This window comes from Rhodococcus sp. HNM0569 (assembly GCF_012726205.1).
Lineage (GTDB): Bacteria > Actinomycetota > Actinomycetes > Mycobacteriales > Mycobacteriaceae > Rhodococcus_F.
The window spans coordinates 113182-167101 of sequence record NZ_JAASAE010000009.1; the positions used below are offsets into that span (position 1 = coordinate 113182).

At 70.0% G+C, this 53920-nt stretch carries 44 protein-coding genes (1 of these 44 cut by a window edge); 22 read left to right on the forward strand and 22 right to left on the reverse strand.

Features of this window, described 5'->3' with window-relative positions; all coding sequences use genetic code 11:
* From HCA44_RS14070 to HCA44_RS14090, 5 genes are all read right to left on the reverse strand, one after another.
* Nucleotides 1–894 carry the beginning of a multifunctional oxoglutarate decarboxylase/oxoglutarate dehydrogenase thiamine pyrophosphate-binding subunit/dihydrolipoyllysine-residue succinyltransferase subunit gene (locus HCA44_RS14070; RefSeq protein ID WP_346764719.1) on the reverse strand. 2892 nt of this gene lie to the left of the window's left edge, so the window shows 894 of its 3786 coding nt (coding positions 1–894); the start codon lies at nucleotides 892–894; its stop codon lies beyond the left edge, outside the window.
* A gap of 117 nt (nucleotides 895–1011) precedes the next feature.
* Nucleotides 1012–4905: an ABC transporter ATP-binding protein gene (locus HCA44_RS14075; RefSeq protein WP_169649391.1), complete on the reverse strand. Its 3894-nt coding sequence runs from the start codon at nucleotides 4903–4905 to the stop codon at nucleotides 1012–1014.
* Nucleotides 4906–4952: 47 nt separating this feature from the next.
* Nucleotides 4953–5729, reverse strand: coding sequence for a hypothetical protein (locus HCA44_RS14080; protein ID WP_169649393.1), 777 nt, complete (start codon nucleotides 5727–5729; stop codon nucleotides 4953–4955).
* Nucleotides 5726–6808 (reverse strand): ATP-binding cassette domain-containing protein, encoded by a 1083-nt coding sequence (locus tag HCA44_RS14085; RefSeq protein ID WP_346764720.1) that lies wholly within the window; start codon nucleotides 6806–6808, stop codon nucleotides 5726–5728. The genes HCA44_RS14080 and HCA44_RS14085 overlap by 4 nt, the downstream gene beginning before the upstream one ends.
* Nucleotides 6805–7497: a hypothetical protein gene (locus tag HCA44_RS14090; protein ID WP_169649394.1), complete on the reverse strand. Its 693-nt coding sequence runs from the start codon at nucleotides 7495–7497 to the stop codon at nucleotides 6805–6807. Before HCA44_RS14090 ends, HCA44_RS14085 begins: the two co-directional genes overlap by 4 nt.
* Nucleotides 7498–7637: 140 nt before the next feature.
* On the opposite strand from HCA44_RS14090, the gene HCA44_RS14095 reads away from it, so the two are divergent.
* A complete protein-coding gene (locus HCA44_RS14095; RefSeq protein ID WP_346764721.1) occupies nucleotides 7638–8504 on the forward strand; it encodes a helix-turn-helix domain-containing protein in 867 nt (288 codons plus the stop codon).
* A gap of 43 nt (nucleotides 8505–8547) precedes the next feature.
* Nucleotides 8548–8973, forward strand: coding sequence for a VOC family protein (locus HCA44_RS14100; RefSeq protein ID WP_169649483.1), 426 nt, complete (start codon nucleotides 8548–8550; stop codon nucleotides 8971–8973).
* 4 nt (nucleotides 8974–8977) lie between these two features.
* Here the strand turns inward: HCA44_RS14100 and HCA44_RS14105 are convergent, their stop codons facing one another.
* Both HCA44_RS14105 and HCA44_RS14110 read right to left on the reverse strand, forming a co-directional pair.
* Nucleotides 8978–9943 (reverse strand): glutathione S-transferase C-terminal domain-containing protein, encoded by a 966-nt coding sequence (locus tag HCA44_RS14105; protein WP_169649484.1) that lies wholly within the window; start codon nucleotides 9941–9943, stop codon nucleotides 8978–8980.
* A 64-nt stretch (nucleotides 9944–10007) separates the two neighbouring features.
* On the reverse strand, nucleotides 10008–10763 hold the full coding sequence (locus tag HCA44_RS14110) for a GNAT family N-acetyltransferase (RefSeq protein WP_169649396.1): 756 nt from the start codon (nucleotides 10761–10763) through the stop codon (nucleotides 10008–10010).
* Between the two features lie 181 nt (nucleotides 10764–10944).
* Here HCA44_RS14110 and HCA44_RS14115 point away from each other — a divergent pair, with 181 nt between their 5' ends.
* The 5 genes from HCA44_RS14115 to HCA44_RS14135 all read left to right on the forward strand — a co-directional run bounded on the left by HCA44_RS14115 (nucleotide 10945) and on the right by HCA44_RS14135 (nucleotide 15982).
* Nucleotides 10945–11634, forward strand: coding sequence for a PadR family transcriptional regulator (locus tag HCA44_RS14115; protein WP_346764722.1), 690 nt, complete (start codon nucleotides 10945–10947; stop codon nucleotides 11632–11634).
* Entirely contained in the window at nucleotides 11631–13109 is a 1479-nt protein-coding gene (locus HCA44_RS14120) for a DHA2 family efflux MFS transporter permease subunit (protein WP_169649398.1), read from the forward strand. The genes HCA44_RS14115 and HCA44_RS14120 overlap by 4 nt, the downstream gene beginning before the upstream one ends.
* Nucleotides 13110–13139: 30 nt before the next feature.
* Nucleotides 13140–13946 (forward strand): enoyl-CoA hydratase/isomerase family protein, encoded by an 807-nt coding sequence (locus HCA44_RS14125; RefSeq protein WP_169649400.1) that lies wholly within the window; start codon nucleotides 13140–13142, stop codon nucleotides 13944–13946.
* A 47-nt stretch (nucleotides 13947–13993) separates the two neighbouring features.
* The gene (locus HCA44_RS14130) at nucleotides 13994–14935 is read left to right on the forward strand and encodes an AMP-binding protein (protein ID WP_169649402.1); all 942 of its coding nucleotides are present in this window, start codon (nucleotides 13994–13996) and stop codon (nucleotides 14933–14935) included.
* Between the two features lie 105 nt (nucleotides 14936–15040).
* Complete coding sequence (locus tag HCA44_RS14135; RefSeq protein ID WP_206038139.1) at nucleotides 15041–15982, forward strand: adenosine deaminase; 942 nt, start codon at nucleotides 15041–15043, stop codon at nucleotides 15980–15982.
* Between the two features lie 66 nt (nucleotides 15983–16048).
* On the opposite strand, the gene HCA44_RS14140 is transcribed toward HCA44_RS14135, so the two are convergent.
* Nucleotides 16049–17359 (reverse strand): D-arabinono-1,4-lactone oxidase, encoded by a 1311-nt coding sequence (locus tag HCA44_RS14140; RefSeq protein WP_169649406.1) that lies wholly within the window; start codon nucleotides 17357–17359, stop codon nucleotides 16049–16051.
* A gap of 76 nt (nucleotides 17360–17435) precedes the next feature.
* On the opposite strand from HCA44_RS14140, the gene HCA44_RS14145 reads away from it, so the two are divergent.
* Both HCA44_RS14145 and HCA44_RS14150 read left to right on the forward strand, forming a co-directional pair.
* Complete coding sequence (locus HCA44_RS14145; protein ID WP_169649408.1) at nucleotides 17436–18077, forward strand: TetR/AcrR family transcriptional regulator; 642 nt, start codon at nucleotides 17436–17438, stop codon at nucleotides 18075–18077.
* Between the two features lie 128 nt (nucleotides 18078–18205).
* A complete protein-coding gene (locus HCA44_RS14150; protein WP_169649410.1) occupies nucleotides 18206–19393 on the forward strand; it encodes an amino acid deaminase/aldolase in 1188 nt (395 codons plus the stop codon).
* On the opposite strand, the gene helR is transcribed toward HCA44_RS14150, so the two are convergent.
* The 7 genes from helR to HCA44_RS14185 form a co-directional block, all read right to left on the reverse strand.
* Nucleotides 19363–21591, reverse strand: coding sequence for an RNA polymerase recycling motor ATPase HelR (helR, locus tag HCA44_RS14155; protein WP_169649412.1), 2229 nt, complete (start codon nucleotides 21589–21591; stop codon nucleotides 19363–19365). The two genes, HCA44_RS14150 and helR, sit on opposite strands and share 31 nt — an antisense overlap.
* A 164-nt stretch (nucleotides 21592–21755) precedes the next feature.
* Entirely contained in the window at nucleotides 21756–22268 is a 513-nt protein-coding gene (locus HCA44_RS14160) for an N-acetyltransferase (protein WP_169649414.1), read from the reverse strand.
* Between the two features lie 67 nt (nucleotides 22269–22335).
* The gene (locus tag HCA44_RS14165; RefSeq protein WP_346764723.1) at nucleotides 22336–25842 is read right to left on the reverse strand and encodes a TM0106 family RecB-like putative nuclease; all 3507 of its coding nucleotides are present in this window, start codon (nucleotides 25840–25842) and stop codon (nucleotides 22336–22338) included.
* 140 nt (nucleotides 25843–25982) lie between these two features.
* Nucleotides 25983–27770: a long-chain fatty acid--CoA ligase gene (locus HCA44_RS14170; RefSeq protein ID WP_169649416.1), complete on the reverse strand. Its 1788-nt coding sequence runs from the start codon at nucleotides 27768–27770 to the stop codon at nucleotides 25983–25985.
* Nucleotides 27771–27934: 164 nt separating this feature from the next.
* Nucleotides 27935–28564 carry a phosphoribosyltransferase family protein gene (locus HCA44_RS14175; protein WP_169649418.1) on the reverse strand — a complete coding sequence of 210 codons (630 nt, stop codon included), beginning with the start codon at nucleotides 28562–28564 and terminating at the stop codon, nucleotides 27935–27937.
* 57 nt (nucleotides 28565–28621) lie between these two features.
* Complete coding sequence (locus tag HCA44_RS14180) at nucleotides 28622–29425, reverse strand: carbon-nitrogen hydrolase family protein (protein WP_169649419.1); 804 nt, start codon at nucleotides 29423–29425, stop codon at nucleotides 28622–28624.
* A gap of 39 nt (nucleotides 29426–29464) precedes the next feature.
* Complete coding sequence (locus HCA44_RS14185; RefSeq protein ID WP_169649421.1) at nucleotides 29465–30034, reverse strand: HdeD family acid-resistance protein; 570 nt, start codon at nucleotides 30032–30034, stop codon at nucleotides 29465–29467.
* Between the two features lie 215 nt (nucleotides 30035–30249).
* On the opposite strand from HCA44_RS14185, the gene HCA44_RS14190 reads away from it, so the two are divergent.
* Complete coding sequence (locus HCA44_RS14190) at nucleotides 30250–32001, forward strand: DEAD/DEAH box helicase (protein WP_169649422.1); 1752 nt, start codon at nucleotides 30250–30252, stop codon at nucleotides 31999–32001.
* A gap of 4 nt (nucleotides 32002–32005) precedes the next feature.
* Here the strand turns inward: HCA44_RS14190 and HCA44_RS14195 are convergent, their stop codons facing one another.
* From HCA44_RS14195 to HCA44_RS14210, 4 genes are all read right to left on the reverse strand, one after another.
* Nucleotides 32006–32701, reverse strand: a complete 696-nt coding sequence (locus tag HCA44_RS14195) for a hypothetical protein (RefSeq protein ID WP_346764724.1) — start codon at nucleotides 32699–32701, stop codon at nucleotides 32006–32008.
* Nucleotides 32702–32811: 110 nt separating this feature from the next.
* The gene (locus tag HCA44_RS14200; protein WP_169649424.1) at nucleotides 32812–34692 is read right to left on the reverse strand and encodes an ABC transporter ATP-binding protein; all 1881 of its coding nucleotides are present in this window, start codon (nucleotides 34690–34692) and stop codon (nucleotides 32812–32814) included.
* A 96-nt stretch (nucleotides 34693–34788) separates the two neighbouring features.
* Nucleotides 34789–35379: a hypothetical protein gene (locus tag HCA44_RS14205; protein ID WP_169649426.1), complete on the reverse strand. Its 591-nt coding sequence runs from the start codon at nucleotides 35377–35379 to the stop codon at nucleotides 34789–34791.
* A gap of 63 nt (nucleotides 35380–35442) precedes the next feature.
* Nucleotides 35443–35859 (reverse strand): YchJ family metal-binding protein, encoded by a 417-nt coding sequence (locus HCA44_RS14210; protein WP_346764725.1) that lies wholly within the window; start codon nucleotides 35857–35859, stop codon nucleotides 35443–35445.
* Between the two features lie 102 nt (nucleotides 35860–35961).
* Here HCA44_RS14210 and HCA44_RS14215 point away from each other — a divergent pair, with 102 nt between their 5' ends.
* From HCA44_RS14215 to HCA44_RS14245, 7 genes are all read left to right on the forward strand, one after another.
* A complete protein-coding gene (locus HCA44_RS14215) occupies nucleotides 35962–36717 on the forward strand; it encodes an ABC transporter ATP-binding protein (protein WP_169649428.1) in 756 nt (251 codons plus the stop codon).
* 56 nt (nucleotides 36718–36773) lie between these two features.
* The gene (locus HCA44_RS14220; RefSeq protein ID WP_169649492.1) at nucleotides 36774–39281 is read left to right on the forward strand and encodes an FtsX-like permease family protein; all 2508 of its coding nucleotides are present in this window, start codon (nucleotides 36774–36776) and stop codon (nucleotides 39279–39281) included.
* Between the two features lie 182 nt (nucleotides 39282–39463).
* Nucleotides 39464–40639, forward strand: a complete 1176-nt coding sequence (locus HCA44_RS14225; protein ID WP_169649430.1) for an acyl-CoA dehydrogenase family protein — start codon at nucleotides 39464–39466, stop codon at nucleotides 40637–40639.
* 7 nt (nucleotides 40640–40646) lie between these two features.
* Complete coding sequence (locus HCA44_RS14230; RefSeq protein WP_169649432.1) at nucleotides 40647–41816, forward strand: acyl-CoA dehydrogenase family protein; 1170 nt, start codon at nucleotides 40647–40649, stop codon at nucleotides 41814–41816.
* Between the two features lie 182 nt (nucleotides 41817–41998).
* Nucleotides 41999–42199 (forward strand): hypothetical protein, encoded by a 201-nt coding sequence (locus tag HCA44_RS14235; protein ID WP_169649434.1) that lies wholly within the window; start codon nucleotides 41999–42001, stop codon nucleotides 42197–42199.
* 8 nt (nucleotides 42200–42207) lie between these two features.
* A complete protein-coding gene (locus tag HCA44_RS14240; protein WP_169649494.1) occupies nucleotides 42208–43998 on the forward strand; it encodes a long-chain fatty acid--CoA ligase in 1791 nt (596 codons plus the stop codon).
* 93 nt (nucleotides 43999–44091) lie between these two features.
* Nucleotides 44092–44637 (forward strand): GNAT family N-acetyltransferase, encoded by a 546-nt coding sequence (locus HCA44_RS14245; RefSeq protein WP_169649436.1) that lies wholly within the window; start codon nucleotides 44092–44094, stop codon nucleotides 44635–44637.
* Here the strand turns inward: HCA44_RS14245 and HCA44_RS14250 are convergent.
* Entirely contained in the window at nucleotides 44610–45377 is a 768-nt protein-coding gene (locus tag HCA44_RS14250) for a deoxyribonuclease IV (RefSeq protein ID WP_169649437.1), read from the reverse strand. The genes HCA44_RS14245 and HCA44_RS14250 overlap by 28 nt on opposite strands.
* 179 nt (nucleotides 45378–45556) lie before the next feature.
* Here HCA44_RS14250 and HCA44_RS14255 point away from each other — a divergent pair, with 179 nt between their 5' ends.
* Nucleotides 45557–46711, forward strand: a complete 1155-nt coding sequence (locus HCA44_RS14255; protein WP_169649439.1) for a hypothetical protein — start codon at nucleotides 45557–45559, stop codon at nucleotides 46709–46711.
* A 17-nt stretch (nucleotides 46712–46728) separates the two neighbouring features.
* On the opposite strand, the gene HCA44_RS14260 is transcribed toward HCA44_RS14255, so the two are convergent.
* Nucleotides 46729–47676: an aldo/keto reductase gene (locus tag HCA44_RS14260; protein WP_169649440.1), complete on the reverse strand. Its 948-nt coding sequence runs from the start codon at nucleotides 47674–47676 to the stop codon at nucleotides 46729–46731.
* A 178-nt stretch (nucleotides 47677–47854) separates the two neighbouring features.
* On the opposite strand from HCA44_RS14260, the gene HCA44_RS14265 reads away from it, so the two are divergent.
* The 4 genes from HCA44_RS14265 to HCA44_RS14280 all read left to right on the forward strand — a co-directional run bounded on the left by HCA44_RS14265 (nucleotide 47855) and on the right by HCA44_RS14280 (nucleotide 53443).
* The gene (locus HCA44_RS14265) at nucleotides 47855–48781 is read left to right on the forward strand and encodes a LysR substrate-binding domain-containing protein (RefSeq protein ID WP_169649442.1); all 927 of its coding nucleotides are present in this window, start codon (nucleotides 47855–47857) and stop codon (nucleotides 48779–48781) included.
* Nucleotides 48782–48946: 165 nt separating this feature from the next.
* Nucleotides 48947–50281, forward strand: a complete 1335-nt coding sequence (locus HCA44_RS14270; RefSeq protein ID WP_169649444.1) for an MFS transporter — start codon at nucleotides 48947–48949, stop codon at nucleotides 50279–50281.
* A gap of 6 nt (nucleotides 50282–50287) precedes the next feature.
* Complete coding sequence (locus HCA44_RS14275; protein WP_169649446.1) at nucleotides 50288–52219, forward strand: FAD-dependent monooxygenase; 1932 nt, start codon at nucleotides 50288–50290, stop codon at nucleotides 52217–52219.
* Nucleotides 52220–52357: 138 nt separating this feature from the next.
* Nucleotides 52358–53443, forward strand: a complete 1086-nt coding sequence (locus HCA44_RS14280) for a GIY-YIG nuclease family protein (protein WP_169649448.1) — start codon at nucleotides 52358–52360, stop codon at nucleotides 53441–53443.
* A gap of 32 nt (nucleotides 53444–53475) precedes the next feature.
* Here HCA44_RS14280 and HCA44_RS14285 read toward each other — a convergent pair.
* Nucleotides 53476–53920, reverse strand: a 445-nt coding sequence (locus HCA44_RS14285; protein WP_169649450.1) for an HNH endonuclease signature motif containing protein, incomplete at its 5' end; no start/stop codon positions are given.

A 53920-nucleotide genomic window follows, 5' to 3' on the forward strand; every position in this document is an offset into this window, starting at 1 on the left:
CGAGATCGTGACGCCGGAGAAGTCGTCGGCCGTGAGCTTGCCGTCGCGTGCGCGCCGGACGATGTCCTCGTACGCCGAGACGAACTGGGTGAAGCTCATGGTCTCGGTGTTCTTGATGGCGGCGACGACGAGGGAGCGGCTGCCGTCCTTGCCCGCGAGATCGATCGCGAGGCCGAGGTTGGTGTGTGCCGGGGTGACGGCGTTGGGCTTGCCGTCGATCTCCTCGTAGTGGCGGTTCATGTTCGGGAACGCCTTGACCGCCTGCACGATCGCGTAACCGAGGATGTGCGTGAACGACACCTTGCCGCCGCGCGTGCGCGCGAGGTGGTTGTTGACGACCACGCGGTTGTCGAACATCAGCTTCGCGGGAATCGCACGCACGCTGGTCGCGGTGGGCAGTTCGAGCGAGATGTTCATGTTCTTCGCGATGGCAGCAGCAGCACCGCGGAGAACCTTCTTCTCGTCCTGTGCCGGAGCTGCGGATTCCTTCGCGGCCGGCTTCGCCTTCTCGGCGGTAGCCGATCCGGTGGACTTGTCGGCGGTCGCAGGCTTGGCGGGTGCGGGAGCGCTCTTCGGCGAGGCGGGCCGGGGAGCGGGGGCCTCCGTCTTCCGGGTCGGTGCCGGGCCGGCGGCGGGAGCCGTGCTCGCGGCGGGCGCAGGGGTGGCGGTGCCGTTGCTGGTGGCGGCGCCGTTGGTCTTGGTCGCGGCGGCACCTGCAGCGGCGCCGTTGGTCGAGTGCCCGCCATTGCCCGCGGTGGCGGACTCGGGCTTGTAGTCGGTCAGGAATTCGTGCCAACTCGGATCGACGGAGGACGGGTCATCCTTGAAGCGCTGGTACATTTCGTCGACCAGCCACTGATTTTGTCCGAACTGGGATGTAGAGCTGCTGCTCACGGCAGGTGTTCGCCTCATTTCTTTTCTGGTACCCGATCAGAGCGCCTGGTTCGTGAGCCTAGTCCCGCGTGTGTGACGACCCGTTTCGCCGTCCGCGAAATGTGAGCTGGCTCACTGTCATGCGATGGGATCTCCATTTTCGATGCTCTCCGACCACAGATTATTCCGCTGTTGCTCGCGCGCCGCATCCCACAAGCGCGCATACGGACCTCCAGCGTGTCGGAGCTCGGCATGCTGTCCGTACTCCACGATACGACCTTCGTCGACCACGGCGATCGCATCGGCTCGCGCGGCCGTCGCGAGCCGATGCGCCACCACCACGGACGTACGTGATCGGGTGAGCCGCCCGCTCGCGTCGAGTACCGCGCGTTCGGTCGCAGGATCGAGCGTCGCGGTCGCCTCGTCGAGCAACAGCAGGTCGGGTTCCACCAGTTCGGCGCGCGCGAGCGCGATCAACTGACGCTGGCCCGCGGACAGGCCCTGCCCGCGTTCGCCGACCGGGTGGTTCATGCCGCCGCGCAGTGCCGCGATCGTGCCGAGCGCGCCGACCGATCGGGCCGCGGCCTCGATCTCGGCGCGCGTCGCGTCGGGCCTGCCGAACGCGATGTTCGACGCGACGGTGCCGGTGAACAGGTGCGCTTCCTGCGGCACGACGCCGAGCCGGTGCCGGTAGTCCGCGAGGCGGAACGCGCGCACGTCGACGTCGTCGAGGCGTACCGAGCCCGAGGTGGGGTCGTAGAAGCGTGCGAGGAGTTTCACGACGGTCGACTTGCCCGCGCCGGTCCGGCCGACGAGCGCGACGGTCGTGCCCGGCCTGATGTGCAGGTCGACATCGGAGAGCGCGTCGCGCTCGGCTCCCTGATACCGGAATCCGACGTCGTCGAGCCGGACGTCGCCCCGCAGACGGCCGCGGACGGGCGTCGCGTCGGTGCGGGTCGCGGTCTCGATCGAGCTGGGGGTGCGCAGCAGGTCGCCGATGCGGGTGAGGCCGACTCTGGCCTGCTGGTAGCCGTCGAACACCTGCGACAGCTGCTGGATGGGCACGAACAGCAGCCCGAGATACAGCACGAAGGCGACCAGGACGCCCGGCGACGTCGCGCCCGACGCGACCGCGCGGGCGCCGACGAACACGACGGCCGCGAGCGCGAGGTCCGACAGGAATGCGACGAACGGGAAGTACACGGAGATCGCCTGCTGCGAGCGCATGCGCGCCCGCCGGTAGCTGTCGGCGCGCTCGGCGAACCGCGCCGCGGCGTACCCCTCCCGCAGGTAGGCCTGCGCCGCGCGGAGGCCGGTGACGTTCTCCTGGAAGTCGGCGTTGACGAGCGAGATGCGCTCGCGCGAGGTCGCGTAGGCCTCCGACGACACCCGGCGGAACACGATCGTGGCGACGACGAGCGGCACGAGCGAGGACAGTGCGACGAGCGCGAGGGACATGTCGGTGACGAGCAGCGCGACCGAGATCCCCGCCAGGGTCAGCACCGACACGACGGCCGTCGACAGACCGGTCTGCAGGAACGACGACAATGCGTCGACGTCGGTGGTCATGCGGGTCATGATCCGGCCGGACAGCTCGCGTTCGTAGTAGTCGAGGCCGAGCCGTTGCAGGTGCGCGAAGCTGCGCACCCGCAGTCCGTACAGCACGCGTTCGCCCGCGCGTGCCGTGATCACCGTCATGACCGCGGCGACGATCCATCCGGCAGCGACGAGCGCCGCGCCGACACCTGCCGTCGTCCACAGCGCGGCCGGGTCGCCCGCGTCCACACCGTGGTCGACCGCGAACCGCACGATCGACGGGAACGCGATGTTCGCGAGCGAGTCGAACGCGAGGCATGCGACGACGGCGAGCAGCAGCCACCGCACCGGCCGCAGGATCGACAGCAGCCGGAAGTGCGGATCGGGCGTGCGCAGCGCCGCGGAATCCAGGTGCGGTTGTTCGGTCGCCGGTGGCAGTGCCGCCACGGCCGCGGTGAGCTCCGGGGTGGGCGCGAGACCGAGCGCCCCGCCCGGCCCGCCTGCCCGGCCACCCGTGTGACCGCCGCCCGCGGTGGGTGTCCGTGGACTCCTGCCCGTAGTCGGTCCCGGGGCGTGCTCGGTGGCAGGCCACAGCCGGGCAGCGGTGGGCTCGGCTTCGGTGAGCGCGGCATCGGGCGCGTCCGCGCCGTCGAGTGCGCCGGCATTCTCGGGGGCGGGCGCGTCGGTCGGCTCGGTGTCGGAGGACTCGTCGGCGAACAACTCGCGGAAGCGCGCAGACCGTTGCTCGAGTTCGTGGACCGTGCCGATGTCGGTGACGCGTCCGCCGTCGAGCACCGCGACCCGGTCGGCGAGCGTGAGCGTCGAGCGGCGGTGCGCGAGGATCAGCGCGGTGTTGTCGCGGTGTGCCCGTAGCGATGCGTAGATCGTGGCTTCCGTGGCCGCGTCGACGGCGCTCGTCGCGTCGTCGAGCACCAGGATGCGGGGATGCATCAGGAGCGCGCGGGCGAGCGCGATGCGTTGCCGCTGGCCACCCGAGAGCGTCAGGCCGCGTTCGCCGACCTCGGTGTCGTAGCCGTCGGGCAGAGCCGACACGAACTCGTCGGCAGCGGCCCGCCGGGCGGCCGAGCGGATCTCGTCGATCGACGCGTCGGGCCTGCCGAGGGCGATGTTGGCCGCGATCGTGTCGGAGAACAGGAACGGTTCGTCGAACACCAGCGACACCGCGCCGCGCAATTGTTCGGCGCGCACGTCGGCGATGTCGACGTCGCCGCGGCTCGACGTGAGGCACACGCGTCCACCGGACGGCGAGTAGAAGCGAGGAAGCAGCAGCGACAGCGCGGTCTTGCCGGAGCCTGCCGCGCCGACGACGGCGACACTCTCGCCCGGTTCGACCCGTAGGTCGAGGCCGCGCAGTGTGGTGCGGTCGGGCTCGAACCCGAAGGTGACGTCCTCGAATGCGAACCCGAGGGGGCCGTCCGGCACGTCGCAGGGGGCCGGCGGATCGGTGACCTCGGGTTCGGTGTCGATGACGTCGTACACCCGCTCGACCGCGGCGCGCGAGAGCTGCGCCATGACGACGACCTGGGACAGCGTGCGTGTCACCGACGTCATCGTGGTGACGTAGGTGGCGAACGCGAGGAAGGTGCCGATCGTGATGTGCCCGTGCAGCGCGAGATAGCCGCCGAGCGCGATCACCCCGACGAGACCGATCTGCGGCAGCGCCGACATGGTGGGGGTGAACCGCGCATTGAGTCGCGCGGCGCGCAGGCGTTCGCCGTACAGCGTGCGGCTGCGGTCGTCGAGCAGGTCGACCGCGCGGCGTTCCTGCCCGAAGCCCTTCACGACGCGTACACCGGTGACCGATTCCTCGACGTGCTCGGCGAGTTCGGCGGCCCGCTGCTGCGCCGACCACGTTGCGGCGAACAGCTTGGGCCGCACCGTGCGCACGACGAGCGCCGCGGCGGGCACGGTGACCAGCGCGACGAGCGTGAGCAGCGGCGAGAGCCACGCCATGATCACGAGGGCGAGCACGAACTGCAGCAGCGCGCCCGCCGACATCGGCACCATCGCGAGCAGACCCTGCACGAGCTGCAGATCGGTGATCGAGCGGGACACCACCTGACCGGTGCTGATGCGGTCCTGACCGCGGCCGTCGAGCCGCTGCAGCGACACCAGCAGGTCCAGCCGGAGATCGTGCTGTACGTCGAGCGAGAGTCGTCCCGCGAGCATGCGCCTGCCGTACTGGCAGGCGAATCGCACGCACGCGAGGAGCGCGATCGCGACGGCCGCGACAGTGATCACGCGGGCGGGCCGCACGTCCTGCGCCGCGTCGAGAGCGTACTTGGTGAGCAGGGGAAAGGAGATGTCGATGGCCGCGGCCACCGTGGTGACCGCGAGTGCGCCGATCGTGAGCGTGCGATGACGCATGCATTCGGCGAACAACCGGCGGATCCAGCCGGTGTGCGGCGAACGCGGACCCCCGCGATCGTCGTGCGTTCGCCGCACGCCGGTGCCGGAGTGTGCCTCGACCGCCATTGCATCCACGCTAGACCGCGCGGGCGACAGCGCGGTCGGCGAGTGGGTCAGGTGATGTCGCGGGTGCGCAGGCGCAGCCAGCCGGCCGCGACCGCGACCGCCGTCCAGAAGAGCACGACCAGGGGAGCGAACGGCCACCCGGGCAGCCAGTCGACGCCGTCGGTGACGGCGCCGACCACGGTGCCGAGAGTCGCGGAGACGGGCAGGACGTCGGCGACGCCGCCGATCCCGAGCCCGGCGAGGATCGCCCGCACGATCAGCTCGCCGAATGCATACCAGACGACGAGCCCGACGACCGTGCCGACGGACGCCCCGGTGACCAGCACGACGCCCGTCCCGATCCACGCCCACGCGATCGCGAGGACGACGCCGAGGCCGAGCACGGTGAACAGGTCGCCGCCGAAGGCGACGTCGCCACCGCCGAAGGCGACGAGGGCGCCGACACACACGACGTCGACGACGATCGCGTAGGCCGCTGCGACGGCCGCGGTGACGGCGAGCTTCGCCGCGACGACGCGGTCGCGATTGCCGGATGTGGCGAATGTCGTGGTGAGCGTGCCGTATCGCGCTTCGCTGCCGCCGTTGACGGCGCCGAAGACTGCTGCGAACAGCACGACGACGAACAGTGCCGTGCCGACCCCGAACAGCGTCGCGGCCAGATCGGCGGCCGAGCGTTCGCCTTCGAGGTTGTCTGCCACCAGGCTCGTGGTGGGGACGGTGAGTGCGCTCGAGAACAGGCCGACCGTGAGCGGGGCGAGCCCGAGAACCCACCAGAACCGCAGCGACAGCACCTTGCGCGCCTCGGCGACGAGCAGACCGGTCATCGGGGTCCTCCCGGAACGTGCGGCGGTGGGTAGCCGGGTGGCGGCCCGTACCCAGACCCCGGAGGTGGCCCGTATCCGGGCGGGGGTGGACCGTGCGGGTGTGGCGGAGGGCCCGGCGGAACGTACCCGGCCGGTGGCAGCGGCGCGCCGTAGCCGCCGGGTGCCGCGGCCGTCGCACCCGCGACGTAGTCGGGCGCGGTCATCGCGAGGAACAGTTGTTCGAGGTCGACCTGTTCGTCGACGACACCGAAGATCGTCACGTGCGCGTCGTGCGCGGCCGCGGCAAGGGCGCGTTCGTCGGCGCCGAGTACCGCGAGCCTGCCGTCGCGCAGCGAACGTGCGTCGGGGAATCCGTGTCCCGAGAGGGCGAGGGCGAGCGCCGCAGGGTCCGAGCACGCGACGAGCAGCCTGCTGTGTTGTGCGCGACGCAGGGCCTCGAGCGTGCCCTGGTACACGAGCGATCCGCGGCTCACGACGAGCACACGGTCGATGATCTGCTGCACCTGCGGCAGCACGTGCGACGACAGCAGCACCGTGCCGCCCCGTGCGGCGAACTCGGTGAGCTGTGCCCGCAGCCATGCGATGCCCTGCGGATCCAGGCCGTTGGCTGGTTCGTCGAGCACGAGCACGCTCGGGTCGCCCAGCAGCGCCGTCGCGAGCGCGAGTCGCCCGCGCATGCCGAGCGAGAACTCGCCGACGCGTCTGCGCGCGACAGCGAGGAGCCCGACCTGATCGAGGACGTCGTCGGCGCGCCGGTCCGGGACGCCCATCGCGGCGGTGTAGATGCGCAGGTGCTCGCGTGCCGTGCGTTTGGGATGCATCGTCTGCGCATCGAGCACGGCACCGACGACGCGGCCGGGAGCGCGCATCGACCGCACCGGTTCGCCGTGTACGAGCGCGAAACCCGCGGTGGGCGTCACGAGCCCGAGGGCCATCCGCAGTGTGGTCGTCTTGCCCGAGCCGTTCGGGCCGAGGAAACCGGTGATCGAACCTCGCGGCACGGCGAACGACATGTCGTGCACCGCGTCCACGTCGCCGAAGCTCTTCGCGAGCCCGACCGCCTCGATCGCGGCGCTCACGCAAGACCCTCCGGCTCGATCGCGCCGCGCTCCCAGCGCGCGGGCGCCGGCCCGAATGCATCACGAGAGTTGCGCACGATCGACTTGCCGATCGCCCGGTTGCCCGCACCGCCGATCGCGGCGCCGATGCCCGCGGGCACGAGCTTGCCGAGCACCAGGGCGCTGCGCCGCGCGGCGTACTTGGTCGCGAACTTGCGCACGAGAGAGTTGTTCATCGTCCGCAGTACCGGCGCGGGAACCTTGCCGTCGAGAGCGCGGGCCCAGTGCGCGGTGCGCTTGCCCGTCGCGTGCTGCACGATCTCCATCCCCGCCTCGCCGAGCACGACCGACAGCACGAGCGCGCGGCGTTGCTGGTGATCATCCACGGGCACCCCGTGCACGGCCGCGACACCGAGCGTGAACAAGGCCGCCGCCTCCAGGAAGAATGCGGACTCGGCGCCGATCGCCGCGAACGACGCGACGGTGCCGACGCCCGGCACGGCGGCCGTCGCACCGACCGCACCGCCGCTGCCGGTGACGGCCGCGAGGAATCGGGACTCGAGACGAGCGACGATCTGCTCGGGAGTGTCGTCGGGATGTGCTGCGCGCAACCGGGCGACGTACTTCTCGACCGCGGGGCCCTGGAGACGACCCGCGTTGTCGAGCAGCGACGCGAGTGACTTCTCGATCCGTCCGGGCTTGTCGGCCACGCCCACCCCTTCCGATTCGTTCCCTGCCTGCCGTGCCGACCCTATGCGAGATCGTCCGCGCTCGGCGATCGCCCGCAGTCGCCTGCTCGTCGGCGCTCGTCGTCTTCCCCACGTGTCGTGTTCGTGCCTACGCTGGAGACGTGAGTGTCACGACCGCACACACCGAGAAGGTGGACGGCGCCGGGCACGTACCGCCCGCGGAGCTTCGACCCTACGTCGGCGACTACGTCGGGTACGAGCTCGTCGGCTTCGCCGCGGGTACGCACCTGGGCCTGCCTGCGCCCACGCTGACGGTCATCGTCACCTTCGAACCGGACGTGGTGATCTCGCGGGCGGTGCTGCCTGCACAGTCGGGCACCGCCTACGAAACGCTCGCGAGCGGCATCACCACCGGATCGGTCACGATCGCGCACGACGGCACGCAGCGTGGCGTCCAACTCGAGTTCACGCCGCTCGGCGCGCGGGCGCTGTTCGGACTGCCGCCGGCCGAGCTCGGATCGTGGCTCGTCGATCTGGGCGACGTGCTCGGCCGCGACGCGGTCGAATTGCGCGAGCGTGCCGCCGAGCGCGCCACGTGGCCGGAGCGGTTCGCCGTGGTCGACGACATCCTGCTGCGGCGGCTGCGTGCGCTGGGCGAGCACACGGCGCCGGACCGGTCGCTGCGGCACGCGTGGCACCGGCTCGTGTCGGACGGGAATGCGCGGGTGGGTGCCGTCGCAGCCGAGATCGGGTGGAGCCGTCGGCGTCTCGCGGCCGCATTCGGTGCGGAATTCGGGGTGACGCCGAAGGATGCGGGCCGGTTGGGGCGGTTCGCGCGATCGCACCGCATGCTGAAGGCGACGGGAGTGCCCGATCTCGCCGACGTCGCGGTGCAGTGCGGTTTCTACGACCAGGCGCACATGACGCGCGAGTGGAACGCGTTCGCCGGTACGACTCCGGCGCGGTGGCGCCGCGACGAGGTGTTCCCAATCGTCCAATACGACGAGACCGACGGCGACGCACAGTGACGGTATGACCACTACAGCGAACACCGACAGGACGAACGAGACCATGACCGACCACGACGACACGCGTGCGGGCGATGCCGTGCGGCCCGCCTTCCGCTACCGCGACGCGAAGGCGGCGATCGCCTTTCTCGAAACCGCCTTCGGATTCGAACCCGTTGCGGTGTACGAGAACCCGGACACCGGATCGATCGACCACGCCGAACTGGCCTGGCCGCTCGGCGGCGGAGTCATGCTCGGCTCGGTGCGCGAGGACAGCGCGATCGCGGGGCTGCTCCCGGGCACCGGGTCCGTGTACGTCGTCACCGACGCGCCGGACGAGCTGTACGCGCGGGCACGGGCAGCCGGGGCCGAGATCGTGCAGGGTCTGCGCGACGAGGACTACGGCTCACGAGGATTCACGTGCCGCGATCCAGAAGGGGTGTACTGGAGCTTCGGCACCTACCGCGGCGCAGGCCCGTCCGGCGACTGAGTCGCTAGTGCGCACCGTGCCCGGCGGGCACCACCTCGGCGGCGACGGGCGGCGGGGGGGGTGTGCCGTCGCCGAACGGCCGACCACCCAGCTCTTCGCGGTGGTGCGCGGTGAGCCAGTTCGCCAGCGCCGGGCCCTTCGGCACGATCCGCGTCGGATTGATGTCCGCGTGCACGATGTAGTAGTGCTGCTTGATCTGCACGAAGTCGATCGTGTCGCCGAAGCCCGGCGTCTGGAAGAGGTCGCGCGCGTACGCCCACAGCACGGGCATCTCGCTGAGCTTGGTGCGATTGCATTTGAAATGCCCGTGGTAGACGGGATCGAACCGGGCGAGCGTCGTGAACAGTCGCACGTCGGCCTCGGTGATCGTGTCGCCCACGAGATAGCGCTGCCGGCTCAGGCGGTCCGCGAGCCAGTCGAGGGCGGTGAACAGCCGGTCGTACGCGGCGTCGTAGGCATCCTGTGATCCCGCGAAGCCGGCCCGGTAGACGCCGTTGTTGACCTCCGTGAACACGCGGTGGGCGACGTCGTCGATCTCGTCGCGCGCTCGCTCGGGATACAGCTCGGGCGCTCCCTCGCGGTGGTGAGCAGTCCACTCGGTCGAGAAGTCGAGCGTGATCTGGTTGAAGTCGTTCGTGACCACCCCGCCGCTCGGAACGTCCACGATCGCGGGGACGGTGATGCCCCGCGGATAGTCGGGATACCGCGCGAAATACGCATCCTGCAGACGCGGGATCTTCAGTACGGGATCGACGCCGCCGGGGTCGAGATCGAACGTCCAGCTGCGCTCGTCGTGCGTCGGGCCGCACAGGCCGAGAGAGAGCGCGTCCTCGAGGCCGAGGAGCCTGCGCACGATGAGCGTGCGGTTCGCCCACGGGCACGCGCGGGCGGCCACCAGCCGGTAACGGCCTGCCTCGACCGGCCATCCGTCGCGGCCGTCGATCGTGATCCGGTCGGCGATGTAGCGCATGTCGCGCGAGTACTCTTTCCCGGGCTCGACGTACTGGCCTTGCGCGGCTTCGGATCTCGAGTGCTCAGTCGTCACTGCCGGTTCCTTCCGAGGGTTGGGTGCCCGGTCGATCTGGTGGTGGGTTGTCGGGGCGGCCGAGGGCGACCTCGACGTAACTGCCCACGTCGTCGAAACCGGTGCGCTCCGCGAGGGCGCGGGCCGCGCGGTTGTCGCGGTGCCATTGCAGTTGCGGGATCAACCCTTGATCGAGTGCGTCGTCCGCGGTCAGGCTCAGCGCGGTCGCGCCGAGGCCGAGTCGGCGCTGCGCGGGCGCGGTGAGCACACCCGTGTCGGCGAGGAAGCCTTCGAATTCGTCGTAGCCAGCACCGGCGAGCGGGTCGTGCTCGTCGCTGAGCACGACGAACCTCCGGTCGCGCGTGGACACGTGTGCATCGGCGATGTCGTCCGGTGGGCACAGTGTTTCGAGTGCACTCGCGTCGGCGGGGTCGTGTGACACGAGCGGCGGCGGTTCGGGCGCGAGAGTCGTGTAGTCGATCGCGAAGCCGAGCGTGATCGGCCCTGCGCAGCGGCCCGAATGGTCGTGGGTCAAACCGAGAAGGGTCGCGGGCTCGAGCAATTCGGCGAGCGTGCGTTCGGCCGCGCGTTCGACCATCCACGACGGCCCGACGAGTGCGGCCGCGTCGCCGATGCGGACGAAGCGGACCACGGCGGACGAGTCGTCGACGGCGGCGGCGTACCCGCCCGCGGCGAGGGCGTCGTCGGTGAGACCGAGTCGGCGGGCCCACGCGAGACGCACGATGTCGAGATGGTGCTGATCCACGCCTCCACGTTAGTGGGCGGGGCCCCGTCGGCCGGTCACCTTCGGGCGCGGGCCGTCCGCCGTTGCCGCGCCCGCCGACGCCCGCGTAGAGTCCATCCCGAATATTCCGTCTGGAGTATTCGGGATGGAACATCCGTAGTGCGAGCCGGGAATCGGCAGCGCACCATCGACGGGAGGCGACGTGGCGGAACTGACGCCGCTCGGGGTCACCGTGCTCGGCCTGCTGGTCGAGCGTCCGATGCACCCCTACGAGATGGTGCAACTCGCGACGGCGCGGCGCGATCACCTGGTCAAGGTTCGCCCCGGCTCGCTGTACCACACCGTCACTCGTCTGCAGGGCGGCGGATTCGTGCGCGAGTGCGGCACCGACCGCGCAGGCAACCGACCCGAACGCACCGTGTACGAGATCACCGAGGCCGGCCGCACCGCTTTCCATGAGAGGGTGGCCGACATTCTCGCCGCGCCCGCCCGCGAATACCTCCAATTCCCCCTCGCGCTGGCCGAAGCCCACAACCTCGACGTGGACACCGTCGCCGGGCTGCTCGGGGAGCGCATCGCAGCGCGCGAACACGAACTCGGCGCGCTCGACGACCGGCTGCGCGCCGCTCGCGACGGCGGTGTGCCCGACCTGTTCACGCTCGGCGCGCGCTACCAGCAGACGCTCGCGAGAGCCGAGGTCGAGTGGTTGCGCACGCTCGTCGTCGACATCCGGGCGGGGGCGATCCCGTGGCTCGACTCGGACGAGGTGATCGCGCAATTGCGGCGCCCGGGCGGCCGGGAACCCTCCGAGGGCCGGGCACAGCGGAACGACACCGCAACCCCCATGACAGACACAGCGAGCACGAGCCATACCGAGGCAGGCGGACGATGACCGAGACAGAACGCAATCCGTGGCCCGCACTGTGGGCACTCGTCGTGGGGTTCTTCATGATCCTCGTCGACTCGACGATCGTCGCGGTCGCCAACCCCGCGATCATGACGGCTCTCGGGTCGGACGTGAATCAGGTCGTGTGGGTCACCAGCGCGTACCTGCTCACCTACGCGGTCCCGCTGCTCGTCACGGGTAGGCTCGGCGACCGTTTCGGCCCGAAGAATGTCTACCTCCTCGGGCTCGTGATCTTCACGCTCGCGTCGCTGTGGTGCGGTCTGTCGGGGTCGATCGCGATGCTGATCGCCGCGCGTGCCGTGCAGGGGCTCGGTGCCGCGCTCATGACGCCACAGACGATGGCCGTCATCACGCGCACGTTCGCTCCCGACCGCCGCGGCGCCGCGATGGGCTTGTGGGGTGCGGTCGCGGGTGTCGCGACGCTCGTCGGCCCGCTCGCGGGTGGTGTGCTGGTCGACGGTCTCGGCTGGGAGTGGATCTTCTTCGTCAACGTGCCCGTCGGGGTCGTCGCGTTCGCGCTCGCGTGGCGGCTCGTGCCGTCGCTCGACACGCACACCCATTCGTTCGACATCCCGGGGGTCGTGCTCAGCGCTGTCGGCATGTTCCTGCTGGTGTTCGGCATCCAGGAGGGGAGCTCGCAAGACTGGAATCTCGTGGTGTGGCTGTGCATCGCCGCGGGCGTCGTGGTGCTCGGAATCTTCCTCTACTCGCAATCGCGCGACGTCGCGGAGCCGCTGCTGCCGCTGCGGCTGTTCCGTGACCGCAACTTCAGCCTGGCGAATGTCGCGATCACGTCGATGGGTTTCGCGGTGACGTCGATGGTGTTGCCGCTCATGTTCTACGCGCAGGCCGTGCGCGGGCTGAGCCCCACGGGTGCGGCGCTGCTCATGGTGCCGATGGCCGTCATCACCGGCATCTGCGCGCCGTTCGTCGGCCGTCTCGTGGACCGCACGCACCCGCGGTACATCGCGGGCAGCGGCTTCCTGATGTTCGCGATCGCCCTCGGGTGGCTCGCACTCGTCATGACGCCCGACTCGCCGACCTGGCAGCTCCTGATCCCGATCGGACTGATCGGTCTCGGCAACGCCTGCATCTGGTCGCCGCTCGCGGCGACCGCGACGCACGACCTGCCGCCACACCAGGCGGGTGCGGGCGCGGGCGTGTACAACACGACGCGTCAGGTGGGCGCGGTGCTCGGCAGTGCCGCGATGGCCGCCCTCATCACCGCGCGGCTGTCCGCACAGGGGCTCGGTGGGGGCGGCGGCTCCACCGAGGCGGGCGTGCAGCACCTCCCGGAAGCGATCCACGAGCCGTTCGCGACGGCGATGTCGCAGTCGGTGATGCTGCCCGCCGCCGTGCTGCTGGTCGGATTCGTCGCCTCGGTGCTGTTCGCGCGACCGATCCGGGCGGCCCGCCCGGCCGCCGGCGACCGCGCGGCAGAGGCCGGAGTGCAGGGCTGACCCACACGCAGCGTGTGGCAGGGTGACGCCATGCACACGAGCGCGACTGCCGAAGGTCCTACCCGTCTCGACCATTCCGTCACCGACAACGGTGCGAGCGTCGCCACGCTCACGTTCGCGGACGGCGAGCTGAACCTGTTCGACCAGACGATGTTCGACTCGCTCGCGGCCCACGTCGCCGAGCTGTCCGCGGACCCGCCGCGCGCGGTGCTGCTGCGGTCCGAAGGACGTGTCGTGTCCGGTGGCGTCGACGTGTCGCTGTTCGCCGGACTCACTTCAGCACAGGGCGAGGCGCTGTGGCGTCGGTTGTTCGACGACATCGTGCACCCGATCGAGGCGTTGCCGTGCCCCGTCGTGTACTCGGCGCACGCGCTCACCCTCACCGCGTCGTTCGAGATCGCGCTCGCGTGCGACATCATCCTCGCCGCGCCGCGCGCGAAGTTCGGCCTCGTCGAGACGGTCGTCGGGCTCACGCCGTCGATGGGCGGGCCGCAGCGCCTCGCCGAGCGGGCGGGTTCGGGTCGTGCCCGCGAGTTCGTGATGACCGGGGACCTGTACGACGCGCAGACGATGCTCGAGTGGGGCGTGGTCAACGGTATCCACGACGACGTCGACGCTGCGGCGAGCGCACTCGCCGTACGTCTCGCCGACGGCCCCACCCGCGCACACGCCGCGACCAAACAGATCGTCGAGGCGTGGCGCTCGGGTGGCGTCGCGCACGCCGACTCGGTCACGCCGTCGGTATCCGGCGCCCTGTTCGCCACGGACGATCTGCAGGGCGCGGTCCGCAGCTTCCTCGACGTCGGGCCGGGAAAGGCGACGTACACGGGGCGTTGACGCCCGGATCCCGGGTCGACCTGTGATCTGGGTCATACACTGTCGCCATGGCGACCCGTGAGTGCTCGCGTCCGGACATCGTGTTGCGTCGCGCGAACGACGGCATGCTGAGGTTCTCGGGCCTCGAGCCGTCGCTGAGCGAGGTGCTCGACGTCGCCGCCTCCGCGCACCGCGGCGACGTCGCGATCGACCTCGACGGCGACGGCGTCGACTACCGCGCACTGTGGCATTCCGCCACCCGCATCGCGGGTGGGCTCGTCGAATGGGGCGTACACGTCGGCGATCGCCTCCTGCTCGGGCCGGCGTTCTCGGTCGAGTGGGCGCACAGTCTGCTCGGCACGATCCTGGCGGGTGGTGTCCCGGTCGTGGTCGCGCCGGACGGCGCGGCGGACCCGGCAGAGGTGGTGCGCGACTGCGGCGCGCTGCGCGTGTTCGACGGCGAACGGCCACACGGGCCCGCCTATGTCGACGACGGCGCGGCACCCGACGAACTCGCACTCCTGTGGTACTCGCACACCCACGACGGGCTCGTAGGCGTCGAACTGACCAACGAGAACGTGTTGTCGGCGGTCGAGGCGTGCCGACGCGGCGGCGACGGCGCGGCGATCGACGCGGCCCCGTCGCTCGCGTCCGTCGGATCGCTCGTGCGCATCCTCGCGGCTTTCGCGTCGGGCGGCCGCGTCGTGCGCGACACGGGTCGACCGGTCGGGCCTGCCGGGCCCGCGGAGACCACCGGGATACCGTTGGACGGACGCAGTGAAACCGAAGGTGGCGCAGGGCTTTCCGCCGGAATCGAGTATGTGGTCGCGGGCCCGGGTGGCGGCGAGTTGCTGTGCCGCGGGCCGTCGGTCGCGCGTGGTTACTGGAATCGGCCCGCGCTCACCGGCGCGCGCTTTCGGCGTGGCTGGTTTCACACCGGGACCACCGCGGCGGTCGGCACCGACGGGCAGGTCCGTATCGTCGATCCCGCAATCCGCCGGACACCGTGAGCCGCGAGCGTCCTCCCGTACGACACCGCTGTGCCCGCGTGTGCCGATTCCGGCCCCGAAGGAAGGACCCGAGTGCCCGCGAAGACCCCCGTCGCCGAGTTGCACATGCATCTCGAGGGCTCGCTCGAACCGGAGCTGATCTTCGAACTCGCCGAACGCAACGACGTCGCGCTGCCGCACGAGACCATCGAAGACCTGCGTGCGCGGTACGAGTTCACCGATCTGCAGTCGTTCCTCGACCTGTACTTCGAGAACATGTCGGTGCTGCGCACCGCACAGGATTTCGCCGACCTCACGCGTGCGTACTTCGCGCGCGCCGCCGCTGCGGGGGTCGCGCATGCCGAACTGTTCTTCAACCCGCAAGCGCACACGTCTCGCGGTGTCCCGCTCGAGGCCGTGCTCGACGGCATCATGGACGCCGTCCAGGCGAGCGAACACGAGTACGGCATCAGCAGTGCTGCGATCGCGGCCGTCCTGCGTGATCGGCCCGCGTCCGAAGCTCACGACATGCTCGCCGGCATCCTGAAGCACGGCGCACCGATCATCGGGCTCGGGCTCGATTCCGCCGAGGTGGGCAACCCGCCGTCGCTGTTCGCCGACGTGTTCGCGCAGGCGCGCGCCGAGGGGCTGCACGTCGTGGCGCACGCGGGGGAGGAGGGGCCGCCCGAGTACGTGTGGCAGGCGCTCGACGTGCTGGGCGCCGAGCGCATCGACCACGGCGTGCGGTCGCTCGAGGATCCGGCGCTCGTGCGGCGGCTCGTCGAAGAGGAGATCCCGCTCACCGTGTGCCCGCTGTCGAATGTGCGCCTGTGCGTGTTCGATTCGCTCGCGGAGCATCCGCTGCGCACGATGCTCGACGCGGGTCTGCTGGTCACCGTCAACTCCGACGACCCGGCGTACTTCGGTGGTTACGTCGACGAGAACTTCGACCAGTTGCGCCACCACATCGGACTCACGGACGCCGAGCGGGAGACGCTCGCGCGCAACTCCATCAGAGCATCCTTCCTCAGCGATGCCGCGAAGGCGGAACTGCTGCGCGTCCCGTGAAGACTCCCTCGTGCCGCGCCGCTGTGGGGGCGGCGGGGCACGAGGGTTCCCGCTCGGCCGGACAGCTCATCCGAGGACGGTGCGCAGGTACGGATTGTCGAACGTCCGGGTGGGATCGAACTTGTCGCGCGCCGAGACGAATTCGTCGAACCGGGGGTAGGCCGGGCGCAGGTCCGCGGCCGTGCGGTAGTGCATCTTTCCCCAGTGCGGACGTCCGTCGGCGGCGCGGGAGATGCTTTCGACCGCACGGAAATACGTGTCGTGCTGTCGACGGTGGTACTGGTGCACCGCGACGTACGCGCTCGCGCGGTCGTGTGCCGTCGACAGCCATACGTCGTCGGCGCACGCGAAGCGCACCTCGACAGGGAATGCGACATGGAAACCGGTGCGGGTGATCCAGCGGTCGATCTCACCGAGCACCGTCTCGAGCGCGTCCACGGGGATCGCGTACTCCATCTCGCGGAAGCGCACGCGCCGCGGCGACGCGTAGACACGGTAGCTGCGGTCGATGTACTCGCGGGTGCCGAGCAGTCTCGAACTGAGTGCGTTGATCCGCGGGATCGCCGCGGGGAATGCCGTGCCGAACCGATTGACACCCTCGAACAGCGTGTTGGACAGCAGTTCGTCGTCGAGATAACCGGACACACGCGGGACCGGCTCGAGCGGGGTGTCGGCGGGCATGCGGGTGTTGTGTTTTGTGAGCACACGCCGCGTGTGCGGGAACCAGTAGAACTCGAAATGGTCGGTGTGTGCGCGGTCGTCGGCCAGCCGTTCGAGAGTTGCGTCGAGAGTGCCCGTCGACTCGCGTGCGTGCAGCGCGAACGCGGGTACGCACGCGAGGGTGAGCGCCGTGACGATCCCGAGCGCGCCGAGGCCGAGCCGCGCGGCCTCGAACAGAGTCGGATTCTCGGTGGGCGAACAGTGCGCGACGGTGCCGTCCGCGAGGACGACGTCGAGCGCGCGGATCTGGGTGGCGAGACCACCGAATGCGGCGCCCGTGCCGTGGGTCCCGGTCGAGACGGCGCCCGCGACGGTCTGTACGTCGATGTCGCCGAGGTTCGCGAGGGCCAGTCCGCGCGCCCACAGTGCGACGTTGAGATCGCGGAGCCGGGTACCGGCGAGCACGGTGACGAGCGCGCCGTCGACGGCCGGTTCGACGGCGACGATTCCGGCCAGATGGTCGAGCCGGATCAGGATGCCGTCGGTGACCGCGGCGCCGGTGAACGAATGGCCCGCGCCGACCGCCTTGACGTGGGTGCCGCGTTCGGTCGCCGCGCCGACGAGTGCCGCGAGTTCGCCGACGGAATGCGGAGTCACGATCTGCTGCGGGCGCGCCGTTTCGGTCGCCGACCAGTTGCTCCACCGGTGAGTGCTCATGCGCTCATCATGGACTTGGACGAGCGTCCAGGCAATAGGTCTGAAGAAACCGGGCCCGTGCCTCTACGATCGAGAGATGCTCACCAGGCTTCCTGCCGACGAACGTCGTAGACAGTTGGTCGAATCGGCATTGTCGATCGCCGAGCGCACCGGGGTCGCGTCGGTCACCGTGCGTGCCGTCGCGGAGGAAGCGGGGGTGTCGCTGGGTGTCGTCCACTACTGCTTCGAGAGCAAGGACGAACTCCTCGCGGCGATGGGTGAGGCGCTCATCCTGCAACTGTCGGAGTCGATGCACGAGGCGTTCGGCAGGGTGCGGCACGCGCCCGAACTCAAGGGCGTCAGCGGGCTGCGCGAGCTCCTGCACATCGGGCTCAGCGGTATCTGGCCGGTCATCGAGCAGACCCCGGACCGGCAGTTGCTCACGTACGAGATCACCGCGCAGTCGTTGCGCAGCCGTGGCACGGAGGGCGACCGCGCGGCCCGGGTGTCGCACGAGCAGTACCGGCTGATGGACGCCGAGGCGATCGAATTCCTCGACACGTGTGCGGAGATGGCCGAGGTCACGTGGACCGTCCCGGTCGTCGAACTCGCGCGCACGGCCCTCGCGTTCATCGACGGTGTCGTGCTGCGCTGGCTCGTCGACCGCAACTCGGAAGCCGTCGTGGTCATGTTCGACGATCTGGCGCAGGCCATCGCCGACAAGGCCGTGACGGTCTGAGAATTGTCCTGTGCGCGATTTCGGCGTGCCGGGACTCGTCATGTGCTCACGAGGACGGGGGATCTGGACGACCGTCCAATCTGATGGTTGACTGACGCGGCACGCGCCCTGCGAGATTGGACCGCCCCGTGACTCGAACGCTCGACCGGCTCTCGGCCGCCACCGCCGACCTCGACCCGCCGTTCGCCGCGCTCGACGCGGGCACCCTCCGCCGCAACGCGGGCGACCTCGTGCGTCGCGCGGGCGGCACCCCGATCCGGGTCGCGAGCAAGTCGGTGCGATCACGGGCAGTGCTCGAAGCTGTTCTCGGATCCGACCTCACCGGCGGTGCGGGCGAGCACACGGGCTTCCGCGGCATCATGGCGTACTCACTGCGTGAGGCGATCTGGCTCGCCGGCCACGGCGCGCGCGACGTGCTCGTCGGCTACCCGACCGCCGATCGGGGGGCGCTCGCACAGCTGGCCGAGGATGCGACGCTGCGGGAATCGATCACCCTCATGATCGACTCGACCGAGCACCTGGACGCCATCGACGCGGCGAGTACCCGTCGCGCCGGTCTCCGCGTCTGCATCGACGTCGACGCGTCACTGCGGATCGGGCCGGTGCACGTGGGGGTACGACGGTCCCCGATCCGGACGCCCGACGACGCGGCGGCCCTCGCACGCGCCGCCCTCGCGCACGGCTTCGCGGTCGTCGGGGTCATGTTCTACGAGGCGCAGATCGCCGGGCTACCGGACTCGTCCGCGCCCGTCACGTGGATGAAGAAGCTGTCGGCCGCCGAGCTGAGGTCACGCCGGCGCGCCGGCGTCGCGGCGGTGGAGAGCCACACCGGTCCGCTCGAGATCGTCAACGGCGGCGGTAGCGGATCGCTGGAGGTCACATCGGCCGATCCCACGATCACCGAGGTCACCGCCGGGTCCGGCCTGTACGTGCCGACGCTGTTCGACCGCTACCGCGCGTTCCGGCCGGATCCCGCGTTGTTCTTCGCGCTCGCCGCGGTGCGGCGGCCCGCACCGACGATCGCGACATTGTTCGGCGGCGGATACATCGCGTCGGGTCCGGCAGGCGCGAGCCGCGTCCCGACGCCCGTGTGGCCCTCCGGCCTTCGGCTGCTCCGCAACGAGGGTGCGGGCGAAGTGCAGACGCCCGTCACCGGCGCGGCGGCCCGCTCGATGCGGATCGGCGACCGGGTGTGGTTCCGGCACGCGAAGGCGGGCGAACTCCTCGAACGGTTCGATGCCGTCCACGTCGTCGACGCCGACGGTGCGGTCACCGCAGTGGCCACCTACCGGGGCGAAGGGCAGTGCTTCGGCTGACCGTGCTCGAGGCCGGTGCGCAGTGTGCCGGGCAGCGGTCCGACGTGCAGCACACCGAGTCGTTGCGTCGCGCGGGTGAGTGCGACGTACAGCTCGGCCGCGCCGCGCGGTCCGTCCGCGAGGATCCGTTCCGGTTCCACGACCAGTACCGCATCGAATTCGAGGCCCTTCGTCTGCGCCGGCGACACGGCGCCCGGCAGCTCGGGCGGCCCGATCACGGCGCATGTGCCGTCACGTTCTGCCTCTCGACGAAGGAAATCGTGTACCGCAGGAGCGATCTCGTCCGGTGTCACCTTCCGGGACCACGGCCGGACGCCACTCGCACGTACCGACTCCGGCGCCACGACCTCGGGGGCGAACTCGGCGAGCACCGCGGCCGCGACTTCCATGATCTCGGCGGGGGTGCGGTAGTTCACCGACAGCGCGCGGTACGCCCACCGGCCCGGTACGTACGGCTCGAGCATCGAGTCCCACGACATCGCCCCTGCGGACGACCGGCGCTGCGCGAGGTCGCCGACGATCGTGAACGACCGGCTCGGGCACCGGCGCATCAGCACCCGCCAGTCCATCGCGGACAACTCCTGTGCCTCGTCGACCACGACGTGTCGGTACGTCCAGTCCCGATCGGCGGCGGCACGTTCGGCGAGTTCGCGAGTGTCGTGTTCGACGAACCTCTCGGCGAGATCCGACGCGTCGAGCAGATCCTGTGCGAACAGGTGGTCCTCGTCGTCCATGTGGTCGGCACGGTCGACCAGGAGATCGAGGACCCCCTTCGCGTACGCGACGTCCGCGCCGCGTTCCCGGTCCGCACCACCCGTGCCGTCGCCTCGTGACGGGGCTGTGCCCAGCAGGTCGATCAGTTCGTCGAGCAACGGGACGTCCGACACCGTCCACGCGGCGCCGTCGGCCCGCCACAGCACGCCGTCGCCGCCCGCCGCTGCGAGCCGGTCGTGCGACGAGTACAGCTGGGCGAGCAGCTCCTCCGGTTGCAGAATCGGCCAGAGTGCTTCGAGCGCAGCGGCATACACGTCGTCCTCCGCGAGTTCGACAGCCAGGTCCCGCTTCAGTTGCTCCCATGCCGCATGCTCCGACGGGGACAGCCAGCCGCGGCCGATCCTCCCTGCCGCCCGCTCGGTCAGCACGTACGACACGATCTCCGCGAACACCGCCCGCGCCTCGTTGTGCGGAAGACCGCTCTCGCGTGCCTCTTCCCGGGCCCACTGCGCGACGTCCGCGCTGATCTGCAGAGACACGCCCGACAATTCGATCGGTATCGGTTCGGCGGGCAGGCGCTGCCGATCCGCGATCGCGGCCGCGAGCACGTCGAGCATCGTGAGCGACCCCTTCACCCGCGCCGCGGCGGGATCGTCGTCGGCGGTGACCTGCAGTGCAGGAAGGAGACCACCCGTGGTGGTGAAGACCACGTCCGACTCACCGAGCGACGGCAGCACCCGCGCGATGTGATCGAGGAACCCCGGATTGGGCCCCACGACGAGGACGCCGTGGCGTTCCATCTGTTGCCGCTGCGTGTACAGCAGGTAGGCGACGCGGTGCAATGCGACGACGGTCTTCCCGGTGCCCGGACCGCCCTCGATCACCAGCACGCCGGGATGGTCGAGCCGGATGATCTCGTCCTGCTCCGCCTGGATCGTCGCGACGATGTCGCGCATGCCGTCGCCGCGGGGCGCGTCGACCGCGGCCAGCAGGGCGGCGTCGCCCGTACCGCCGCGTTCGATCTCGCCCGGACGTCCGAGCACCTCGTCGGAGAAGCCGACGAGGTCACGGCCCCGGCTGTGGAACTGCCTGCGCCGTCGCATGTTCTCCGGGTGCGCCGCCGTGGCGACGTAGAACGGCCGGGCGGCGGGCGCACGCCAGTCGAGCAGCAGGGGCTCGAACTCGCGGGTTTCGTCGAACAACCCGATCCGGCCGACGTACGTGCGTTCGCCCGAGACCGAGTCGAGGCGGCCGAAACACAGGCCGCTGTCGGCTACCGCGAGCCGCGCACGTTCCTTCGCCAGCATCCGCACCTCGGCCTCGCGGTCGACGAGCGTCCCGCCGTGCTCGCGCAGCGCCGCCGCATGTCGTTCGTCGACGCGTGCGCGCTCGGCGCGCAGTCGCGTGTACAACTCCGCCACGTAGCGCTGCTCGGCATGCAGTTCCCGGTCGTACCACGAGTGCGCGGCCGCCTCCCCGGTCATGTGCCCTCACTTTCGCGCGACGGTGCAGTCGCGATCGCTCTCGTTCCGTCCCCGCAGGTCGCGGCGGCGAACAGCGATTGTGCGGCACTACCGGGGCCTTGCCGCAAGCCCCGGGGTCGGCTATAAGTTGAAGGTGGAAGGAAGCGCTTCCGGTATCGCGCTTCTCAGATGTCGCCGAACGGCGCCGCGTAGCGAATGGTTCCGCCCGGGATCGGCGTCCCGTCCAGCGCGAGCACCATCAGCGCCTCGTCGGGCACCTCGGCCTTCATCCGTACGCCATGTCGGCTCGCCCGCGTGAATCCGAACTGCGGGTAGTACTCGGGGTGGCCCAGCACGGTCACGGCATGCTCGCCTCGTGCGCGGGCCGCGTCGAGGACGGCTGTGGTGGCGGCGGTTCCGGCGCCCGTCCGCTGATGCTCGGGCAACACCGAGCACGGCGCCAGGCACAGAGCAGGCGTGTCGTCGATGTGACAGCGCGTGAGCAGCGCGTGCCCCACCGGATCGCCTGCCGCGTCCACGGCGACCATCGACAGCCCGTCGATCCACGCACCGCTGCGGCGCAGTTCGTCGACGAGGTCGGCTTCCTCGGGGGTGTCGAACGCGGCGAGCAGGATGCCCCGGATTGCCTCGACATCCGTGGGCTCTTCAGGTCGGGTGGTCCAGTGCGGGCTGCTCATCCGGCCACGATGCCACCGGCACTGCGCCGCCCGCAACGGCATTTCCCGTGTGCCGACCGCGCCCGGGCTACGCGGGACGAGCGTGACCGGTGAGCCGCAGGAAGGCGCCGAGCTCGCCCAGCGCCTCGGGAGTGCCGGGCAGGTACCGGGTGAGCGCGGGGGAGTGCACGACGATCGCGGCCCACTGTCCGCGTGACACCGCGACGTTGAGCCGGTTGCGCGACAACAGGAAAGACAATCCCCGAGGCACGTCCTCGGGAGCGGATGCCGCCATCGACACGATCACGACTGGCGATTCACGGCCCTGGAAGCGGTCCACCGTGCCGACCTCGACGTCGCCGAGCCCCGCGGCGCGCAGGTCCCGCTCGATCTGGAGTACCTGCGCGTTGTACGGCGCGACGACGAGGAGGTCGGAGGGTGCGATCGGGCGTGACGGTGCGTCGCCCGCATCCGTCCACGCGCGCCCGAGGAGTCCTCTCACCTGTCGCACCACCTCGCGCGACTCCTCCGCCGAGCGCGTCGCATTGCCGCGGTGCGCGACGGGCACGGCATGCACACCCGGCGCGAGCCCGTTGAGATGCCGCGCACCCGTCACGTCGACCTGCGCGTGCAGGCGGCCGTCGTAGGACAGCTCCGAGACCGCCGCACACAGCGCGGGGTGCATTCGCCAGCTGCGGTCGAGGAAATAGCCGAGGCGTGGCGGCAGCGCACCGTGTCCGTCGGTGAGCCATCCGAGTGCGGAGCCGTCGACCGGTTCGGGGTGCGTGCCCTGACTGACCTGTGGCAACTGCTGTGGGTCGCCGAGCAGCAACAGGTTGCGGGCCGACTGTGCGACGGCGATCGTACCGGCGAGCGAGAACTGACCGGCCTCGTCGATCACGAGCAGATCGAGCGAACCGGGCGGTACCCGCGCGGAGTTCGCGAAATCCCATGCGGTGCCGCCGAGTACGCACCCCGTCGCGTGGTGCCGTTCGAGAAATCCCGCGTAGTCGTTCGACGCGACATCCATCCAGCGCGCGGATCGGCTGCGCCCGTCCTTCTTGCCCACCGCGTCCGCCGACACACCCGCGCGGACGACGGCGTCGAGCATGTTCTCGACCACCGAGTGCGACTGCGCGACCACACCGACCCGCCAGCCGTATTCGTCGACGAGACGGTGCACGACACGGCTTCCGGTGTAAGTCTTACCGGTGCCGGGCGGGCCCTGCACCGCGACGTAGGAGTCGTCGAGCGCGTGCAGTGCCGTCGTGATCGCGGACACCGGCTCACCGGCGGGTAGCGCGCCCGACGCGCGCAGCCGCGGAGCGCGGCGCGCGAGCACGTCGAATGCGGCGCGACGCGGTACGACGGGCAGCGCCGCCGCGAACTCGTGTGCCGCGCACGCGATCGCCTCCTCGATGCGCTCGGTGGCGATCGGCGGGCCGGGTGTGAGCGCGATCGGGACGTCGTCGTACTCGGCCCCCGACAGCAGCTCCTCGACGGTCACGACCTCGCCGCGCCCGGGCTCTTTGTCCACCGACACGACCGTGCAGGTGCTCGTCGCGCGCAGCGCCGGATCGTCCTGCGCGAGCGCCGCGGGAGCCGGCGGGTCGTACAGCGCGTACATCGTGGCGCCCGGCCCGACAGTGCTGCCGGTACCGAACCGGCCGGTGAGCCGGACGAGCCGACGCAACTTGCGTTGCCGTGGCGTGTTCTTGTGCCACGGGGTCTCCACCCGGGCATCCTGGACGCAGAACACGTCGCGCGTGTCGGCCCATTCGTCGAGCGGTGCGCGCAGCCGGTCGAAGTGCGCCCACCAGAACGGTTTCCGTTCGCGGCGGTGGTAGTCCACCGCTGCGGCCGACAGCGCCGCCGCCTCCTGCTCCGCGGTGCGCGGCGGGGCGCCCGCGAACGCGCGTAGCGCGGCGACGTCCGCAGACTCGGGCTCCCCTCCGCCGGTATCGGACTCCGCGCCGGTGTCGACGGGAGAATCCGGTTCGGCGGGATGCGGCGTCACCCCGCGCTCGGCCGCGAGTGCCAGCAGCCAGTCCCGCAGCCGTCGTGTCGACACGCAGTCGTACTCGTTGTAGGCGGCGATCGAGGCGAGCAGGGCGTCCGCATCGTCGGTGCGCCCGGCGTCGCGCAGTGCGCAGTAGTCGGCGTACGCGACGACCGAGGCCGCGGCGTCGACGACGTCGCCTTCGCGTGGGTGCTCGGGCATGTAGAGGGGCTCGAGTTTCTTGATGCTGTACGAGCGTGCACCGACCCGGATCGCCGCCCGCACCACTGGATAGAGGTCGACGAGTACGTGTGCGCGGAGCAGCGTGTCGACCTCGTCCTCGCCGACTCCGTGCCGACCGGCCAGGCGCAGCAGCGCCGACCGTTCGTACGCCGCGTAATGGTGGATGTGCATGCGCGGGTGCCGACGGCGCCGGTCGGCCACGTAGTCGAGGAAGGCGACGAGCGCAGCGCGCTCGCCCTGCCGGTCGTGCGCCCAGAACGGCACGAACGCACCCGTGTCGGCCTCGACGACACCGAACAGGTACTCGAGGCCCGAAGGGTGCTCGGAAACTCGGGACGGGTCGCCGGGCGGCGTCCACAGTGGATCGCCCTCGAAATCGAAGAACAGGTCGCCGGCATCGGGAGCAGGGATCGCCGCGAGGGCGGCAGGCGTGTGGACGTCGAACTCGGGTACACCCGAATGGTCCTGGCGCAGTTGAAGGTCGGCCTGTGCACGTAAACCCGTGAGGGTCCGGTCGGCCAGGCCGGGCACCTCGCCGCGGCGCGTCGCGAGGGCGTCCAGGGTGCGTACGCCGGCGCGGAGCAGCGCGTCGCGCTGTGTCGCGCGGATACCCGCCACGAGTGCCACGTCGCGGTGTCGCTCGACCTCGGGAACGCAGCGCTCGCACACGCCGCACGCCGAGAACCGGGGGTCGTTCCACTCGACCGGGCCGCCCTCGGCGCGGACGACGCCGACGAGCCGCTCGAGATGCTCGCGCGCCGTGCGATACACCGGGACGATGCCGCGCATGTCGTGCATCGACACCGCGCCGTCGCCCAGCACCAAGCCCGCGTGCGGCGAGACGGGCAGGTCCGCCTGGCCCAGGGCGTCCACGTACGCCGCGAGTTGCAGGAGCGCCGGAACTCGGACATGGCGCGAGAGTTTCGCGTCGTACACCGTCCACGCCTCGCCCTCACGGACGAGGAAGTCGCAGAATCCTACGAGTCGTCCGTCGTAGAACGCTCCCTGGTAGACGACGGCGGGTCGCTTCGTCGTGAGTGCCGCCCGGGTGGCGTCGGCCGCGTCGTCCAGACCCGCGGCCGTGAACTCCGGGCGCGCGATCGTCGTGACCTCGTTGCCGAATTGCGCGCGGAACCTCGCGAGTACGCGCCGCTCGTGTTCGGCGCCGAGTTCGGTGGTGCGCCGCAGCATCGGATCCGCCGCGGGCGTGACGAGGGGGTCGGCAGAGCCCCACAGCGCGTCCCCGAGTCGTCGTGCGACGCCGAACTCGCACGACGCGGCCGCCGCGAGGTCGGTCGCGCTGTAGACGATCCGTGTGCCGGTCGCGGCGGCGGGCGAGTCGAGCACGAACACGGCGGCTCACTTTCCGGTGGCGGACACGTGCGGCTCAGTCTGACATCGCCCGCCGACGCGTTCGACGGATCGACACGAAGGGCCCCACCGGTCGGCAACCGGTGGGGCCCTTCGCGTCGAGACCGCGCTGACGCGGCAACTCAGGAGTAGATCGCCGCGATCTCCGTGGCGCGTTCCTGGTGGATGATGTTGCGCTTGAGCTTGAGCGTGGGCGTGAGTTCGCCGGTCTCCATCGTGAAGTCCGCCTCGAGCACGCGGTACTTCTTGATCGCCTCGGCATTCGACACCTTCGTGTTGGCCTCGGCGATCGCAGCGTCGATCTCGGCAACGAGGTCCGCGTGCTTGACCAGCTCGGTGAACGCGACGTCGGCAGCGAGGCCGTTGCGCTCCTTCCAGCCGGGCAGCGTCTCTTCGTCGAGCGTGACGAGGGCGCCGATGAACGGCTTGCCGTCGCCCACGACGAGGCACTGGCTGATGAGCGGGTGTGCACGCAGCGCGTCCTCGAGCACGGCGGGCGCGACGTTCTTGCCGCCCGCGGTGACGATGATCTCTTTCTTGCGGCCCGTGATGGACACGAAGCCGTCCTCGTCGATCGACCCGAGGTCGCCCGTGTGGAACCAGCCGTCGCGGATCGCGTCCGCCGTGGCGTCCGGGTTGTGCCAGTAGCCGCCGAAGACGACCGGTCCCTTGACGAGGAGCTCGCCGTCCTCGGCGATCTTCGCGGCGTGGCCTTCGAGCGGCCGGCCGACGGTGCCGATGCGACGCGCCCCGCTGGTGTTGACGGTGACCGCCGCGCTCGTCTCGGTGAGCCCGTAGCCCTCGTACACCGGCACGCCGATGCCGCTGAAGAAGTGGCCGAGCCGCGAACCGAGCGCCGCGCCGCCGGACACCGCCCGGTCGCATTCGCCGCCGAGCGCGTCGCGCAGCTTGCCGTACACGAGCTTGTCGAACAGTGCGTGCTTGAGCTTGAGACCGAGCGGAACGCTGCCCTTCTCCGACGCCTTGCTGAACTCGATCGCCGTGTCGGTGGCCTTGGCGAAGATCTTGCCCTTGCCGCCGTCCTCGGCCTTCTGCTTCGCCGAGTTGTAGACCTTCTCGAACACGCGCGGCACCGACAGGACGAAGTTGGGCTTGAACACGGCGAACTGCTCGACGAGCGTCGTCGTGTCGGACGTGTGGCCCACCGTGACCTTGGAGTCGAACGCGCCGAAGGAGATGGCCCGCGCGAAGACGTGCGCGAGCGGCAGGAACATGAGCGTGCGCCTGCCCTTGTACATCGAGTCGGAGAACGCGATCGCGCACGCCGCGGATTCGGCGTAGAAGTTCGCGTGCGTGAGTTGCACACCCTTGGGCTTGCCGGTGGTACCCGACGTGTAGATCAGGGTGGCGGCGGAGTCGGCGCGCACCTGGTGCCTGCGCTCGTCGAGCTGGCTGTCGGTGACGGCCTCGCCGCGGCGGGTCAGCTCTGCGAGGGCGCCGTCCTCGATCACGAGCACCTCACGCAAGGCCTCGGCGGCGTCGGTGACGGCGGTCAGATTCTGGGCGTGCTTCCCCGTCTCGGTGGCGAGTAGCACGGTGGCCGAATCCTCCAGGATCCACTGCGCCTGGTCGGGCGACGACGTCTCGTAGATCGCGACCGTGCAGCCGCCTGCGGTCCAGATCGCGTAGTCGAGGACGACCCACTCGTAGCGCGTGCCGCTGAGGATCGCGACTCGATCGCCCATCTCGATGCCCGACGCGATCAGGCCCTTCGCGACCGCGGTGACCTCGGCTGCGAACTGCGCGGCGGTGACGTCCTCCCAGCCGCCGCGTGCGGGGCGCTGGAAAGCGACGAAGTCCGGGTCGTCCTTGGCATGCCGGAAGACGGTGTCGGCCATCGACGCGTCCTCCGGAATGGTGAACGACTGTGGCACCGAGTATTCACGCACTGTGACCCCTTCGAAGAAAAACTGACTCGATGGTTGTGCATTCGATCACACGCAGCCGCTTTCCGCATCATCGCCACTGTCTGATTTGTCCAGCTCCAGGTGCGACCTGCGGTTTTAGTGTTACTTCGAGTACGAAACGAACGATCTCGTGTGTCACCGCGGCCTCACCGCGGCGCCAGCAGCCTGCGCACTTCGTCGTCCGAGAGTTGATGGAAGTCGTCGTAGGCCGCGCCGACGCCGCCGATGTCGTCCGGTGTGTGCGGGCACACCACCTCGTCGGCATGGGCCGCGACCCAGCGCAGTGCGCTGGGGATCGCGACGGGTGCGGCGACGACGATGCGGCGTGCGCGGGCTTCGGCGACGTCACGGCACGCGGCGAGGGCCGTCGCGCCGGTGGCGATGCCGTCGTCGACCACGATCACCGTGCGGCCGGCCGGGTCGGCGGCAGGCGCGTCGCCGCGTAGCACGCGTGCACGGCGCTCGAGTTCCGCGCGCTCGGCGCGTTCGACCGCCGCGAGATCGCGTTCGCTCACCCTGACCGACGCGAGGACGTCGTCGTTGAATACCCGCGACCCGTGTTCGCCGATCGCCCCCATCGCGAGTTCGCTGTGCCACGGGACACCGAGCTTGCGCACCAGTGCGACGTCGAGCGTGGCGTCCAATGCGTCGGCGACTTCACGCGCCACCGGGACGCCGCCGCGGGGGAGTGCGAGCACGAGCGGGTCGGTGCCGCGCAGGTGTTCCAGTGCTGCCGCGAGTTCACGCCCCGCGGCCGAGCGGTCCGCGTAACGCATCGTGTCCGACGCTACCCGCGTGCGGAGCCGGCCGGAACCGGAATCGGGCCCCGGCTGTCAGCTGCGCGGCGTCACCGCGTAGCGCCGCAGGGTGAGTGCCGGGTTGCGGCTGCGAACGTCCTCGATACGGTCGGTCGTGACCGTTGCGACCGCGGTGCCGATCTGCTCGCCCAGCGACGTGATGACCACGCCCATCGGGTCGACCAGCATGCTGTGGCCCGCGCCTGCGCGTCCGCACTGGTCGGCCGCCGCGATGTACACGGTGTTCTCGATCGCCCGTGCGCGCACGAGCGTCGTCCAGTGATCCTCCTTGAGCGGGCCCGGCACCCACTGTGCGGGCAGGCACACGACATCGGCGCCCGCGTCGACGATGCGGCGGGTGACCTCGGGGAAGCGGAGGTCGTAGCAGGTCTGCAGGCCGAATCTCACGTCGTCGCACGCGAATGTCTCGGGGGTCTCGGCGGGATCGCCCGCGCGGATGACGTCCGACTCGGTGTAACCGAACGCGTCGTAGAGGTGCACCTTGCGGTACACCGCGAGCAACTCGCCCCCAGGGGCGATCGCCACGAGCGTGTTGTACACGTGGTCGTCACCCGGAATGGCTTCGGCGACACCCGCAACCAGAACGACGTCCAGGTCGGCCGCGATCGCGACGAGGCCGGTGACGAAGTCGCCGTCGAGCGGCTCGGCCGCGGCGACGACGCGCTCGTCGGTGCGCGGCGCCGTGAACATCGAGTACTCGGGAGCGACGACCACCCGTGCACCGCGCGCTGCCGCCACCGAGGTGAGTGCGCGGACCGAGCGGAGGTTCTCCTGCTTGTCGGTTCCTGGTGCGAACTGGGCTACCGCGATCTCCACCATTCCCTCACGCTAGTGCAGCGGTGCCCGCGGGCACGCGCGTCAGCCTCGCGCGTTGCGGAGTCGTTCGCGGTACGAGAACGCGCCGATGATCAGCAGCACACCGAAAACGATGGCGTACCAGCCGACCAGCCACACGATGCCGAGGATGCCGCTACCCGGCGAGAGCAGCAGGAGGATGCCGAACAGGATCGCGAGCAGCGCGGCGACGAGGAACCAGCCCCACCCGGAGCCGGGTAGATGCCGGAGCCGGAAAGCGCCTACCGCACCGAGGATTCCGAACACGATCGCGTAGAAGGCGATGATGTACAGCAGCACGAGGGCCGTGATCGTGGGCCACACGAGCGCGAGGATGCCGGCGAGGATCGACACGACGCCGAGCGCGGCCCACCAGCCCCAACCGGGATCGGTGCGCCTCATCTCGTACGCGCGCACCACCGCGATCACGCCGTCGACCACCGAGTAGACGCCGAACACCACGACGAGCGCCCATGTCGTGATGCCGGGCCACGCGAGCGCGACGATGCCGAACAGGATTGCCAGGACGCCGCGGACGGCGCCTGCCCACCATGCGGCACCGGCCAATTCGGAGAAGCGCGTTTCACCGACCACGACGCGTCCTTTCGGTACGTGCGGCGCCCCGAGCCGACCGGCTGGCCCGCCGGCGGCGACGGCGGCTGCTGTGAGCCGAGAATAGAACCGGCGCCCGGTTTTGGTGGGTGTTCCGATCAACTGTCTCGTGTGTCACACCGTTCAGTGCGTCTACGTGGGACGATGCGGTCGGAGGCGGCGAGGCGCTCGTTCCGATGAGATAAAATCGACTTATAATGAGTGATACCGAGCGCGACTCCGCACCCCCCACATTTGCCGACCTCGACATCGACGATCGGGTGCTTCAGGCTCTGTCCGACGTGGGGTACGAGTCGCCCTCACCGATTCAGGCAGCCACCATCCCCCTTCTCCTGCAGGGCACCGACGTCGTCGGCCTCGCGCAGACCGGCACGGGCAAGACCGCGGCGTTCGCGGTACCCATCCTGTCGCAGATCGACCTGACCCAGAAGGAACCCCAGGCCCTCGTGCTCGCGCCGACGCGCGAGCTCGCATTGCAGGTCGCCGAGGCATTCGGCAAGTACTCCACGCACATCAAGGGCCTCAACGTGCTGCCCATCTACGGTGGCCAGAGCTACGGCGTTCAGCTGTCCGGCCTGCGCCGCGGGGCGCACGTCGTCGTGGGCACCCCCGGCCGCGTCATCGACCACCTCGCGAAGGGCACGCTCGACCTGTCGAAGCTGCGCTTCCTCGTGCTCGACGAAGCCGACGAGATGCTCAAGATGGGCTTCCAGGAGGACGTCGAACGCATCCTCGAGGAGACGCCCGAGCACAAGCAGGTCGCGCTGTTCTCGGCCACCATGCCTGCCGCGATCCGCAAGATCTCCAAGCACTACCTGCACGACCCACAGGAAGTGACGGTCAAGGCGAAGACGTCGACCGCGTCGAACATCACGCAGCGCTACGTGCAGGTCGCGCACCAGCGCAAGCTGGACGCCCTCACGCGTGTCCTCGAGGTCGAGCCGTTCGAGGCCATGATCATCTTCGTCCGCACGAAGCAGGCCACGGAGGACCTCGCGGAGCGCCTGCGCGCGCGCGGATTCTCGGCTGCCGCGATCAACGGCGACATCGTGCAGGCGCAGCGCGAGCGCACGATCGGTCAGCTCAAGAGTGGCGCGGTCGACATCCTCGTCGCCACCGACGTCGCGGCGCGCGGACTCGACGTCGACCGCATCTCGCATGTCGTCAACTACGACATCCCGCACGACACCGAGTCGTACGTGCACCGCATCGGCCGCACCGGCCGCGCGGGCCGCACCGGCGAGGCGCTGCTGTTCGTCGCTCCGCGCGAGCGGCACCTGCTCAAGGCCATCGAGCGCGCCACGCGGTCGCCGCTCGCGGAGATGACCCTCCCGACCGTCGAGGACGTCAACGCGCAGCGCGTCGCGAAGTTCGGCGACTCGATCACTGCGAACCTCGAATCCGAGCATCTGGCGCTGTTCCGCAAGATGATCGAGGACTACGAGCGCGAACACGACGTCCCGCTCGTCGACATCGCGGCGGCGCTCGCATTGCAGTCGCGCGACGGCGAGTCGTTCCTCATGGCGCCCGAGCCGCCACCGCCGCCGCGCCGCGAATACGAGAAGCGGGAACGGCCGCCCCGTAAGTTCGACGAGGGCCCCAAGTTCTCGCGCGACGGCCAGGAGATGGCCACCTACCGCATCGCGGTCGGCAAACGCCACCGCGTGCTGCCGGGCGCCATCGTCGGTGCCATCGCGAACGAAGGCGGGCTGCGGCGCAGCGACTTCGGGCACATCAGCATCCGCCCCGATCACAGTCTCGTCGAGCTGCCCGCGCAGCTGCCGAAGGAGACTCTCGAGGCACTGCGGCGCACGCGCATCTCGGGTGTGCTGATCCAGTTGCAGCCCGACCAGGGCCCGCCCAACCAGCGCCCCGGCGGTCGTCAGCGGGGCCGGGACGAACGAGGCCGGAACGACCGGAAGTTCCGCCAGGACCGCGGCCCGCGCTGACCCGTCAGGCCGGCGGCGCGACCGCGTCGTCGGCAGGCGGTGCGGTGTCGGCAGGCGGTGCGGCGTCGGCAGGCGGGGGAGTCGGCGCCGTCTCGGACGGCAGTGGGCCTTCGTCGGGTACGAGGAATGCGCCGACGGTGGGCAGCACGTGGCACGTCGCGTTGGTGTAGTCGACCGAACCGAAGATCGACGCGACGACCGTGCCCGCGCCGGTCTCGACGACCTTCGACAGCGACGGGTATCCGCCGACCGTGGTGCCGTCGAGTGGTGCGATGCCGGAGGCACCGGTGGCGGTGTTGAGCCATGCGACGTTGAGACCCGACCGCGAGACCACACCCGGATACGCCGACAGCGCCTGGAAGTTGATCTCGCGTGCCCGCACCTCGGCGGACGGGCCCGTGGTGGCCGACGCCATCGTCATCGTGACGGGCGCGAACGTGCCACACCCGACCGTGGGTGCGGTGTAGAGGAACGGCGTGAACTCGCCCGCGACGTCCGCGAGCACCGGTGACGTGGCGAGTGCCTCGATCGCGTCCCGCTGCTGCGGTTCGTGCGCCTGCGCCCACAGGTCGGTGACCGCGGTGGACTCGCCGGGGTTCTCGGCCGGTGCCGCGGTCGCGGTAGCCGCGGTCGACGCCGCCGCGGCGATTCCGATCGCCAGCGTCGCGGCAGTACGCCGCGCGGCAATTCTCTGGTTCACTACGCGCTCCTTCGCCCCTTCGGGTACGGTCCCGACGCCGTGCCCGGGTCGAGAACTTACCGCAGGGTCGGCACATCGGCGCGTCCGACGTCGCGCGGGCAGGGAACGATTCACGACGACACCGCGGCTGCCGCGCCGCCGAACTGCGTGCCGTACAGATCGGCGTACCGGCCGCCCAGTGCGAGCAGTTCGTCGTGCGTGCCGCGCTCGACGACTCGCCCGGACTCGAGCACGAGCACCAGATCGGCGTCGCGCACCGTCGAGAGTCGGTGTGCGATCACGAGTGACGTGCGCCCGGACAGTGCGTCACGCAGCGCCTCCTGCACCGCCGCTTCGGACGTCGAATCCAGGTGTGCGGTGGCCTCGTCGAGCACCACGACGCGCTGACGCGCGAGGAGCACCCGTGCGATCGTCAGCCGCTGGCGCTCGCCGCCCGACAGTCGGTACCCGCGTTCGCCGACGACGGTGTCGAGCCCGTGCGGCAGTGCCGCGAGCACGTCGGTCAGCCGCGCCCGCCGGATCACCTCCGCGAGTTCGCCCTCGGTCGCGTCCGGACGCGCGTACAGCAGGTTCGCGCGCACGGTGTCGTGGAACAGGTGCCCGTCCTGGGTCACCATGCCGACCGTTTCGCGGATCGACTCGGCCGACAGATCACGGACGTCGACACCCGCGAGCCGCACCGCTCCCGCGTCGGCGTCGTAGAGGCGCGCGAGCAGCGACGCGACGGTCGACTTGCCCGCACCCGACGAGCCGACGAGTGCCACGGTCGCACCGGGTTCGGCCTGGAACGAGACCCCGTGCAGCACTTGTCCACCCACACGGTCGTCGAGAACCGCGACCTCTTCGAGCGAGGCGAGCGAGACCCGGTCGGCCCCCGGGTAGGTGAAGTCGACGGCGTCGAACTCGATCGACACGGCCCCGTCGGGCACCGTTCTCGGGCGATCCGGCTGGGGCACGAGCGGGCGCAGATCGAGCACCTCGAAGACCCGCTCGAAGCTCACGACAGCGCTCATGACATCGACCCGCGCGCTCGCGAGCGCGGTCAGCGGCGCGTACAGGCGGGTCAGCAGCATGCCCATCGTCACCACGGCACCCGCCTCGAGGTGACCGTGCAGCGCCGAGACGCCGCCGAGGCCGTACACGAGCGCGAGGGCCAGTGCCGACACGAGGGTGAGCGCGGCGACGAAGGCGGACTGCAACATTGCGGTGCGGACACCGATGTCGCGCACCCTCTTCGCGCGCAGCGCGAACTCCGCCGACTCGGTCTGCGGTCGTCCGAACAGCTTCACGAGCGTCGCGCCCGGCGCGGAGAAGCGTTCGGTCATCTGCGTGCTCATCGACGAGTTGTGCTCGGCGGCTTCGCGGTTCATGTCCGCCAGTCGACCGCCCATCATGCGGGCCGGCAGCACGAACAGCGGCACGAGCACCAGCGCGAGCAACGTGATCTGCCACGACGTCGCGATCATGACGCCGACGGTGATCAGGAGCGTCACGATGTTGCCGACGACACCCGACAGCGTGTCGCTGAAGGCGCGTTGTGCGCCGATCACGTCGTTGCCGAGGCGGCTGACCAGCGCCCCCGTGCGGGTGCGCGTGAAGAATGCCACCGACATCCGCTGCACGTGATCGAACACGGCCGTACGCAAGTCCAGGATGAGGTCTTCGCCGATGCTCGCCGACAGCCAGCGAGTGACGAGCGTGAGTGCGGCCTCCGACAGCGCGATCAGCGCGATCACCGCGGCGAGGCCCGCGACCGTCGCGGTGGACCCGCCGCCGACGATTGCGTCGACGACCCGGCCCGCCAGTACGGGAGTGGCGACCGCGAGTACCGCCGTCACGACGCTCACGAGCATGAACGCCGCGAGACGCCTGCCGTGCGGGCGTGCGAACGTCGCGATACGGCGCAGTGTCGCGCGCGACAGCGCCCGCCTTTCGCGGGTGTTGTGCATGGCGCCGTACATGGCGTGCCACGCGGTCGTCTCCATACTCATGAGCGCTCCCGTCGGCGAAGTGGGTTCGACGACGACGCTAGAACCTCGAGTGAACTCGAGGTCAAGAGCGCGCGCCGGAGTCGGGGCGCGGAGTGGTCAGTGCGCCACGTCGACGACGACACGCGGCGGGTCCGCCAGGGTCGTCACGCTGAACGGCAGATCCGCAGCGTTCACCCCGACGAAGGACTGCGTGACACCCTCGAACACGAGCGCGCCGTTGACGGACGCGACACTGCCACCGTCGGTTCCGGGCACGGGGTCGGGTCCCGTGTAGCCCTCCACGCCGGTGTCGAACGGATACGCCGAGCCGTCGATCTGCACCTGCAGGATCGCGGCGCCGTCCACCGGAATCGTGCGTCCGCTGCCGTCCTGCACGGCTTCGGGCACGTACTGCGCGCGGAAGCCCGGCGTGCCGGTGCCCGCCATCTCGTACACGACGCGGTCGAAGCCGCCGTGCGAGCCGACCCGCACGTCGGTGACCGTGAGCTTCGCACCCGCGCTCGGCGCGGCGCTCTTCGGCGACGCGTCGGTAGGTGCGCTGTCCGAGGGCTCGGTCGACGCCGCGGCCTCGGTCGTCGACATCGGTGCCGCCGTGGTGTCCGGGGTCGGATCCGACGAGCACGAAGTGAGGGCGACGAGAGCGGCGGCGGTGACGGCGATCGGGAGGGCACGGCGCGTGGTGATCATCGCCCGATCGTATGTCCGGATTCCGTCGTCGCAGGGAAGGGCGAATGCTGCGCGTGCCGCGCGTCAGAGGTCCCCGTCGACGTACGACCAGCGCCCGTCCTCGCGGACGAAGCGGCTGACCTCGCGCTGCACGCCGTCGACGCCGCCTTGACGGAAATGCGCGGCGAACGTGACGGTGCCGTCGCTGTCGAACGGGCCGCCCCGAGAGGTGCCCACGATGTCGAGCCCCGTCCATTCGACGCCGTCGGGAAGGTCGAGTCGTGCGGGCCTCGTCGACGCATGCCATGTTGCGGTGAGGTACTGGGCGGCGCCACCGGGATCGCGGTGCGCTCGGGCGAACGCGGTGTACCGCGAGCGCATGAGGGCTTCGGCGGTGGGTGCGGTGCGGTCACCGCGGTGCAGCGGCGCGCAGCAGTTCTCGTACGGCTCGCCGCGCCCGCACGGGCACAGGTCGGCGAGCGGCGGGTATCTCCTGGACACGCTGTCGAGTATGCCCGCCGAACGTTGGGGGATTTCCCTGATGGCGCCCGACCCGTCGACCGGCAACACTGGTACGCGTACCCGTCCGGACGAAAGGCTGTCATGACCGCGCACACCACGGCTGCCGCGCGAGCGGTCGATCTCACGAAGACGTACGGCACGGGCGACACGCGCGTCGTGGCACTCGACTCGGTGACGGTCGAATTCGCCGAGGGCGAGTTCACCGCGATCATGGGCCCGTCGGGCAGCGGGAAGTCGACGCTGATGCACTGCCTTGCGGGCCTCGATTCGGCATCGTCGGGTTCGGTCCACGTCGCGGGCACCGACCTCACGGGCCTGTCCGACAAGGAGATGACGCGTCTGCGCCGCGACCGCATCGGGTTCGTGTTCCAGTCGTTCAACCTCGTGCCCACCCTCACCGCGCTCGAGAACATCACGCTGCCGCTCGACATCGCGGGCAGGCGACCGGACCGGGAATGGCTCGACTCGGTGCTCACGCGCCTCGGCCTGCTCGACCGGCTCGGCCACCGGCCGGGCGAGATGTCGGGGGGCCAGCAGCAGCGAGTGGCGTGCGCGCGTGCACTTGCCGGCAGGCCCGCGGTCGTCTTCGCCGACGAGCCCACCGGCAACCTCGATTCGCGTTCGGGCAGCGAAGTGCTGTCGATCCTGCGTGCCGCCGTCGACGAGTTCGGGCAGACCGTCGTGATCGTCACGCACGACCCGCGTGCCGCCGCGTACGCCGACCGTGTCGTGTTTCTCGCCGACGGCCGCACGGTCGACGAGATGCGCGATCCCACGGCCGATTCGGTCCTCGACCGCATGAAGGCACTCGACGCCCCCGCGGGTGAGACCGCATGAGTGCCACCACGTCGGCCGCCGCACCGTCGTCGGCGCGGCGACGCGGTTCGGCGCCCATGCGCAAGGTCTCGCTGCGCAATCTCGCGGCCCACAAGGTGCGGCTCGCCCTCACGGTCCTGTCGGTCGTCCTCGGCACGGCATTCGTGTCCGGGTCGTTCGTGTTCACCGACACCCTGCAGAAGACCTTCGACTCGATCTTCGCGACGGCCGCGCAAGGGGTCGACGTGCGCGTCTCACCTGCCGACGACTCGTCGCGCGGCGTTCCGGTCGCCGACATCGACACCGTCTCGGCGATTTCCGGTGTGCGTGCGGTGGCGCCGTCGGTGTCGGGTCAGATCGTGCTGCTCGACGAAGGGGGATCGGCGGTGCAGACGGGCGGCGCGCCCAGCATGGGCGAGAGCTATCTCCCGCCCGGGCAGGCCGTCGATCCGCCCGACCCGTACACGCAGGGCAGCCCGCCCGCCGAGCCCGGGCAGGTCGGGATCAACACCGGTGCGGCCGAGCGTGCAGGCCTCGGGGTGGGCGATCGCACGCGTGTGCTCGTGCCGTCGCACGGGATCGTCGACGTCACGGTCACGGGCGTCTACGACCCGGGAACCGAGACGGGTGGCTACATCGGTGTCACCTTCACCGACGCGCAGGCGCGCGAGCTGTTCACCGACGGCGCCCACGTCGCGTACCTCGATGTCGCGGGCGACGGAGTCGCGGCGCAGGAGCTGCGCGACCGCATCGCGAGCGCGCTGCCCGACACCAAGGTGCAGACCGGAGACGAGGTGCGCGAAGAGACGAAGCAGGAAGTCTCGCAGGCTCTCGAGTTCGTCAACTACTTCCTGCTCGCGTTCGGCGCGATAGCCCTGCTCGTCGGCACGTTCATCATCTACAACACGTTCGCGATGATCGTGGCGCAACGGCTGCGCGAGCTGGCGTTGCTGCGCGCGGTCGGAGCGAGTCGAGGTCAGGTCGGGCGCTCGGTGGTCCTCGAGGCGCTCGTGGTGGGCGTGCTCGGCAGCATCGTCGGCATCGCCGCCGGTATCGGTCTCGCGTACGGGCTACGGTCGCTGCTCAACTCGTTCGACGTCGGGCTGCCGAGCGGCCCGTTGCAGATCACCCCGCGCACCTTCGTCGTCGCGCTGCTCGTCGGCGTACTCGTCACGGTCGTGAGCGCCTACGCCCCGGCTCGCCGCGCGTCGCGCGTGCCGCCCGTCGCGGCGATGCGCGCAGAGTTCTCGTCGTCCGGCGAGTCGTTGCGCGGGCGCACGGTGGTCGGTTCGGTTCTCGGTGTCGCGGGCATCGTGGCGCTCGTCGTCGGCGCGCAGGGCACCGGCAAGCCCGCCGCCGCCCCCGTCGGTGCGGGTGCGTTCGCGCTGGTCGTCGCGGTACTGCTGGTCGCACCGGCGTTGTCGCGCCCGGTCGTCGGCGCGCTGGGCGCGGTCGCGACGCGGCCCTTCGGTGCGGTGGGGAAGATGGCGCGCACCAACGCAGTCCGCAACCCCCGTCGCACGGCAGCCACCGCGTTCGCCCTCACGCTGGGGCTGATGCTGGTGTCCGTCATCGGGGTCTTCGGGTCGTCCGCGAAGGCGAGTGTGGACTCGCTCGTCGACGTGGGCCTGCGCGCCGACTACGTGCTCACCGGCCCGAATGCGATCGGTGTGCCGCGCGGGGCCGCCGACGCCGCACGGGGTGTCGCGGGCGTCGACCAGGCCGTCGCGATGCATCCGGTGTCGGTCGACGTCGAGGGCGAGAGCCAGAACGGGATCTCGCTCGACGGGCCGGTGTCCGGAGTGCTCGACCCGAAGCTCGTGAGCGGCTCCGATCAACTGCCCGACGACGGCGTGCTCGTATCGCAGACCCTCGCGGGCGAACACTCGTGGCAGGTCGGCAGTCCCGTCCCGATGACCGGGGCCGACGGGACCCAGGCGCAGGGCACGGTGACGGGTGTCTTCGAGGACTCGCAGCTGCTCGGTGGTCTCATCACGTCGGATGCTCTGTACCGCACGCTCATGCCCGCCGCGACGATCCCGGACATCGCGGTGCTCGTGCAGGCACAGCCAGGCGCCGATCTCGACACGATGCGCGGCGACCTCGAACGTGCGACCGAACGGTTCGTCGTGGTCCAGGTGCAGGACCGCGAGCAGTTCAAGGGCACCCAGGCGCAGCAGATCGACACCCTGCTCGCAATCCTCTACGGCCTGCTGGCGCTCGCGGTCGTCATCGCGATCCTGGGCATCGTCAATACGCTGGCGCTGTCCGTCGTCGAGAGGCGCCGCGAGATCGGCATGCTGCGCGCGGTCGGTATGCAGCGCGCCCAGGTACGGCGCGCGATCTATCTCGAATCGATGCTGATCGCGGTGTTCGGTGCGGTCGTGGGTGTCGTGCTCGGTGTCGCATTCGGGTGGGCGTTCGTCAGTGCGCTCCGCGACGAGGGACTCGAGTCCTTCGTCGTGCCGTGGGGCCAGGTAATCGGCATGCTGATCGGCTCGGCCGTGGTGGGCGTGCTCGCGGCGCTGTGGCCCGCGGTCCGCGCCGCGCGTACGAAGCCGCTCGAGGCCGTCGTGGACTTGTGAGTGCCCGGAGGGGGCGACGCCGCCGTCCGGTGAACGTCGCCGAAAGCCGGTTACCGCCGGGTCCGAAACGGTAGCGTTCGAGCCGACAGGGTTTTCGGACGGCCGTCGCGTGTCCGTGCATGCGCGGCGGCCGCTCACCGAGCACCGTGAGATCGTCGAGCCCTCGTGCGAAGGATCGTGTGATGGAACTGGCACCCAGCGACAGTGAGCGCGCTTTCCGCGACGAGATGCGCGCATTCTTCACCACCGAGATTCCTGCGGACATCCGTGAACGCAACGCGGCGGGCGCGGCTTTCACGCGCGACGATTTCGTCACGACGCAGCAGATCCTGAACGCGCACGGCCTCGCGGTGCCGCACTGGCCCGTCGAGTGGGGCGGCAAGGACTGGACGGCGGTCGAACTCGGCATCTGGCAGGACGAGATGCAGCGGGCGTGGGTGCCCGAGCCGTTGCCGTTCAACGCCAACATGGTCGGACCGGTCATCGCGGCATTCGGCTCCCGACCGCAGAAGGAGCGATTCCTTCCCCCGACCGCGAACCTCGACATCTGGTGGTGCCAGGGATTTTCCGAGCCCGACGCGGGATCCGACCTGGCCTCGCTCAAGACGCGTGCGGTCCGCGACGGCGACGAGTACGTGATCAACGGCCAGAAGACGTGGACCACGCTCGCGCACTACGCCGATTGGATCTTCTGCCTCGTCCGCACCAACCCCGATGCTCCGAAACGGCAGGCGGGGATCTCGTTCGTGCTGGTCGACCTGAAGACTCCAGGGGTGACGGTTCGTCCGATCAAGCTGATCGACGGCGGACACGAGGTCAACGAGGTCTTCTTCGAGGACGTCCGCATTCCTGCCGACAACCTGGTCGGCGACGAGAACGCCGGGTGGAGCTACGCCAAGTTCCTGCTCGGCAACGAACGCACCGGTGTCACCCGGCTCGGCACGTCGAAGGCGCGACTCGATCAGGTCCGTGCCCGCGCCGCCGCCACCGTCGTCGGGCGCCGCTCGCTGATCGACGACCCGCTGTTCGCATCGCGTGTGGCGGAGATCGAGAACGAGCTCCTCGCACTCGAACTCACGCAGAATCGCGTCGTCGCCGCATCCGCCGACGGCAAACCCGACCCGGCGTCGTCGTTGCTCAAGCTGAGAGGCTCGGAACTGCAGCAGGCGGTCACCGAACTCATGATGGACGTCGCGGGCCCCGACTCGCTTCCGGTCGACGCGGGCGAGGCGATCGCGTCGCCGGACTGGGCGCAGCGTTCGGCCACGCAGTACCTCAACTACCGCAAGGTGTCCATCTACAGCGGGTCGAGCGAGGTGCAGCGCAACATCATTGCATCCTCGATCCTCGGATTGTGAGCTCACCATGGACTTCACGCTCGACGACGAACAGAAGCTCTTGCGCGACACCACCCGTGATCTGCTCGCGCGCAGCTACGACGCCGAGCGGCGCCGCGAGATCGTCGGCACCGAACGCGGCTGGAGTACCGAGGTGTGGCGCCGGTTCGCGGAAGTCGGACTGCTGGGACTGAGCTTTTCCGAAGCCGACGGCGGTATGGGGGCGGGCCCTGTCGAGATCGGCGCAGTCATGACCGAGATCGGACGGCGCCTCGCGCCGGAACCGCTGCTCGACGCGGTGCTCGTACCCGGCGCGCTCGTCGCGTCCGCGGGTACGGACGAGCAGCGCAGCGCACTGCTCCCCGAAGTCGCGTCGGGCGAACGCCTTCTGGCCTTCGCGCACAGTGAGCCCGGCGTGCGCTGGCCCGCGGCGGTCGTGAGCACCACGGCGCAGGAGCGCGGCGAGTCGTGGTCGCTCACGGGTGTCAAGAATCCGGTACTGCACGGGGTCGGTGCGCACACACTCGTGGTGAGTGCTGCACTTCCGGAACACGGCACCGGCCTGTTCCTCGTCGACGCCGGCGGTCTCGACTCGGGCGGTGCCGAATCGGCCGGGGGCACATCGGAGGGGGAGGGCCGGGGCGTGCACGTCACCGGCTACCGCACGTACGACGGAGCACGCGCCGCCCAGATCGAATTCGTCGATGCGCCCGCCCGATTGCTCGGCGGCGACCCGGCGGCCGACGCGTCGCCCCTGGTGGAGGACGCCCTCGTGCGCGCACAGGCCGCACTGTGCGCGGAAGCGGTGGGTGCGATGGACGAGGCGCTGCGGCTCACCACCGAGTACCTGCGCACTCGCAAGCAATTCGGGGTGCCGCTCTCGTCGTTCGAGGCGCTCACGCACCGCGCCGCCGACATGTACGTCCTGCTCGAGCTTGCGCGCAGCATGAGCCTGTACGCGACGATGTCCCTCGCCGACGGCACGGTCGACCCGATCGTCGCATCGCGCGCGAAACTCCAGATCGGCCGGTCGGGCAAGAAGATCGCGCAGGAAGCGATCCAGATGCACGGCGGCATCGGCATGACCGACGAGTACCCGGTGGGCCACTACAGCGCGCGTCTCACCGCGATCGATCACGTGCTCGGCAGTGCGGACGACCACCTGCGCATCCTCGCCGCACACGCGAGGGGTGCGTGAACACCACGATGTGACGGCGACACGACGACCGTCGCGATTGCGTTGCGGATCGGTCTCGACACGGAATCCGCGTGTGTGTCGCGCCGACCTGCGTTCGTGTGACCCGGCTAACGTCCGGCCCGCAAGTGTGTGCTGATATGTGAGCGGGGGGCCTGCGGAACGGAACTTCAGAGGAGCGTGACATGGGTATCGTCACCGTGAAAGTGGTCATGTGGTGCCTGCTCGTCGCCGGCATCGTCGGATTCGGAGTCGCGTTGTCGGAATTGCACGTCGAGTGGAGCGTCGCGTCGCTCATCGTGGCGTCGGTGTCGAGTCTGGTGCTGTTGCGCATCCGCTCCGACTCGCACCCCGAAGTCGAAGGCGACCGCACCGTCGCGTGCTGACCCCTCCCGTGCGCGAGACGTCCGGTGCGGCCGAGTTCACGGTCGCCGACCACGAGAACGTGGTGATGTCGGTCTTCGCGCACGCCGAGGAACACCCCGAACGCGTCGTCTTCTCCCGCCCCGAGTCGGCCGGGTGGGTCGATGTCACGGCGGGAGACTTCGCGGCCCTCGTCACGGGAGTTGCCAAGGGGCTCATCGCCGCGGGTGTGCAACCGGGCGACCGGGTCGCGCTGCTCTGCTCCACCCGATTCGAGTGGACACTGCTCGACTTCTCGGTGTGGGCGGCGGGCGCCGTCACCGTCCCGGTCTACGAGTCGTCGTCACACGATCAGGTGCGCTGGATCGCGGAGGACTCGAGCGCGGTGCTCGCGCTGGTCGAAACCGCGGAGCACGCGGCAGGTTTCGCGCACGACATGCCGTACACGCTGAGCCGGGTCCTCGTCGTCGACGACGACGCAGTGGGCACGCTCATCAAGGAGGGGCAGGACGTCGACGACCGCGAGGTCTTCAAACGCGTTCTCGCGCTGAGCGCTGCCGACATCGCATCGCTCGTCTACACGTCCGGCACCACCGGCAGGCCGAAAGGCTGCGTGCTCACCCACCGCAACTTCCTCACCGAGATCCGCGGCCTGCTCAGCGCCCCGGTCGGGCGGGTCGCGGTGCCGGGCCACCGCACCCTCACCTTCCTCCCGCTCGCCCACGTGCTCGCGCGTGCGGTGTCACTCGCGATGTTCGAGGCCTGGGTCGTGCAGGCGTTCTGGTCCGACTTCGCCACGGTGACGGGCCAATTCGCGCGCTTTCGGCCGCACACCGTCCTCGGTGTGCCCCGTGTGTTCGAGAAGGTGCGCGACGGCGCGGCGCGGGCCGCGAACTCGTCGCCCCTGCGCGCGCGGGCCTTCGCGTTCGCCGAACGCGCCGCGATCGAGTACTCGCGCGCCCTCGACGACGTTGGGCCCTCGGCGGGCATGCGGGTACGGCGACGTGTCGCCGACCGCCTCGTCTACCGGTCGCTCCGTTCGGCGCTCGGCGGCGAATGTTGGTGGGCGATCTCGGGCGGCGGCGCGCTGAGCCCCGAACTCGGGCACTTCTTCCGTGGTGTCGGCATTCCCGTCTACGAGGGCTACGGGCTCACCGAGACCACTGCTGCGCACACCGTCAACGGTCCCGGCGCACAGAAGATCGGTTCGGTGGGTCCACCGCTCGGGGGCAACAGCGTGCGCATCGCCGCCGACGGCGAGGTCGAACTACGCGGCGATGTCGTCTTCCGCGAGTACTGGCGCAACGAGAAGGCCACCGCTGCCGCGTTCGACGACGGTTGGTTCCGCACGGGCGATCTCGGCGAACTCGACACCGACGGCTTCCTCACGATCACCGGGCGCAAGAAGGACCTGATCGTCACCGCGGGCGGTAAGAACGTTTCGCCCGGGCCGCTCGAAGACCGTATGCGCTCGTTCGGAATCGTGTCGCAGGCGGTCGTCGTGGGCGACGGTCGTCCGTTCGTCGGTGCCCTGCTCACTCTCGACGCAGGCGAGTTCGCGCGGTGGAAGGCGGCGCACGGCAAGGACGCGTCGGCCACCGCGCGCGAACTCGAAGACGACGACGAGTTACGCAGGTTCGTCCAGGCCGCGGTCGACGACGCGAACTCGACGGTGTCGCACGCCGAGGCGGTCAAGAGGTGGACACTGCTCGATCGGGACCTCACGGAGGCGGACGGCGAACTGACCGCAACGCTCAAGATCAAGCGCGCGGTGGTCGCCGAGCGCTACGCCGAGGACATCGCCCGCATCTACGAGAAGTGACTACCAGCCGGTAACTTCTCGCGGTGAAAACGGCATTTCGGATGTACGAGCCTCGATGGCTGCACGACCCCGAAAGTGGCCTACTGTGGGCGTATGGCAGTGACCGTCGAGCAAGCGTTGGGCGACCATGCTGAAGACATCGTGCAATTGCTGTGGGACGCGGAGGACTGGCTGCGCGCACACGGCTTCGAGACGCCGCTCGACGAGACGTCGCTCGCGGACGTCCGCGAGCAGACCGAGGCCGGCGAGTGGTACGTCGCGCAGCTCGCAGGGATCACGGTCGGGGCCTTCCGTCTGCAGTGGTCCGACTCGTCGCGCTGGTTGGCCGATGCCGCGGAGGGTGCCGTCGTTCCCACGATCGCCGTCGACCGCACTCAGGTGGCACGTGGTGTCGGCGCCGAGCTCCTCGGGTGGGCCGAGGCGCAGGCCGCTGCGCGCGGAGTGACGGCGCTGCGCGTCGAATGCCCCCTGTCCAACAGCGCGCTCCGTGCGTACTACGAGCGGCTGGGCTTCGCAGTGGTCGCCGAGCAGCGGTTCGAAGGGTGGACCGACGGCGACGAGCCGATCGGCACCGTGCTGATGCTGCTCGAGCGGCCCGTGGAGCAGGCTGCTCACGCGTCCAGCGCGCCGCGCAGGTAGTCAAGATCCTCTTCGAGCCCGATGCCAGGGGTCTCGAGCACCACCGGTGCGTCCGCCGCCCGCGCGATCTCGACGAGCACCGTCCGGTCGATCGTGCCGTCCGCGAGATTCTCGTGTCGGTCCCGCGCCGAGTCGAACTCGTCGCGGGAGTTGTTCAGATGCACCAGGTCGATGCGCCCGGTGATCGCGGTCACCCGGTCGACGATGCCGTCGAGCTCCTCGCCGGCGGCCCACGCGTGGCATGTGTCGAGACAGAATCCGGGGTCGAACTCGCCGATCGCGTCCCACAAGCGGGCAACCGATTCGAGATAGCGCGCCATCGCGAAATCGCCGCCTGCGGTGTTCTCCACCAGGATCGGTACCGGAAAGCCGCCCTCCTGGCGTTCGAAGAGCTTGCGCCAGTTGTCGAAACCCGCATCCACCTCGTCCGCGTCGCGCACGTGCCCGCCGTGTACGACGAGCCCGATCGCTCCGATGTCGGCGGCACCTTCGGCGTGCTGCGCGACCGACTTGCGCGACGGGATGCGCAGCCGATTGTTGAGACTCGCGACATTGAGGACGTACGGGGCGTGCACGACGGTCGCGACCGGGCTCGCACGGATCTCGGCTGCCTTCGGATGCGGCTTCGGTGCGTTCCACTTCTGCGGATCGGACAGGAACAACTGCACGATGTCGGCGCCGAGCGCCTCGCCGGTCGCCGTCGGGTCGTCGTCCTGCCGAACGTGTACTCCCACGCGCATGTGCCCCAGCGTAACGGCGGCACCCGGGCCGGGGGAGCGGTTGCGGGTCCGTGCAGTGGTGGGCAGTGCAGGTGGCGAGGGAAGCGCAGCGGGGCGTAGGCGTGGACACTGGTATCAGGTACTCGGCGGTGCCGGCCGGTCAGCGGCCGCGAGGTGGATGGACAGGGAGGCGAGGCCGCATGGTGGACGAGCAGATCGGCAGGCGAGTGCCGGACGGGCAGATCGGGGCGTGGTGCGCGGGCGCGTGGCTTCCCGGCGCCGTCGAGGACCTCGGGGACACGAGTGCGCTCGTGATCGCCTCGGCGAGGCTCGCGCCCGACCTGCGTGCCGTCGTACTTCGGCGCATCCAGACCGGTCGCGGATTCGCGGACGTCGGCGGATTCGGTGCCTTACGCAGGCTCGCCGACGAGCGCGCACGATTCGCCGATCGCGCGGAGACGAGCGGGCCGCCGCCCGTGCAGGCGATGTACCGGTTCCGTGCGAACGACCTCGACCGCAGGATTCAGGCGGCCCGCGCCGCCTTCGTCGCCCCCGGCGAGCACTTCGGCACCGGCATCCGCGCCATCCGGCGCGACCGGCGTGACGGCGTCCATCTGGATCCCGAGCAGCGTGGCCTCGTGTTCGACGCACTCGTCCACACTCCGACTCCCGCCGACACCGCGCGGGGAACCGAGCGACTCGCACAACAACTCACCCGGGTCGCCGACCGTGTGCCCGGCCTCGCGCCGATCGCCGAACGCGCGCAGCTCGTCCCGAAGCTGACGGGCGTTTTCGGTCATCTCGAGCCTTCGCGAACCCGCGAGCCCGAGGGCAGGTCGCACTTCGCCGACCGCTACGACACCGCGCTGTTCCTCGCCGCGAGCGTCGTCGACCGCATCGAGGCCACCGAGGCGTGGCACTCGGAACACTTTGCGGTGCAAAGGTATCAGCTCGATCCGTGGCAAGAGTTGCTACAGATCGCCGTCGACACCACCGAACTGCGGGGCGTCGTCGGCGAACTCGGCACGCTCGAGGAGCGCGGTGCCCCAGTCGCGAGCAGACGCCGCGCGCTCGACGACGTGTGGAAACAGCTGCTGGCGCGCGTCGCGGCGCTCGTGCGTGTCGGCGACCTGCTCGCCCGCGCCGACGACGCATTGCGTGCGACCCGAGCCGCCGACCGGGCCGCAGGCCTCGATGCCCGGATCGACAGGCTGCTCTCGCGCAGTGGCAATCGCGAACTGTCGGTCGACAACGCCCGCCACGTCGGCGACCAGATCAGCAGTCTCGATCACGTGTTCCTCGGCTACCGTGAGGAGCTGCACCGTGGCATCGCCGAACTGACTTCCGGACGCTGAGATGTGTAGACCGCGACTCAGCCGTGAACCGCGGTCGACAGTGCGTCGAGACGGCCCAGCTCGTCCGAGGTGAGGACCACCGACGGCGCGTCCATCAGGCTCGGCATCTGATCGGTGCGGCTCGCGCTCGCGAGCGGTGCCGTGACCCCGTGGCGGGTGAGCAGCCACGCGAGAGCGACCGTGGCCGTCTCGACGTCGTGTGCCCGAGCGACGGTCTCGAGTTCCTCGACCACGGCGAAACCCGCGTCGGTCATGTACTTCTCGACCATCCGGCCGCGCTGACGCCCCCCCGCGTCGGCAGGCGAATGGTACTTGCCGGTGAGGAACCCGGCGGCGAGTGAATAGTACGGAAAGACCGCGAGGTGATTCGCGAGGGCGAGCGGCGCGTACGCCTTCTCGTAGCGCGCGCGGTGCACAAGGTTGTACTCGGGCTGCAACGCGATCGGGCGCCGGAAGCCGTTGCGTTCGGCCACGTCCAACCACTCCTGCACGCGTTCGGGCGTGTAGTTGGAGATGCCGACATAGCGCACCAGGCCGTCGTCGATCAGCTGGTCGAACGCCGCGAGCGATTCCTCGAGCGGGACGTCGGGGTCGTCGTAGTGCGCGTAGTACAGGTCGATGTGATCGGTCTGCAGCCGCGTCAGCGACGCCTCCGCGGCGGCCCGGATGTTGGCGGGCGCGAGCCCGCGGAAGTCGGGATGCCTGCTCACCTTCGTCGCGAGGACGATGTGCTCGCGGATGTCGCGTGCACGCTGCCACTTGCCGATGATCGTTTCCGACTCGCCGCCCGAGTTGCCCGGTGCGAACGCGGAATACGAATCGGCGGTGTCGATCATGTTGCCGCCCCCCGCGGTGAAGTCGTCGAGGATGTCGAAGGACACCTGCTCGTCGGCCGTCCAACCGAAGGTGTTGCCGCCGAGCGCCAAGGGAAAGATGTCAAGGTCGGACTGACCTACCGCGACCACCGGGTTCTCCGTTCCAAGTCCACCGACCGGGAACCGCGACCGGAGCGCCGATCGCGCGTTCTCGTCGTTCGGATGTGCGTGCGTCGTTCGAGCTAGACGTTATCGCAGCCCGTGACCGTTTCGCGCAGCCCACACGGTGTCGGTGTGCGGGGGAGGCGACCGGACTAGCGTTTTCGGTATGCCCCGCCAGGACGCCGTGCCGAACTACACGATCCGCCAGCTCGCCGCATTCGTCGCGGTCGCGGAGACCGGCACCATCAGCGGCGCGTCCGAACGGATGCACCTGTCGCAGTCGGCGCTGTCGGCCGCGGTCTCCGATCTCGAAAAGGCGCTCGGTGCGCAACTCTGTATTCGCAGGCGTGCACGGGGCATCAGGCTGACCCCCACCGGCGAGGCCGTGCTGGGACGCGCGCGGCAGCTGCTCCAGCAGGCAGGCGAGTTGCAGGCCGACGCGTCGGGCGTGGGCGGTGTCGTCGCCGGGCCCGTCGCCGTCGGGTGCTATCCCGCGCTCGGTCCGACGATCCTTCCGTCGCTCATCGACGGGTTCACGAGCGAGTACCCGAGGGCGTCCGTCCAGTTCCACGAGGACACCCAGAACCAGCTGCGCACGCGTCTCGACGACGGCGCGCTCGATCTCGCGATCGTGTACGCGCTCGACCTGTCGCCGGAATGGCGGACGCGCACCCTGATGGAGCGCACGCCGCTCGTCGTCCTGAGCCCCGAGCATCCCCTCGCGATTCCCGACCAGCCGATCGACCTCGCCGACCTCGCCGACGATCCCATGGTCCTGCTCGACGCCCCACCGAGCAGCAACCACGCGATGGGGCTGTGCCGGGAGGCCGGGTTCTCGCCGCGCGTCGCCTATCGCACCGCGAACTTCGAGACCGCACGCGCGTTCGTCGGCCGCGGGCTCGGCTGGGGCATCCTTCTCCAGCGGCCGCGTTACGACGTCACCTACGAGGGCCGCCACGTCGTGGTGCGTCCCATCGCCGCGGGGGCGCCCGTGGCCGTGGTCGTCGCGTGGCACCGCGAATCCGTGCTGAGCCGGGCGGCACGAGCGTTCGTCGATTTCGCTGCCGAGCGAACCGATGGCCATGGCCGCTGACCAGCGCCGACTGCTCATTCCTCGGATTTTCCCGGTTATTACTCCGGATGTTTGCGCTTTTCCTGAGGTGTGAGAGCGGTCATCGTCGACTGGTGCCGAGAGTGCGCTCACGTGTCCACCCCGCGGGCGACACGCGGCACGACGATCCACCGGAAAGGTTCAACGATGACCCAGCTTGCTGACGCGACGACAACGACGTCGCCGCGACAAGCACGGCGTGCCGTGTTGTCCAGCTTCGTCGGCACCGCGATCGAGTGGTACGACTTCTTCATCTACGGCACCGCCGCGGCCCTGATCATCGGCCCGCAGTTCTTCCCAGGTGCGTCGTCGTTCGCCGGGACGCTCGCCGCGTTCGCGACCTTCGCGGTCGGCTTCGTCGCGCGCCCGATCGGCGGAGTCGTGATGGGCCACTTCGGCGACCGCATCGGCCGCAAGTCGATGCTCGTGCTGTCGCTCACGCTGATGGGTGCCGCGACGGTCGGCATCGGGCTGCTGCCCAACTACGAGGCGATCGGTGTGCTCGCGCCGATCCTGCTCGTCGTCTTCCGGTTCGTGCAGGGCATCGGCGTCGGCGGCGAATGGGGCGGCGCCGTGCTGGTCGCCACCGAGAACGCGCCTGCCGGCAAGCGCGGCCTGTACGGGGCGGCGCCCCAGATGGGTGTCCCCGCAGGCGTCATGGCCGCCAATCTCGTGTTCCTCCTGGTCACCTCGGTCCTCTCGGACGAGGCGTTCCGTTCGTGGGGTTGGCGGGTGCCGTTCCTCGCGAGCGCTGCGCTGGTCGCCGTCGCGATGTGGATTCGGCTCGGCGTCACCGAGTCCGACGAGTTCGCCGAGGTCAAGGCGAGCGACAAGGTCGCAAAGCTCCCGCTGGTCGAGGTGCTCACGAAGAACTGGCGTTCGGTGCTGCTCGCGGCAGGCACGTTCATCGCGACCAACGGCATCGCATACGTGTTCATGGTCTACGTCCTCAACTACGGCACCGAACACCTCGGGTTCAGCCGGTCCACGATGCTCACGCTGCTCATCGTGTCGTGCCCCGTGTGGATGGCCGGCATGGCGTTCAGCGCCTACAAGTCCGACTCGTGGGGCCGCAGGCGCGTCTACATCGTCAGCTCCGTCGCGCTGCTCGTCGTCGCAGTCGCGTTCTTCCCGCTCATGGAGACCGCGTCGATCCCCGTCATGCAGATCGCGATGATCGCCCTCGCGTGGGTGCTCGGCTGTGCTGCCGGACCGCAGTCGGCCCTGTTCGCCGAACTGTTCCCCGCGCACATCCGCTACAGCGGCGCGTCCCTCGGCTACCAGATCGGCGCGATCCTCGGCGGCGGCCTCGCGCCGTTCCTCGCGACGTGGCTGTACGGCACCTTCGGCACCGCCTACGCGATCACCGCGTACTTCGCGTTCGTCGCCGTCCTCAGCCTCGCCTCGATCCTCGCGCTCCACGAGACGCACCCCGGCGACGAACGCGTCGCGCCGGTCGACAACACAGAAAAGGTGGCGTAACGCTTCATGTCTGCCTCCAGCTACTACCAGCCGGGCAAGCATCCGGCCGCGATCTTCGACTCGACCCCCGAGGGCGCCGACGCGCTGCCGGTCGTGGTCGTCGGGGCTGGGCCGGTCGGTATGGCCGTCGCGCTCGGTCTCGCCCGCCGCGGCACCCCCGTCACGATCCTCGAAGCCGCCGACCAGGTGTCGTTCGGCAGCCGCGCGATCTGCATCTCGCGCCACAGCCTCGAGGTCGCCACGCGCCTCGGCTTCGGCGCCGAGCTCGAGAAGATCGTGCTGCCCTGGGTCGGCGGACGCAGTTTCTACCGCCGCGACCAGGTGCTCGAGTTCCAGATGAAGAACGGGCCCGACGACGTGCGTGGCCCGATGGTCAACGTGTCCCAGTCGGAATTCGAGCAGGTGATGGTCGACGCGATCGCCGACGAACCGCTCGTCACGCTGCACTGGAAGTCGCCGGTGACGGGACTGCTGCGGGAGCAGGACCATGCCGTCGTCGAGGTCGAGACCGAGGCAGGCACGCGGCGCTTGCACGCGCAGTGGGTCGTCGCCGCAGACGGCGGCCGCAGCCGCATGCGCGAACTGGCAGGTCTGCGCATGAAGGGCGACAGCTACTCGGGCAACTACGTGATCGCCGACATCCACTGGGAGTCCGAACTGCCCGCCGAACGCATGGTGTGGTTCGACCCGCCGAGCAACCCCGGCTCGACGATCATCATGCACCAGCAGCCGCGCGACATCTGGCGCATCGACTACCAGCTCGACGAGAACGAGGACGCCGAACTCGAGACTCAGGAAGACCGGATCCGCGAGCGGATCACGAGGCATCTCGCGTGGCTCGAGAACGACAAGCCGTGGACGCTCGAATGGCACGGCTTCTATCGCGCGCGGGCTCTCGCGCTCGAAAGCTTCGTGCACGGCCGCATCCTGTTCGCCGGTGACGCAGCGCACCTCGTTCCGATCTTCGGTGTGCGCGGGCTCAATTCGGGCCTCGAGGACGCCGAGACCCTCGCGTGGATGCTGTCGGCCGTGCTGCACGGCAACGCCGACGAAGCCCTGCTCGGCGCCTACTCGGCCGAGCGCCACGCCGCGTGGCGTCAGAACGTCGACAACGCAGGCAAGTCGACGCTCATGATGTCGCCCGGTACGCACGGGTACCGCACGACGCGTGACGCGGGGCTCGCCCTCGCGGTGAACCGCCCGGAGTACTCGCACCTGGTCAACCCGCGTCAGTCCAGCGCGACACAGGCACACCTGTCGCCACTGACGTGGCCGCGCGAGGGAGACGGCACCGGTGTCGTGAGCGGAGACCCGCTCGAAGACCGCACGGTGCGGGTCGCCACCGACGCCGGTGTCGTCGAGTCGTCACTCGGTGTCCAGCGCGGGGGTGGGTTCACCTTCCTCGCCACGGGCGTCACGAGCGGAGCTGCGACGTCGATTGCCGAGGCCGCCCAGCGGTTCGCTGCGCGGTGGGCACCCGAAACCGTCGCGACTCTCGTCACCGCTGCACCTGGCGACGCGATCGCACCGCGCGACGACCTGGTCGTTCTCGTCGAGGACGGCCTCACCGACGCGCTCGGCGCGCGGCCCGGCGAGGTGTTCGTGATCCGACCGGACGGCCTGATCCTGGCCCGCACCAACGACCTCGCCGCGCTCGACACCGTCGCCGACCATGTCGCGTCCGCGACGGCCCCCACGGGTGACCGGCTGCCCGCACCGCGACCGATCGACGTCGATCCCGCGGAGTTGCTGCGAGAGAACGTGTGGCTCGGTCTGTCGGACGCGCTCGACCAGTCGGGCGCCGACGACCGGGAGGCTTTCCTCACGCGGCTCGCCCTCGTGCTCGGTGCGGGTGTCGGCCAGCGTGAGTTCGAGGAAGCGCTCGCGGCCGCGAGCGATCCGCGGCCTGTCGCCGCAGACGAACGTCTCACGGTGTAGCACCTCTCACTGGTCCGTTTGCAGATGCTGCTCGGCGGCGGCCGGTGCGGTGCCCGGATCAGGGAACCGCACCGGCCGCCGCCGTGCGTGTCCGCAGGCCTCGGGCTGTGCAGGCTCGCTTTCCCTTAAGGTCGAACAATGGCTACCGTCTGGACGATCCCGCTCGACATCACCTCCCGCTGGCTCGACTCGGCCGAGGTGCGCAGCTTCCTCGCGTCGAACGACATCCCCGACGCGTCAGCCGACCCGCTGGTGCGTATCGCACAGTTCGTCGACGTCACGAACTCACTCGAACGCAACATCGGACGCACCTTTCACTCGGTACAGGCCGCCGCGGCCGCACTTTTCGACGGCATCGAGGGCGGCGTCCCCGTCGCGCTCAAGCTCGCCGCCACCCGACTCGTGTTGCGTGAGGTGTACCAGACGCGTCCTGTGCCGGTTCCGCTGGCGAGCAGGGTCGCCGACGAGCTCGGCGGCTACACCTATGCCGTCGTCGACCCCCGCAGTCGCACTGTGTTCCACGTCGGTGCCGGTCGCGGCAACGACGTGTTCGCGCTCGTGTGGGAAGCTCTCGCGCAGACCGACCATCTCGAAACCGCAACCCGCGCCGAGTTGCCCGACGACGTGCGTGCACGCGTCGTCACCACGATCCGCGACATCTACGACTCGGGTCTCGAGGCCGAGCACTGGATCCTCGACCACGGCGCAGAATTCGAGCACCGGCCGGCCGCCGAGGGGCAGGTGCTCGCCTCGACGCGGGCGCTTGCGCTCGCGCAACGCCCCGATCTCGTGCCCGGTCCGCAGGTGGGAGCCGTGCGCATCGAAGACCTCGCGGTGCGCTACTCCGCCGAGCCCGCACCCGACCTGCCCACTCCCGCGCTGCTTCTCGAGGTGCCCGGTGCAGCTCGGCACGGATTGACGCCGGACGAGATCCGGGATGTCGCGAAGGGGCCGTGGGCCGCGGGTTCGGCCGTGCGGCAGGTCGCGGATCTGCCCGTGTTCGTCTTCGCCGACGACGTCGTGCGGGCCGTCTTCCGCATCAGTGACTGGTCGGTCGCGGCGCGCATCGATGACGGTCAGCTGTGGCAGTTCGCCGCGACGACCGACCAAGACCTCTCCGCACGCTTCGTCGGCACCCGGCTCACCCCGAATCGCGCCGGCCTCAAGAAGTGGCCGGCCTCGGGGTGGGTTCCGCGTCTCACTCGCGCGCTGCCCGGCCGCTGACCTGTCCACCGGCCACCGGCGTTCGGCCCACGTCATGCGAGTAGCGGTATCGAATTGCGGTGTGCCGGGAGTGGTTCGCTCGGCCAGTGTGGTGTGGGTGGTGGTGTGAACCACGGCATGTGGTCGTCGTCGTGGATGTGGACGGTCCAGCCGCTGTGGTGCACGAACCGGTGATGGTGGGTGCAGAGCAGGACGAGGTTGTCGAGGTCGGTGGGTCCGCCGTCGATCCACGGGACGATGTGGTGTGCTTCGGTCCATCCGGTGGGTGCGCCGCAGCCGGGGAAGGCGCAGCCACGATCGCGCACCCGCAGCGCCCGACGCTGGGACTGGGTGACGAGGCGGGTGGTGCGGCCCATCGCGAGCGGCACGCCCGCGTCGTCGACGACGACCGGCGTGACGTCGGAGTCGCACGCGGTCTTTCGGGCAGCCGTGATCGACATGGTGCCGCCCCACGGTGTCCAGGGCACACGTATGCCG

Excerpts from the sequence above, each read along its gene's own strand:
- HCA44_RS14230 (WP_169649432.1), top strand. The coding sequence starts at position 40,647 with ATGGACTTCACGCTCGACGACGAACAGAAGCTCTTGCGCGACACCACC.
- HCA44_RS14125 (WP_169649400.1), top strand. The coding sequence starts at position 13,140 with ATGCACACGAGCGCGACTGCCGAAGGTCCTACCCGTCTCGACCATTCC.
- HCA44_RS14275 (WP_169649446.1), top strand. The coding sequence starts at position 50,288 with ATGTCTGCCTCCAGCTACTACCAGCCGGGCAAGCATCCGGCCGCGATC.
- HCA44_RS14175 (WP_169649418.1), bottom strand. The coding sequence starts at position 28,564 with ATGCGTTACGCGGACCGCTCGGCCGCGGGGCGTGAACTCGCGGCAGCA.
- helR (WP_169649412.1), bottom strand. The coding sequence starts at position 21,591 with ATGACCGGGGAGGCGGCCGCGCACTCGTGGTACGACCGGGAACTGCAT.
- HCA44_RS14220 (WP_169649492.1), top strand. The coding sequence starts at position 36,774 with ATGCGCAAGGTCTCGCTGCGCAATCTCGCGGCCCACAAGGTGCGGCTC.
- HCA44_RS14215 (WP_169649428.1), top strand. The coding sequence starts at position 35,962 with ATGACCGCGCACACCACGGCTGCCGCGCGAGCGGTCGATCTCACGAAG.
- HCA44_RS14270 (WP_169649444.1), top strand. The coding sequence starts at position 48,947 with ATGACCCAGCTTGCTGACGCGACGACAACGACGTCGCCGCGACAAGCA.
- HCA44_RS14140 (WP_169649406.1), bottom strand. The coding sequence starts at position 17,359 with ATGAGCACTCACCGGTGGAGCAACTGGTCGGCGACCGAAACGGCGCGC.
- HCA44_RS14075 (WP_169649391.1), bottom strand. The coding sequence starts at position 4,905 with ATGGCGGTCGAGGCACACTCCGGCACCGGCGTGCGGCGAACGCACGAC.
- HCA44_RS14245 (WP_169649436.1), top strand. The coding sequence starts at position 44,092 with ATGGCAGTGACCGTCGAGCAAGCGTTGGGCGACCATGCTGAAGACATC.
- HCA44_RS14160 (WP_169649414.1), bottom strand. The coding sequence starts at position 22,268 with ATGAGCAGCCCGCACTGGACCACCCGACCTGAAGAGCCCACGGATGTC.
- HCA44_RS14135 (WP_206038139.1), top strand. The coding sequence starts at position 15,041 with ATGCATCTCGAGGGCTCGCTCGAACCGGAGCTGATCTTCGAACTCGCC.
- HCA44_RS14250 (WP_169649437.1), bottom strand. The coding sequence starts at position 45,377 with ATGCGCGTGGGAGTACACGTTCGGCAGGACGACGACCCGACGGCGACC.
- HCA44_RS14205 (WP_169649426.1), bottom strand. The coding sequence starts at position 35,379 with ATGATCACCACGCGCCGTGCCCTCCCGATCGCCGTCACCGCCGCCGCT.
- HCA44_RS14255 (WP_169649439.1), top strand. The coding sequence starts at position 45,557 with ATGGTGGACGAGCAGATCGGCAGGCGAGTGCCGGACGGGCAGATCGGG.
- HCA44_RS14225 (WP_169649430.1), top strand. The coding sequence starts at position 39,464 with ATGGAACTGGCACCCAGCGACAGTGAGCGCGCTTTCCGCGACGAGATG.
- HCA44_RS14180 (WP_169649419.1), bottom strand. The coding sequence starts at position 29,425 with ATGGTGGAGATCGCGGTAGCCCAGTTCGCACCAGGAACCGACAAGCAG.
- HCA44_RS14200 (WP_169649424.1), bottom strand. The coding sequence starts at position 34,692 with ATGAGTATGGAGACGACCGCGTGGCACGCCATGTACGGCGCCATGCAC.
- HCA44_RS14105 (WP_169649484.1), bottom strand. The coding sequence starts at position 9,943 with ATGCGCTACATCGCCGACCGGATCACGATCGACGGCCGCGACGGATGG.
- HCA44_RS14145 (WP_169649408.1), top strand. The coding sequence starts at position 17,436 with ATGCTCACCAGGCTTCCTGCCGACGAACGTCGTAGACAGTTGGTCGAA.
- HCA44_RS14100 (WP_169649483.1), top strand. The coding sequence starts at position 8,548 with ATGACCGACCACGACGACACGCGTGCGGGCGATGCCGTGCGGCCCGCC.
- HCA44_RS14080 (WP_169649393.1), bottom strand. The coding sequence starts at position 5,729 with ATGACCGGTCTGCTCGTCGCCGAGGCGCGCAAGGTGCTGTCGCTGCGG.
- HCA44_RS14130 (WP_169649402.1), top strand. The coding sequence starts at position 13,994 with ATGGCGACCCGTGAGTGCTCGCGTCCGGACATCGTGTTGCGTCGCGCG.
- HCA44_RS14235 (WP_169649434.1), top strand. The coding sequence starts at position 41,999 with ATGGGTATCGTCACCGTGAAAGTGGTCATGTGGTGCCTGCTCGTCGCC.
- HCA44_RS14265 (WP_169649442.1), top strand. The coding sequence starts at position 47,855 with ATGCCCCGCCAGGACGCCGTGCCGAACTACACGATCCGCCAGCTCGCC.
- HCA44_RS14280 (WP_169649448.1), top strand. The coding sequence starts at position 52,358 with ATGGCTACCGTCTGGACGATCCCGCTCGACATCACCTCCCGCTGGCTC.
- HCA44_RS14190 (WP_169649422.1), top strand. The coding sequence starts at position 30,250 with ATGAGTGATACCGAGCGCGACTCCGCACCCCCCACATTTGCCGACCTC.
- HCA44_RS14120 (WP_169649398.1), top strand. The coding sequence starts at position 11,631 with ATGACCGAGACAGAACGCAATCCGTGGCCCGCACTGTGGGCACTCGTC.